This window comes from Streptomyces sp. NPDC001822, from assembly GCF_042892135.1.
Classification (GTDB): Bacteria; Actinomycetota; Actinomycetes; order Streptomycetales; family Streptomycetaceae; genus Streptomyces.
In genome coordinates this window covers 658,672-715,720 of record NZ_JBIATW010000001.1, presented here as the reverse complement: position 1 = coordinate 715,720, position 57,049 = coordinate 658,672, and the positions used below count along the sequence as shown (strand labels likewise).

48 protein-coding genes and 4 pseudogenes (1 of these 52 cut by a window edge) are annotated in these 57,049 nt (G+C 69.8%); 29 read left to right on the top strand and 23 right to left on the bottom strand.

The genetic code is table 11. The features are described from left to right. The first annotated feature begins 195 nt into the window (after positions 1-195). Positions 196-1,230, top strand: coding sequence for a zinc-binding alcohol dehydrogenase family protein (locus ACFYY2_RS03390; RefSeq protein ID WP_388736352.1), 1,035 nt, complete (start codon positions 196-198; stop codon positions 1,228-1,230). A gap of 84 nt (positions 1,231-1,314) precedes the next feature. Here ACFYY2_RS03390 and ACFYY2_RS03385 read toward each other — a convergent pair whose 3' ends face one another. Together ACFYY2_RS03385 and ACFYY2_RS03380 are read right to left on the bottom strand one after the other, a co-directional pair. After that, complete coding sequence (locus ACFYY2_RS03385; protein ID WP_388736349.1) at positions 1,315-2,304, bottom strand: ArsR/SmtB family transcription factor; 990 nt, start codon at positions 2,302-2,304, stop codon at positions 1,315-1,317. Between the two features lie 183 nt (positions 2,305-2,487). After that, on the bottom strand, positions 2,488-3,288 hold the full coding sequence (locus tag ACFYY2_RS03380) for a peptidoglycan DD-metalloendopeptidase family protein (protein ID WP_388736347.1): 801 nt from the start codon (positions 3,286-3,288) through the stop codon (positions 2,488-2,490). A gap of 238 nt (positions 3,289-3,526) precedes the next feature. Between ACFYY2_RS03380 and ACFYY2_RS03375 the strand changes: the two genes are divergently transcribed. Further along, positions 3,527-4,783, top strand: coding sequence for a hypothetical protein (locus ACFYY2_RS03375; RefSeq protein ID WP_388736344.1), 1,257 nt, complete (start codon positions 3,527-3,529; stop codon positions 4,781-4,783). 31 nt (positions 4,784-4,814) lie between these two features. Next, entirely contained in the window at positions 4,815-6,095 is a 1,281-nt protein-coding gene (locus ACFYY2_RS03370; RefSeq protein ID WP_388736341.1) for a hypothetical protein, read from the top strand. Positions 6,096-6,156: 61 nt separating this feature from the next. Here the strand turns inward: ACFYY2_RS03370 and ACFYY2_RS03365 are convergent, their stop codons facing one another. Both ACFYY2_RS03365 and ACFYY2_RS03360 read right to left on the bottom strand, forming a co-directional pair. Further along, complete coding sequence (locus tag ACFYY2_RS03365; RefSeq protein ID WP_388736338.1) at positions 6,157-7,299, bottom strand: FAD-dependent oxidoreductase; 1,143 nt, start codon at positions 7,297-7,299, stop codon at positions 6,157-6,159. Positions 7,300-7,570: 271 nt separating this feature from the next. After that, the gene (locus ACFYY2_RS03360; RefSeq protein ID WP_388736336.1) at positions 7,571-8,263 is read right to left on the bottom strand and encodes a TetR/AcrR family transcriptional regulator; all 693 of its coding nucleotides are present in this window, start codon (positions 8,261-8,263) and stop codon (positions 7,571-7,573) included. 258 nt (positions 8,264-8,521) lie between these two features. Between ACFYY2_RS03360 and ACFYY2_RS03355 the strand changes: the two genes are divergently transcribed. The 5 genes from ACFYY2_RS03355 (at position 8,522) to ACFYY2_RS03335 (ending at position 12,799) form a co-directional block, all read left to right on the top strand. Continuing rightward, positions 8,522-8,800, top strand: coding sequence for a polyprenyl synthetase (locus ACFYY2_RS03355; protein ID WP_388736333.1), 279 nt, complete (start codon positions 8,522-8,524; stop codon positions 8,798-8,800). Further along, positions 8,790-9,845 (top strand): polyprenyl synthetase family protein, encoded by a 1,056-nt coding sequence (locus tag ACFYY2_RS03350; protein WP_388736331.1) that lies wholly within the window; start codon positions 8,790-8,792, stop codon positions 9,843-9,845. Before ACFYY2_RS03355 ends, ACFYY2_RS03350 begins: the two co-directional genes overlap by 11 nt. Before the next feature lie 97 nt (positions 9,846-9,942). Beyond that, on the top strand, positions 9,943-11,112 hold the full coding sequence (locus ACFYY2_RS03345; protein WP_388736329.1) for an oxygenase MpaB family protein: 1,170 nt from the start codon (positions 9,943-9,945) through the stop codon (positions 11,110-11,112). A 123-nt stretch (positions 11,113-11,235) separates the two neighbouring features. After that, the gene (locus ACFYY2_RS03340; protein WP_388736327.1) at positions 11,236-11,823 is read left to right on the top strand and encodes a helix-turn-helix domain-containing protein; all 588 of its coding nucleotides are present in this window, start codon (positions 11,236-11,238) and stop codon (positions 11,821-11,823) included. Positions 11,824-11,923: 100 nt separating this feature from the next. Then, positions 11,924-12,799, top strand: a complete 876-nt coding sequence (locus ACFYY2_RS03335; protein ID WP_388736324.1) for a class I SAM-dependent methyltransferase — start codon at positions 11,924-11,926, stop codon at positions 12,797-12,799. Between the two features lie 57 nt (positions 12,800-12,856). On the opposite strand, the gene ACFYY2_RS03330 is transcribed toward ACFYY2_RS03335, so the two are convergent. The 4 genes from ACFYY2_RS03330 to ACFYY2_RS03315 form a co-directional block, all read right to left on the bottom strand. After that, positions 12,857-13,792, bottom strand: a complete 936-nt coding sequence (locus tag ACFYY2_RS03330; RefSeq protein WP_388736322.1) for an NADP-dependent oxidoreductase — start codon at positions 13,790-13,792, stop codon at positions 12,857-12,859. A gap of 60 nt (positions 13,793-13,852) precedes the next feature. Continuing rightward, a complete protein-coding gene (locus ACFYY2_RS03325) occupies positions 13,853-14,644 on the bottom strand; it encodes an SDR family NAD(P)-dependent oxidoreductase (protein ID WP_388736320.1) in 792 nt (263 codons plus the stop codon). A gap of 256 nt (positions 14,645-14,900) precedes the next feature. After that, a complete protein-coding gene (locus ACFYY2_RS03320; RefSeq protein ID WP_388736317.1) occupies positions 14,901-16,235 on the bottom strand; it encodes a ThuA domain-containing protein in 1,335 nt (444 codons plus the stop codon). Between the two features lie 52 nt (positions 16,236-16,287). After that, positions 16,288-17,679: a ricin-type beta-trefoil lectin domain protein gene (locus ACFYY2_RS03315; RefSeq protein WP_388736315.1), complete on the bottom strand. Its 1,392-nt coding sequence runs from the start codon at positions 17,677-17,679 to the stop codon at positions 16,288-16,290. 332 nt (positions 17,680-18,011) lie between these two features. On the opposite strand from ACFYY2_RS03315, the gene ACFYY2_RS03310 reads away from it, so the two are divergent. The 3 genes from ACFYY2_RS03310 (at position 18,012) to ACFYY2_RS03300 (ending at position 22,156) form a co-directional block, all read left to right on the top strand. Then, positions 18,012-19,688 carry an FAD-dependent oxidoreductase gene (locus ACFYY2_RS03310; protein ID WP_388736312.1) on the top strand — a complete coding sequence of 559 codons (1,677 nt, stop codon included), beginning with the start codon at positions 18,012-18,014 and terminating at the stop codon, positions 19,686-19,688. After that, positions 19,685-21,142 carry an ATP-binding protein gene (locus ACFYY2_RS03305; protein WP_388736309.1) on the top strand — a complete coding sequence of 486 codons (1,458 nt, stop codon included), beginning with the start codon at positions 19,685-19,687 and terminating at the stop codon, positions 21,140-21,142. Before ACFYY2_RS03310 ends, ACFYY2_RS03305 begins: the two co-directional genes overlap by 4 nt. Before the next feature lie 108 nt (positions 21,143-21,250). Then, positions 21,251-22,156 carry an NAD-dependent protein deacetylase gene (locus ACFYY2_RS03300; protein WP_388736306.1) on the top strand — a complete coding sequence of 302 codons (906 nt, stop codon included), beginning with the start codon at positions 21,251-21,253 and terminating at the stop codon, positions 22,154-22,156. Positions 22,157-22,290: 134 nt separating this feature from the next. On the opposite strand, the gene ACFYY2_RS03295 is transcribed toward ACFYY2_RS03300, so the two are convergent. Continuing rightward, complete coding sequence (locus ACFYY2_RS03295; protein ID WP_388736303.1) at positions 22,291-22,857, bottom strand: GNAT family N-acetyltransferase; 567 nt, start codon at positions 22,855-22,857, stop codon at positions 22,291-22,293. Between the two features lie 439 nt (positions 22,858-23,296). Here ACFYY2_RS03295 and ACFYY2_RS03290 point away from each other — a divergent pair, with 439 nt between their 5' ends. From ACFYY2_RS03290 to ACFYY2_RS03270, 5 genes and pseudogenes are all read left to right on the top strand, one after another. Next, complete coding sequence (locus tag ACFYY2_RS03290) at positions 23,297-24,757, top strand: amino acid permease (protein ID WP_388736301.1); 1,461 nt, start codon at positions 23,297-23,299, stop codon at positions 24,755-24,757. Between the two features lie 259 nt (positions 24,758-25,016). Then, entirely contained in the window at positions 25,017-25,139 is a 123-nt protein-coding gene (locus tag ACFYY2_RS03285) for a ribosomal protein bL36 (RefSeq protein WP_388736299.1), read from the top strand. A 175-nt stretch (positions 25,140-25,314) separates the two neighbouring features. Next, the gene (locus ACFYY2_RS03280; protein ID WP_388736296.1) at positions 25,315-26,034 is read left to right on the top strand and encodes a GNAT family N-acetyltransferase; all 720 of its coding nucleotides are present in this window, start codon (positions 25,315-25,317) and stop codon (positions 26,032-26,034) included. A gap of 175 nt (positions 26,035-26,209) precedes the next feature. Continuing rightward, positions 26,210-26,677, top strand: a complete 468-nt coding sequence (locus ACFYY2_RS03275; RefSeq protein WP_388736294.1) for a DUF1348 family protein — start codon at positions 26,210-26,212, stop codon at positions 26,675-26,677. Positions 26,678-26,724: 47 nt separating this feature from the next. Then, a pseudogene (locus ACFYY2_RS03270) lies at positions 26,725-27,034 on the top strand (transposase); the annotation flags it as partial. Here the strand turns inward: ACFYY2_RS03270 and ACFYY2_RS03265 are convergent. Then, positions 26,984-27,382 (bottom strand): hypothetical protein, encoded by a 399-nt coding sequence (locus tag ACFYY2_RS03265; protein WP_388736291.1) that lies wholly within the window; start codon positions 27,380-27,382, stop codon positions 26,984-26,986. The pseudogene ACFYY2_RS03270 and the gene ACFYY2_RS03265 sit on opposite strands and share 51 nt — an antisense overlap. A 370-nt stretch (positions 27,383-27,752) precedes the next feature. Between ACFYY2_RS03265 and ACFYY2_RS03260 the strand changes: the two are divergent. Together ACFYY2_RS03260 and ACFYY2_RS03255 are read left to right on the top strand one after the other, a co-directional pair. Then, positions 27,753-27,893 (top strand): annotated as a pseudogene (locus ACFYY2_RS03260) (transposase); the annotation flags it as partial. Positions 27,894-27,948: 55 nt separating this feature from the next. Continuing rightward, positions 27,949-28,154: pseudogene (locus ACFYY2_RS03255) on the top strand (IS110 family transposase); the annotation flags it as partial. Here the strand turns inward: ACFYY2_RS03255 and ACFYY2_RS03250 are convergent. Next, on the bottom strand, positions 28,151-28,573 hold the full coding sequence (locus ACFYY2_RS03250; protein WP_388736289.1) for a hypothetical protein: 423 nt from the start codon (positions 28,571-28,573) through the stop codon (positions 28,151-28,153). The pseudogene ACFYY2_RS03255 and the gene ACFYY2_RS03250 overlap by 4 nt on opposite strands. 403 nt (positions 28,574-28,976) lie before the next feature. Between ACFYY2_RS03250 and ACFYY2_RS03245 the strand changes: the two genes are divergently transcribed. Continuing rightward, complete coding sequence (locus ACFYY2_RS03245; RefSeq protein ID WP_388736285.1) at positions 28,977-30,326, top strand: epoxide hydrolase family protein; 1,350 nt, start codon at positions 28,977-28,979, stop codon at positions 30,324-30,326. A gap of 89 nt (positions 30,327-30,415) precedes the next feature. On the opposite strand, the gene ACFYY2_RS03240 is transcribed toward ACFYY2_RS03245, so the two are convergent. Further along, positions 30,416-31,402 carry a pyridoxal-phosphate dependent enzyme gene (locus ACFYY2_RS03240; RefSeq protein WP_388736283.1) on the bottom strand — a complete coding sequence of 329 codons (987 nt, stop codon included), beginning with the start codon at positions 31,400-31,402 and terminating at the stop codon, positions 30,416-30,418. 240 nt (positions 31,403-31,642) lie between these two features. Between ACFYY2_RS03240 and ACFYY2_RS03235 the strand changes: the two genes are divergently transcribed. Then, complete coding sequence (locus ACFYY2_RS03235; protein WP_388736280.1) at positions 31,643-32,371, top strand: TetR/AcrR family transcriptional regulator; 729 nt, start codon at positions 31,643-31,645, stop codon at positions 32,369-32,371. A 94-nt stretch (positions 32,372-32,465) separates the two neighbouring features. Here ACFYY2_RS03235 and secY read toward each other — a convergent pair whose 3' ends face one another. Both secY and ACFYY2_RS03225 read right to left on the bottom strand, forming a co-directional pair. Further along, positions 32,466-33,773, bottom strand: a complete 1,308-nt coding sequence (gene secY, locus ACFYY2_RS03230; protein ID WP_388736277.1) for a preprotein translocase subunit SecY — start codon at positions 33,771-33,773, stop codon at positions 32,466-32,468. Between the two features lie 631 nt (positions 33,774-34,404). Then, the gene (locus ACFYY2_RS03225) at positions 34,405-34,800 is read right to left on the bottom strand and encodes a TIGR02611 family protein (RefSeq protein ID WP_388736275.1); all 396 of its coding nucleotides are present in this window, start codon (positions 34,798-34,800) and stop codon (positions 34,405-34,407) included. A gap of 1,559 nt (positions 34,801-36,359) precedes the next feature. Between ACFYY2_RS03225 and ACFYY2_RS03220 the strand changes: the two genes are divergently transcribed. The 3 genes from ACFYY2_RS03220 (at position 36,360) to ACFYY2_RS03210 (ending at position 41,249) form a co-directional block, all read left to right on the top strand. Further along, the gene (locus ACFYY2_RS03220; protein ID WP_388736272.1) at positions 36,360-37,937 is read left to right on the top strand and encodes a class I adenylate-forming enzyme family protein; all 1,578 of its coding nucleotides are present in this window, start codon (positions 36,360-36,362) and stop codon (positions 37,935-37,937) included. Further along, entirely contained in the window at positions 37,921-39,480 is a 1,560-nt protein-coding gene (locus tag ACFYY2_RS03215) for a flavin-containing monooxygenase (protein WP_388736269.1), read from the top strand. The genes ACFYY2_RS03220 and ACFYY2_RS03215 overlap by 17 nt, the downstream gene beginning before the upstream one ends. 443 nt (positions 39,481-39,923) lie before the next feature. Continuing rightward, positions 39,924-41,249 (top strand): hypothetical protein, encoded by a 1,326-nt coding sequence (locus ACFYY2_RS03210; RefSeq protein WP_388736267.1) that lies wholly within the window; start codon positions 39,924-39,926, stop codon positions 41,247-41,249. 189 nt (positions 41,250-41,438) lie between these two features. On the opposite strand, the gene ACFYY2_RS03205 is transcribed toward ACFYY2_RS03210, so the two are convergent. The 3 genes from ACFYY2_RS03205 to ACFYY2_RS03195 all read right to left on the bottom strand — a co-directional run bounded on the left by ACFYY2_RS03205 (position 41,439) and on the right by ACFYY2_RS03195 (position 44,257). Beyond that, positions 41,439-42,254, bottom strand: coding sequence for an alpha/beta fold hydrolase (locus tag ACFYY2_RS03205; protein WP_388736264.1), 816 nt, complete (start codon positions 42,252-42,254; stop codon positions 41,439-41,441). A gap of 59 nt (positions 42,255-42,313) precedes the next feature. Then, positions 42,314-42,682 carry a DoxX family protein gene (locus ACFYY2_RS03200; protein ID WP_388736261.1) on the bottom strand — a complete coding sequence of 123 codons (369 nt, stop codon included), beginning with the start codon at positions 42,680-42,682 and terminating at the stop codon, positions 42,314-42,316. A gap of 180 nt (positions 42,683-42,862) precedes the next feature. Beyond that, positions 42,863-44,257, bottom strand: a complete 1,395-nt coding sequence (locus tag ACFYY2_RS03195; RefSeq protein ID WP_388736260.1) for an FAD-dependent oxidoreductase — start codon at positions 44,255-44,257, stop codon at positions 42,863-42,865. Between the two features lie 564 nt (positions 44,258-44,821). Here ACFYY2_RS03195 and ACFYY2_RS03190 point away from each other — a divergent pair. Both ACFYY2_RS03190 and ACFYY2_RS03185 read left to right on the top strand, forming a co-directional pair. Continuing rightward, positions 44,822-46,183 carry an MFS transporter gene (locus ACFYY2_RS03190; protein ID WP_388736257.1) on the top strand — a complete coding sequence of 454 codons (1,362 nt, stop codon included), beginning with the start codon at positions 44,822-44,824 and terminating at the stop codon, positions 46,181-46,183. Positions 46,184-46,210: 27 nt separating this feature from the next. Then, positions 46,211-46,852, top strand: a complete 642-nt coding sequence (locus ACFYY2_RS03185) for a TetR/AcrR family transcriptional regulator (protein WP_388736255.1) — start codon at positions 46,211-46,213, stop codon at positions 46,850-46,852. A gap of 181 nt (positions 46,853-47,033) precedes the next feature. On the opposite strand, the pseudogene ACFYY2_RS03180 reads toward ACFYY2_RS03185, so the two are convergent. The 4 genes and pseudogenes from ACFYY2_RS03180 to ACFYY2_RS03165 all read right to left on the bottom strand — a co-directional run. Further along, positions 47,034-47,125 (bottom strand): annotated as a pseudogene (locus tag ACFYY2_RS03180) (IS5/IS1182 family transposase); the annotation flags it as partial. 41 nt (positions 47,126-47,166) lie between these two features. Then, positions 47,167-48,606 (bottom strand): NADP-dependent phosphogluconate dehydrogenase, encoded by a 1,440-nt coding sequence (gene gndA / locus ACFYY2_RS03175; protein WP_388736252.1) that lies wholly within the window; start codon positions 48,604-48,606, stop codon positions 47,167-47,169. A 783-nt stretch (positions 48,607-49,389) separates the two neighbouring features. Next, positions 49,390-49,950 (bottom strand): NADPH-dependent FMN reductase, encoded by a 561-nt coding sequence (locus ACFYY2_RS03170; protein ID WP_388736249.1) that lies wholly within the window; start codon positions 49,948-49,950, stop codon positions 49,390-49,392. Between the two features lie 529 nt (positions 49,951-50,479). Beyond that, a complete protein-coding gene (locus ACFYY2_RS03165) occupies positions 50,480-51,046 on the bottom strand; it encodes an ester cyclase (RefSeq protein WP_388736246.1) in 567 nt (188 codons plus the stop codon). A 624-nt stretch (positions 51,047-51,670) separates the two neighbouring features. Between ACFYY2_RS03165 and ACFYY2_RS03160 the strand changes: the two genes are divergently transcribed. Continuing rightward, complete coding sequence (locus ACFYY2_RS03160; RefSeq protein ID WP_388736243.1) at positions 51,671-51,883, top strand: hypothetical protein; 213 nt, start codon at positions 51,671-51,673, stop codon at positions 51,881-51,883. A gap of 209 nt (positions 51,884-52,092) precedes the next feature. Here the strand turns inward: ACFYY2_RS03160 and ACFYY2_RS03155 are convergent, their stop codons facing one another. Then, on the bottom strand, positions 52,093-52,710 hold the full coding sequence (locus ACFYY2_RS03155) for a TetR/AcrR family transcriptional regulator (RefSeq protein ID WP_388736241.1): 618 nt from the start codon (positions 52,708-52,710) through the stop codon (positions 52,093-52,095). 293 nt (positions 52,711-53,003) lie between these two features. On the opposite strand from ACFYY2_RS03155, the gene ACFYY2_RS03150 reads away from it, so the two are divergent. The 3 genes from ACFYY2_RS03150 to ACFYY2_RS03140 all read left to right on the top strand — a co-directional run bounded on the left by ACFYY2_RS03150 (position 53,004) and on the right by ACFYY2_RS03140 (position 56,558). Further along, positions 53,004-53,714, top strand: a complete 711-nt coding sequence (locus ACFYY2_RS03150) for an SDR family NAD(P)-dependent oxidoreductase (RefSeq protein ID WP_388736238.1) — start codon at positions 53,004-53,006, stop codon at positions 53,712-53,714. A 64-nt stretch (positions 53,715-53,778) separates the two neighbouring features. Then, positions 53,779-54,807: a nitronate monooxygenase gene (locus tag ACFYY2_RS03145; protein WP_388736235.1), complete on the top strand. Its 1,029-nt coding sequence runs from the start codon at positions 53,779-53,781 to the stop codon at positions 54,805-54,807. A 290-nt stretch (positions 54,808-55,097) separates the two neighbouring features. Further along, a complete protein-coding gene (locus tag ACFYY2_RS03140) occupies positions 55,098-56,558 on the top strand; it encodes a dihydrolipoyl dehydrogenase family protein (RefSeq protein ID WP_388736232.1) in 1,461 nt (486 codons plus the stop codon). A gap of 166 nt (positions 56,559-56,724) precedes the next feature. Here ACFYY2_RS03140 and ACFYY2_RS03135 read toward each other — a convergent pair whose 3' ends face one another. After that, positions 56,725-57,049 carry the 3' end of a LysR family transcriptional regulator gene (locus ACFYY2_RS03135; RefSeq protein WP_388736229.1) on the bottom strand. It continues 599 nt past the right edge of the window, so 325 of the gene's 924 nt are visible here — the last part of the coding sequence; its start codon lies beyond the right edge, outside the window; it ends in the stop codon at positions 56,725-56,727.

Sequence of the window (57,049 nt, the reverse complement as noted above, 5' to 3'; positions counted from 1 at the left end):
ATCCTTCATACTTCCCATTGGGAAGTATGTGCCCTTGCAGGTTACTGCCCCCTCAGCGATAGCGTGAATCCGTCGATCATCACCGAGGCGGCGATCCCCTGGTCGTGCGTGATCCCACGGCATCGGGACCTCCTCGGACCATCCCGGGGCGGTCCGCCGCAGGACAGCCCGGCCCGCAGAAGGAGCAGAAGAGCAATGAGCGCAGCAGAAGGCACGACGATGCGCGCGGTCGTGTACCGCAAGAGTCTGCCGGTCCAGGACCACGAGAGCCTGCTGGACGCCGAGCTGCCGGTACCCCGTCCCGGCCCGCACGACCTGCTGGTCGAGGTGGCTGCGGTCGCGGTCAACCCGGTGGACTACAAGGTGCGGCAGAACAGCGACCCCGGAGGGGAGGCGAAGGTCCTGGGCTGGGACGCCGCGGGCACCGTGGTGGCGGTGGGCGAGGCGGTGGAGCTCTTCCGGGTCGGCGACGACGTGTTCTACGCGGGGGCGGTCGACCGTCCCGGCTCGAACGCCCAGTATCAGGTGGTCGATGAGCGGATCGTGGGACGCAAGCCCGCCACCCTGTCGTTCACGGAGGCAGCGGCGCTGCCGCTGACCTCACTCACCGCCTGGGAGGGCCTTTTCGAACGCCTGGGCCTGCGCCGGGGAGCCATGGAGCAGCAGGGCGCGCTCCTGGTGACCGCGGCGGCGGGCGGCGTGGGCGCCATGGTCGCGCAGCTGGCGCGGGCCCTCACCAGCCTCACGGTCGTGGGCACCGCTTCACGCCCCGAGAGCGCCGACTTCGCTCGCCGGATGGGCGTGGAGCACGTGGTCGACCACCACCGGCCGCTGCCCGGACAGGTGGCGGAGGTGGCCCCGGGAGGAGTCGACTACGTCTTCAGCACGGCGGGCACCGACCGCAACCTCGCCGCGTACGCCGAGGTGCTGAATCCGCACGGACAGATCGTGGCGATCGACGACTTCGGCCCCGTGGAGATCGGTGCGCTGAAGTCGAAGAGCATCTCCTTCCACTGGGAGCTGATGTTCACCCGCTCGCTGTACCGGACCGCGGACCGGATCACGCAGCACCACATCCTCACGCAGATCGCCCGGCTCGTGGACGCGGGCATCCTCAGGACCACGGCCACGACCGACCTGGGGGCCGTCACCGCCGCCCACCTGCGCGAGGCCCACGGGATTCTCGAATCCGGAAAGGCGATCGGGAAGATCACGCTCACCGGTTTCTGAGCGTGCGGCGCGGGTGAGCGGCTCCGCCACGGGGGACGCGGTGGTGGCGGTCCGTCCGGGGGACGGGCCGCCACCACCGGACGCTCACCGCAGGGACCCCTCCAGGACGGCCCGGCCGAGCCGCGTCCTGTGGTGCAGTACCCGCACGCCCTGGCGTTGAGAGAGCAGCAGCCCCGCCTCGCGGAGCACGGTGGCGTGGCGGCTGGCCGTGGACGGTGCCAGCCGCAGTGCCGCGGCGATGTCCATCGTGGTCATCGGACGGTCCAGCATGCGCAGGAGTTCGGCCCGCGAGGCACCGATCAGCTGCGCCACCGGGGCGTCCCCGCCGTCCCGTCGGCGTTCGAACCAGCCGGGAGCTGGTGAGAGCGGGTGGACGAGGACCGGGGGCAGCTCCTCGTCGACGAGGGCCAGCGGGGCACGTACGCAGAAGAAGGCCGGGACGAGCGTCAACGCCCGTCCGTGGAGCGAAAGTTCACGATTCACCGGGTACGGGGCACAGAGCAGCCGGTCGCTGTAGCGCCATCCGGGCAGTTGGTCGTATCCCGTGAGTAGCCCCTCGGCACCGTGGGCGAGGACCGCCTGGGCCCGCACGGTCCGGTCAGCCGCCGCCTGCGCACCGATCGCGGACAGGTAGGGCTCGACGGCGACCCGGTGGTAGGCGCGCAGGGCCGAGCCGAGGCGCCGCAGTGCTTGGGGACACCCGTCGGCGAGCGGTCGTACGTCGGCGGGGACCGGACCGCCGGTGTGCGCGTGGAGCCGGGTGAGTTCGGCGCGCAGTCTGCGCCGGGGCGTGGACAACAGCCGGTCGAGGCCCGTGTCGAGATCGGTGTCCCCGCGGCCGGGCGTCAGGAAGTCGGGGAAGTACGAGCCGTCCGGGCAGAGGCGTGTCAGCGCGCGGGTCACGGATTCGAGGCCGGCCCGTCGCAGGGCCGCACCCACTTCGCGGCGCCAGGCACCGAACGTGAGGGGCGCCTGCCGGTTCTGGAGGAGGTGGAGACTGAGCGCGGTCTCCCACAGTGGGTCCACGCGGGACGCGACGCGCAGGCCGGCGAGTTCCCGGCTCGTGAATTCCACCCGCAGCACTGCGCACCCCCGGTGGTCGCGGACGCTCACCGGCGTCCGCCCAACCGGCACTCTACGCGCATCACCGAAATGACGCATGCATGCCAGAAATCTGCTGCGGCGCCTCGCGGGTTCGGCCGGAATGCGAGGCGGCCCGGCCGGAAATCCCCCGGCCGGGCCGCGTCCGCCGAAGGGTCAGCAGAGCGGCACACCGGGCAACTGCGCGGCCGGGTGGTCGATGTAGATGTTGCTGATGAAGCCGTTCTGGTCGCGCAGCTTGCTCCACCAGTTGTTGCTGTATCCCTCCGCGTTGACCGTGTCGCCCTGCTTCTGGCACAGGACCCGCACGGCCGTGGGACCGGCGAGGGTGGTGACGACGGGAGCGCTCACCCGGGCGTCGGCGCGGACGTTGACCCCGCTGCCCCAGGTGTTGAACGGGTAGCCGCTGCCACCACAGCCGTTGTCACTGGTCAGGAACGCCTGGTTGTAGCTGCCGGGGTAGGACAGGCCCGCACCGTTGATGACGATGTTCTGGCCCACTCCGTTCAGCAGCTGCTCGTAGTGGATGTGCGCCCCCGAGGAGTTGCCCGTGCTGCCCGTGACACCGATCTGCTGCCCCTGGGCGACGGACGCGCCGCTCGGCACGGAGTACGCGGAGAGGTGGAAGTAGTACGTCGTCCAGCCGCCGCCGTGGTTGATGGCGATGTAGTTTCCGGCCCCACTCGGCTGCGAGTACCGGGTGGCCGTCCCGGCCGCCGAGGCCAGCACCGGGGTGCCGGCCGTGGCGCCGCCGTCGGAGCGCACGAAGTCCAGTGCCCGGCGCACCTCGGCCGAGTGGTGGCTGTACGTCCAGCGCTGGCCGCACGGGAAGGGCGCCTTGAAAACGGGCGCGGCCGTCGCGCCCGACTCCGCGGCCTGGGCAGGGACGGCCGACATTCCGGCCATCGCCAGGAGTGCCGCGGCGAGCAGGGACGGAAGACGTCTGAGGAACCTCACGAATGCTCCTAGGGGGGAAGGGGCCCGGACCGGAGCCGGGCGGAGGCGCGGTGAGACGTCGGGAACGTAACGGTGCCCCGCGCCCCTGACAAGCGCGGGACGGTCTTCTTCGACCAGGAACGAATTGCTTGCGCCGCCGGCCGGGGCGCATCACCGTGGCGGCCACATGCCAGAAGCCACAGCGCCGCCGCCAGGCCGTCGGCCCGGTGCGCCCGTGCCCCTAGGAGCCCCCACTCCCATGCCACCCCCACGCCCGACTCGCCGCCCCCCGCTGTTCGGTGCCCTCCTGACGACCGTCGGCCTGCTGATCGTCGCGTGCACCGGGAACGCGGTGGCCGCGCCCCTCGGCTCCCCTCCCTCCGCCACGGGTGACGCCCGTCCCGTGTCGTACGTGCCCGACCTGCCGCACTCCGGTGCCGGGCCGCACGCGTCCCGTCCGGACAGCCGGACCGCCGTGACCGTCCCGGCGGACGTCACCGCGGGCGTCGCCGTGTTCGACCGGATCACCGGACGGTTCACCGAGTCGCATGATCCGGACCGCGCCTTCCGCTCCGCGTCGGTGGTGAAGCTGCTGCTGGCTCTTGACTACCTGTGGAACCGGGGGCCGGCGTACGACCCTCCGCAGGCGGACCGCGACCGGCTCGCGGCGATGCTGAGCAGCAGCGACGACGCCGCCGCGAGCCACTACTGGTCGACGGGCGGCGGCAGCGCGGTGATCACCCGCATGGTGACCCGGCTGGCGCTCACCGGCACCGCCCCACCGCCGGCGGTCTACCCCGGCTACTGGGGTTACACGGCGACCACCGCCGCGGACACCGTCCGCGTGTACCGCTACCTCCTCGACACCGCGCCGGCTCCCGTACGGGAACTCGTCCTGGGGGCGCTGCACCGGTCCACCCGCTGCGCGGCGGACGGCTTCGACCAGAACTTCGGTCTGCCATCGGCGTTCGAGGCGCCGGGTGCGGTCAAGCAGGGCTGGTCGGGCTTCACTTCGGGCGGCTGCACCCCGGTTCCGGCCCCGGTCGCTGCGGCTGCCCCTGCCCCTGCCTCGGCCCCCGCCGCCGCGCCCTCGCTCGACCTGACGTCCGAGGCGCTGCACACGACAGGGACCGTGGGACCCGACGACCGGACGATCGTCGCCGTCCTCACCCTCCATCCGGACGGCACGCCGTACGGGACCGCGTACAGCAAGGTCACCGCGCTCACCGGCTCCCTGAACGTCCCCGGAGCCGTCCGCCCCTCCGGCACCCGGTTCACCACGTGGGGCAGCGGTGTCCGCGTCCGTTCGGCACCCACCACCGCGTCCGCCGCCCTCACCACGCTGCCCGCCGGAGTGGACGTGCTCGTGAGATGCCAGCAGCAGGGCGGCGTCGTGTCCGTCCCGCCGTACACCAACGACTGGTGGGCCTATCTGCCGCAGTACGGCGGCTGGATCACGAACATCTACGTCGTCTCCCCCGGCGACACACTTCCGGGCGTGGACCGTTGCCCGTAGTCCCCCTTCCCCACCGACCAGGAGATCTTTCGTGCGACGCAACCAGAGATCGAACTCCCGCGCCATATCCGCCCGCAGGGGGCCGGCCGTCGCCGTCTCCGTGCTGGCCGTCGCCGCGCTCACTCTCACCGCCGGCCCCGCTGCCGCCCGCGACGACGCCGCGGGCGACTCCCCGCGCGGAACCGTCAGCTGGCGGGCCGACCTGTCCGCACCCACCGGGGGTGAGAGCAACGTCAGTCGCGCCGGCGGCGCACTGCGCCTTCGCGACGCCGGTCTGCGGCCCGCCTCGTCCCGCTCTCCCCGCGGGCAGGGCACGGCCCTGTCCCCCGTGCGGGATCTCGGACGGGCGGTGAACCTGATCACCCCGGACGTCGACGCAACCGTGTCCACCGGAGCCCAGGTCGCCGTCGACGTACGGGGACAGGACGGGTTGGGCCGGTGGACCGAGTGGCGCGAGGCGCGCGACGGCTCACCGGCCCGGCTGCCGCGGGCGGTCACCCGGGTACAGACGCGAATCACCCTGGTCTCCGCGCCGGACGGCGCCGCACCGGCGGTCCGGGCCCTGGGTCTGACCGGCGAACTCGGTGCTGCGGCCGAGGAAGCCGTGGCCGCGGAGGCCTTCACGACCAGCGTGTACGCGACGCGGGAAGGGCTGGTCGGCGGTACCACGGCCAACGGACACGTGATCGTCGCCAACGACCACTTCGTGGCGCTCCCCTCCCGCCGGGGCCTCTCCCCGAAGGGCAGCGGACAGTACTCGGTCCGCGTCTGCGGTCCCGTGCGCTGCGAGACCGCCCCCGTGTGGGACGTCGGGCCGTGGAACACCCGCGACGACTACTGGAACCCGTCCTCGGTCCGCGAGACGTTCAAGGACCTGCCGCAGGGCCGGCCCGAGGCGCAGGCCGCCTACCAAAGCGGCTACAACGGCGGGCTGGACGGCTCCGGCCGCCGGGTACTCAACCCGGCGGGCATCGACCTCGCGGACGGCACGTTCTACAACGTGGGCCTGAACAACAACGGCTGGGTCACGGTCACCTATCTGTGGACCGGCAGCGGTGCGCCGACCAAGTCCTTCCCGACCTGGGGCACCGACGTCAACATCCGTCAGCAGCCGACGAGTGCGTCGACCCGGGTGGCACAGCTCCCCGGCCCCACGACGGTACGCGTGCAGTGCCAGGTGCACGGCCAGCTCGTCCAGGCCGACGGCCACAGCAACGACGCCTGGTCCTACCTCCCGGACTACGGCGGATACGTCTCCAACATCTTCATCGACGTGGCCGAGGCATGGCTGCCGGGCGTCCCGAACTGCTGACCGGTGGCGGGGCGTTCCGCCCCGTGCCGCGGTAAGAGCTGTGCGGACCCGGCCGGCGGCACTACTCGTCGCCGGGTCCGGCGGTGAAGAACCCGATCATGCGTTCCAGGCCGTGGTCGCCGAACATGGTCTCCAGGCTGGTGGCCGACTCGGTGGCCGAGGCCTCGCTGCGCGGGAAGAGCGCCTTCTCGTAGGACGCCAGCGCGGCTTCGGTGTCGCCGGGACAGGCGGCGATCGCCAGGCCGAGTTCGGCTCCGTCGAACATGGCGAGGTTGGCGCCCTCCCCGGCGAAGGGGGACATGAGGTGAGCGGCGTCGCCGAGCAGTGTCACCCCGGGGACGCGGTCCCAGCGGTGCCCGGTCGGCAGAGCGTGGATACGCCGGGGCATCAGCGCGCCGTCGGCGTCCGCGACCAGAGCGCGCAGGCCGTCGTCCCAGCCCTCGAACTCGGCGAGTACCGACGCCTTGGCGGCGGCGGTGTCGGCGAAGTCGACGCTGTCCAGCCAGTCTTCGTCGACCCGGAGCGCGGTGTAGACGTGCAGGCTTCCGTCGGTCTCGCGGTGTGCCAGGAAGGCGCGCCCGTCGCCCAGGCTGAAGAAGGAGCCGGCACCGATGACCTCGGCGCTGCGCGGGTGGCGCACGTCCGCCTCCAGGAGGTCGGTCTCCACGAAGGAGATGCCGGCGTAGGCGGGTTCGGCGTCCGAGAGGAGCGGCCGGACCTTCGACCATGCGCCGTCTGCACCGATCAGGAGGTCGGTGGTGACGGAGGAGCCGTCGGCGAAGGTCACTTCGTGCCGCGCGCCGCCCAGGGGGCGGGCTCCGGTCACCTTCCGGCCCCATCGGATCATTCCGTCCGGGAGGGAGTCGAGCAGCAGTTCACGCAGGTCCCCCCGGTCCACCTCGGGCCGTCCGCGGCTCTCCTCGCCTCCCTCGTCGATGTGGACGGTGCCGTCCGGGCCGAGGAGGCGCATCGCCTCACCGCCCTGGTGGATGATCGCGCGGAAACCCTCGATGAGTCCGGCGGCGTGCAGTGCCTTCTGGCCGTTCTCCTCGTGGATGTCGAGCATGCCGCCCTGGGTGCGGGCCTTCGCGGAGGCCTCCAGGTCGAACACGGCCGCTTCGATGCCGTGGGCGTACAGGACACGGGCGGCGGTCAGACCGCCCAGGCCCGCGCCGATGATCGCAATGGGGACGTGGGTACTCATCAGGACCTCCTGGTGTCGGCGTCCGCGTGCGGTGGATCGCACCTGGGCGGGCGACGCGGGGCTGCTCTGCGCCCCCGTCGACGCGGACGGCGCCGTCGCTCCATGGCTCCCGCTCGGACTCCTCCACCGTAACGAACATGTTCGTCACGAACAAGTTCGAGGGACACTCGAGGCGGCCCGGCGCTGCGGCGGCAGGTTCGGGGCACGGTCGCGGCACCCCCGCACAGCCCGGCGGCGTCCAGGGCGGGCGGGTTCTGCGGGGGTGGCCGAGTCAGGCGTCGGTGCGGGGCACGGGGGTGCTGGTGATGCCGTTGATCAGCACCTCGAATCCCCACCGCAACCGCTCACCGGCGCCACTGATGAGAGCGGGCATGTGGGCCCGCACGGCAGGGTGAGTGCTCTCGTCCACGGTGCGCAGGGCGCTGGTGAGCGCGTCCCAGTCCTCCTGCGCGGACGGATCACCTCTCCTGGCCGAGTGTTCGGCGGCGGTGGCGGTCGCCGTCTGAAGCAGCTTGTCCACCCCCCACGCGACCTGCTCCACGGCGGCCCCGCTGCGCGAGAGCAGGTCCAGGATGCGGTTGACCAGCCGGAGGTAGTTCTCTCCGCTGGGCCGGGCCACGAGGGCGGAGCGGGCGAGCTGAGGGTGCTGGAACAGCACCATGGTGTAGGACGTCAGCACTGCCACGAGCCGTTCGCGCCAGTCGCCCTCCTCACCCTCGGCAGCCAGGTCGACCTCGCCGAGCAGCGCGTCGAGCACGGCCGCGTGCAACTCGGCGGTGTTGGAGACGTAGACGTAGAGCGAGGCCGGGCCCGTGTCCAGTTCCTGCGCGAGCCGGCGCATGGTGACCTTGTCCAGCCCTTCGGCGCGCATGATCCGTACGGCGGTGTCGACGATTCCCGGCCGGGACAGGGCGGGCTTGGCAGGGCGCTCCCGGCGGGACACCGGCTCTCTTCTCACAGTCACTCCGCGATCGTAACGAACACGTTCGTACCCGGTGGCCGGAACCGTCCCGTCCCGCGCACGGACCGTGGAAGGGGGCCCGGAAACCCCGGGCGGCATGTTTGACCAGCGGGGGACGGCGGCCGACCCGATCCGCACGACCGGGCGAGGTGCTCACTCGATGGTGAGTTCGTCCACGCGCGCGTCCCGCTCGACGTGACCCTGGGAGAGCGGCGCACGACCGGCGCCGCGCGGCTACGGCCCGGTCGTGGGGAGATGGCGATGACACAGGACGCGAGAAGACACCTGGGACCCGACAACCAGGCGGTCCTTCTGATGGCGGGGCTGGCGGATCTGGCGGTGACCACGCTGGGCTCGGCCCTGGGCTCCGTGCGAGGGCTGCTCCGCCGGTCGGACACCTCGGAACTGGCGGCGGACGCCGAGAGGGAACTGCTGTCGCGGGGCCGGCTGATGCTGGAGCGGCACGCCGTCGTGCCGCCGGCACACCTGGAGGTCCTCGCCCGGGAAGCACTGGCTCGGCGGGCTGCCGATGGCGGGTGACCTGTGGGATCCGGCCGCGTTCAAAGCCCGGGTGGACGACGTACTGCAGCGGTTCGTCGCCGAGCAGGCGGACGGGTTCGCCTCGATCGATCCGGCACTGCACCCGGTGGCCGAACAACTGGAGGCGACGGTCGCCCGGGGGAAGCGGCTGCGGGCGGCGTTCTGCTACTGGGGCTGGCGAGCCGTGGGGCAGCCGGACGACGACGCACTGGTGCGGGCCGCGGCCTCGATGGAGCTGGTGCACGCCGCGGCGGTCGTCCACGACGACCTCATCGACGAGAGTCCGTTGCGCCACGGCCGGCCGACCGCGCACATCGCCCTGCGGGGGGCCGTGCGCGGCCGTCGGCGCGCCGCCGCTGCAGCCAGGTCGCTCGCGATGCTGGTGGGAGACCTTCTGATGGAGCTCGCCGGGCAGTTGTTCACGACCAGTGGGCTGCCCGCGGCCTACCTCGGCCGTGCCCGCCCGCTGTGGTCGGCGCTGGCCCGTGACCTGATCGCGGGTGAATGCCTGGAGATCCTGCGGACCGGATCGGATCCGGACACGCGGGGCTCGCTCAAGGTGATCCGCTACAAGACCGCCAAGTACACCGTCGAACAGCCCCTGCTGATCGGCGGCGTCCTGGCCGGAGCCGGTGAGCGGCTGCGCGAGGGCTACTCGGCGTACGGACTTCCCCTGGGCGAGGCGTTCCAGCTGCGGGACGACCTGCTCGGCGTGTTCGGCAGTACCGCGCACACCGGCAAGGCCTGCACCGACGATCTGCGCGGGCGACGGCCGACGGCCCTGCTGGCGGAGACCTGGAGGGCCGCCGGCGAGGACGAGCGCAGGCAGCTCCGCTCACTCCTGGGAAGGCGGGATCTCGACGAGGAGGGCATGCACACCGTGCGTGCGATGATGCGCCGGCTCCAGGCCCCCGACCGTATCGAGGAGATGATCGGCGTGCGGATCGAGGAAGCCCTCGCCGCGCTGCACGCACTCGATGTGCCGCGCCCGGCGGCCACGGCCCTCACCGCCCTGGCGCACTCGGTGACCACCCGCCTGTCCTGACCTCCCCGGGCGGCGCCACCGCACCCCGGAACAGTGCGACCCGACACCGGACCCTCTCGCCCGCCGCGGGCGACACCGTCGTGCAAGGAGCCCGACCATGACATGCACCGAAGAATCCCTGGACTCGCTGCGCCGGGCGGGGGACGAACTCGCCGACGCCACGGTCGCCGCACTCTTCGAGCGGGGGGAGGTCGGGAAGTTCAACACACTCATGCGTTACGTCTCCACCGTGGGCGCCCCCCTGCCGGACGGTCTGCCCGACGTCGCCCGGGAGTACCTCGCGGCCACGAGTGCGCCGCCGGACTGGGTCGACTGGGAGGAGATGGAGAAGGCGCGCCTGTTCTTCATGGACAACAACGTGCACATCTCGACCGCCCTGTCCTTCGCCTCGATGCCGGCCTGCTACGTCGTCCCGCACGTGGCCAGACTGCTGTCGGCCACCCATGGCCTCAAGTACCCCTCCAAGCGGATGGCGGAGACGGGCCAGTTCACCGTGTACCTGATGCAACCGGGCGCCTTCGAGGCGGGCAGCCGGTTCATCCCGGCCGCTCAGAAGGTCCGCCTCCTGCACGCGTCCATCCGGCATCATCTGGAGCGCGAGGGCCGCTGGGACACCCGGTCGCTCGGGACCCCGATCTGCCAGGAGGACATGATCGGCGGGCAGATGTTCTTCAGTCTGCTCGTCCTGGACAGCCTGCACCGCCTGGGCATCCACATGTCCGCGGAGGGTGCCGAGTCGTACTACTACGCCTGGCGCGTGGTCGGCGCGATGCTCGGCGTCGACCAGGACGCCGTGCCCCGGAACACCGTGGAGGCCCGCCGGTTCCTCGACCTGTACATGGTCCGGCACATGGGGCCCTCCGCTGAGGGCGCCCATCTGACGCGCCAGCTCATCGACCTCTACGAGGAGGTCGTGCCGGGCACCTTCTTCGATCCGGTCGTCTCCTCGCTCATCCGCTACCTCGTCGGCGACACCTGCGCCGACTGGCTCGGGGTGCCCAGGACTTCGTGGGACACCGTGGTCAAGGCCGTGCCCCACGTCCTCGGCGTCCTGGAGTCCATCGAGGACAGCTCACCCCTCGGCGCCTGGGCGCTGGACCGCCTCGGCCACCTGACCACGCATCTCGAACTGTCCTCGCTCACACGCGGGCGGGTCATGCACTACGCCATCCCCGAACAGCTCCGCAAGGACTACGACGTCTCGGACGCGGTGCCCAGGAGCAGGCGGTGGAGTCCTCCGGCTCCGACGGTTCCGACGGTCTCCTGACCCCCGCCCGTCCGACGCGAGCCGCCGTGCCCGGTCCGGCGCGGCGGCCGCCGCACCCCGCGGGGGCACTCTCCCGGGCCCCTTTCCCCGAACCTATTGCCATCAAGGCATATCCTGTTGCCCATGACGCATGATGACGGCGAACTGGACAGTCTCGTACGAAAGCGCATCCGGGCGCTGCGCGTGGCACAGGGTCTGTCCCTGGAGGACTTGGCAGGGCGTGCCCACGTCAGTCAGTCCACGCTCTCCCGCATCGAGAACGGGCAGCGTCGTCTCGCGCTCGATCAGTTGGTCACCCTTGCCCGCGCCCTGGACACGTCGCTGGATCAGCTGGTCGAGACGGCCGCGGACGATGTCGTCATCAGTCCGGTGATCGACGGTGCCCACGGACTGATGCGCTGGCCGATGAGAGCGGAGCCGGGTATGAGCGTCGTACGGCAGCGGATGACCGAGCCACCCCCCGACAACCCGTCCCGCATGCGTGCGCACCCGGGCCACGAATGGCTCGTGGTCCTCTCCGGCACAGCGATCCTCATGCTGGGCCATCGCCGTGTGCGGGTCGAGACGAATCAGGCCGCGGAGTTCCCCACCATGCTCCCCCACGCCATCGGCGCGGAAGGCGGCCCCTGCGAGATTCTGGGGATCTTCGACCGTGACGCCCGCCGGGGCCACCAGCGCGACGGGCGCCGCGAGGTATCGGACCGGGAGTGAGTACGCTCCCCGTTGCGCGCCCGGCATGACCGGAGGCCATCTTCTTGCGCGTACGGGAAGCGAACCGGCTTCAGACGCATGGCCCCGTTAGCGTGGGAACATGACTCACGCACACCTTCAGGCTTCCCCTCACACAGCGCAGCACGACTCTCGGCACGGCGCCGGCGCCGACAGCCAGATCGAGATCCTCGACCTCGACGCGGAGGTGCTGGCCGAGCACATCTCCGCGATCACCGCCTGGCTCCCTGTCGAGGGGGCGCCGCGCGAAGTCGTGGATCTGGGCTGCGGGACGGGAACCGGCACCTTCGCCCTTCTGGAGCGCTTTCCCGAGGCCCACGTCACCGCCGTCGACTCGTCGGCCGAGCATCTGCGGCGCCTGCGGGACAAGGCGTGTGACGCGGGCGTGCAGGACCGTGTGCGCGTCGTCCAGGCCGATCTCGACGCAGCCGACTGGCCCGACCTCGGCACTCCGGACCTCGTATGGGCCTCGGCGTCCATGCACCACATGTCCGAACCGGACCGCACGCTGCGCTCGGTCCACGGCCTTCTCGCACCCGGCGGCCTGTTCGCCGTCGTCGAACTGGCCGGCTTCCCCCGTTTCCTGCCGGAGAGCGCCCCGGAGGAACGGCCCGGCCTGGAAGCCCGCTGCCACGCCGCGAGCGAGCGCCACCACGCCGAACACGTGTCGCACCGCGGAGCCGACTGGGGTCCCCTGCTCACCGCCGCCGGTTTCGCCATCGAGGGCGAACGCACCGTCACCGTCGACATCGAGGCTTCCGGGGACGCGGCCGTCGGCCGCTACGCGCTCGGCACTTTCCAGCGTCTGCGCCTCAGCGCCGTGGACGCGCTCTCCTCGGAAGACCTCGCCGCACTCGACCGGCTTCTCGACGTGGACGGTCCTCACAGCATCCTGCGGCGCGGCGACCTCTCGGTCCGCACGGAGCGCAGTGTCTGGGCCGCGCGACGCGGGAAGTGACCTCGGCCGGGACGGGCACGGCACGCGCCGTCCCGGCCTCGGCCCGGGCGAAGGCCCCTAGGGCCCGTTCTCACCACGGGCGACGCGGATGATCGTCTTCCCGTGAGCACGCCGCGCGCCCGGGGCGAAAACCCCGGGTGCCTCGGCCAGCGGGCACACCGTGCCCACCTCCGGCGTGAGGCGCCCGTCCCTCAGCCGCGCGACGAGGCCGGCGAGCGTGGCGCGGTCGGGTTCGACGACGAAGAACACCGCTCGCCCGTCCCGGGGCCGGACGTTCACGGGGTGAGCGATGGTGACCAGGGTGCCGCCTTCCCGTACGAGGGCGGCCGAGCGGTCGAGGATCTCTCCTCCGATCACGTCCAGGACCACATCGACGTCGCCGGCCTTCTCCAGCGCCTCCGTCTCCAGGTCCACGAAGACGTCGACCCCGATGGCCGCGGCCCGCTCGCGATCCGCGGACCGGCCGGTCCCGATGACCCGCGCTCCGGCCTCACGGGCGAGCTGTACGGCGAGGGATCCGACCCCACCGGCCGACCCGTGGATCAGGACCGTCCGGCCCGCGGAGAGGTGACCGTGGTCGAACAGCCCCTGCCAGGCGGTCAGTCCGGAGATGGGAAGGGCCGCAGCCGTCGTGTGGTCGACGTCGGCCGGCAGTGGGGCCAGATTGCGGGCCTCCACGGCGGCGTACTCGGCGAGGGATCCGTCCCGCGCCCAGTCCGCCATTCCGAACACGCGCTGACCGACGCTCAGGCCGGTGGTGCCGTAGCCCAGTTCCACGACGACACCGGACAGTTCGTGCCCCGGCACACTGGGTGTGCGGTCACGGCCCGACCGGTCCGTCCAGGTGGCCGGCCACGCAAGCTCTCCCGGGGTGAATCCGGCCGCGTGCACACGCACGATCACGTCGTTCTCCGCGGCATGCGGATAGGCGATCTCCGTCAGCGTCATTCCCGCCGTCCCGGCTTCGCGGTCCCTCACAGTGATGGCCTGCATGCCGTGTCCTTCATGGGGGTGTGGTGGCAGACGAACGGCCCCGGGGTGACGGCCAGGGGCTCACAGCGTCGGCACGTATCCGCCGTCGATGATGAAATCACTGCCCATGATGTTGCGAGCCCGGTCCCCGGCGAGGTAGACGACCAGGTCGGCCACCTCCGAAGGCCGGGAGAACCGTCCCGAGGCCGTGGACGAGGCCGCCTGCGCCTTCACGTCGTCCGCCGGCACTCCGGCCGCCTGGGAGACCGTGGCGGCCACTCCCCCGTCGCCCGTCCAGAGCTCGGTCTCGACCGGGCCGGGACTGACGCTGTTCACCCGGACCCCGCGGCCGCCGAACTCCTTCGACAACGCCTTCGACAGACTGGCCACGGCGGACTTGGACGCGCTGTAGTCCACGACCACGGACTCGGGCAGGCGGGCGTTGACCGAGGCGATGTTGATGATCGCGCCGCCTCCCGCGTCGAGCATGCCCGGAAGGACCGCGCGGGTGACGGACACGGCGGTCATCAGGTTGAGCTCGATGGTCTGCCGCCACTGGGCGTCGGTGACACTGAGGAATCCGTCCGGGCGCGCGGGGGCCGACCCCACGTTGTTGACCAGTACGTCGACGTGCCGGCCGTCGGCCGCGGCGACGGCCTGCTGTGCTCCGTCGGGTGCGGTCAGGTCCACCTGTACCCAGGTCACGGCGCCGCGGTCGACCAGGGCCCGCAGCTCGGGGGTGGCCGTCCGGGCCACGGCCAGGACATGGGCGCCGGCCTCTGCCAGCGCCGTGGTGACCGCGAGGCCGATCCCTTTACTGGCCCCGGTGACAAGCGCGTATCGGCCGTCGAGTTCTGGCTGCTGGTCGTTCATCCCTGCTCCAGACGGAAGAGGAGACGACAGGCGCCGGGCCGGCGCCTGGGGCCCCGGACGGGGGTCCGCTGTCCTGATCCCATTCTGCGGCGGGACCGCCTCGGGCGCGCTGTGACCGGCTCGTCCCGTCCGCCGGCACGCGAAGGGGTGCGGCGGGACGCCTCAGGGACACCCCTCCCGCACCGACGGCCGGGTACGCACCGGTGGTGTCCGGTGCGCACCCGGCCGTCCGGCCGGTCTCAGTGCCGCGAACGGCTCACGGCTTGGCTGCCAGAGCGAAGCTCTGTGCCGTGGAGCCGTCGCAGGGGCGCTGGGTCAGTTGCACCGAGTCGGTCGCCGCCGTGGAGGCCGTGAGGCACTGGCCGCTGTGCCTGGCCGAGAAGTGGTAGCCGCCCGAGGACTCCCGGACCGGCTGCCATTGCTGGTTGAGGCCGCCGGAGTACGACCACAGCTGCAGGGGCGCGCCCTGTGCGGTGGACCGGTCGGTGACGTCCACGGCCTGTTGCGGGTTGCCCCGCGCCGCGATGCGCACGTACCCGCCGTCGGTGGCCCTGAACTGGAACTGCTGGGCGACGGTGCCGTTGCACGCGTACTGCTGGACGGCCGTCCCGTTGGCCGTGCTCGCGGCCCTCGCATCGGCGCACTTGCCGTTGCCGCGGTTCTCCATCGCGTACCAGGTGGTCTCCGGGATGCCCTCGACGGGCGGCTCGGTGGTCCCGGCGCCCGCGAGCCACTTGAGCCCGTCCAGCAGGAACCGGTTCTGGGTGGCGCTGGCGAACGTGGACGACGTCGGGGTGTTCGTGTCGTAGTTCATGGCGTTGTGGCCGAAGTTGGCGTAGAGCATCTTGTACTGGCGGTTGGTCCAGAGGATGGGGTAGTAGCCGCTGTACCAGATCTCACCGGCGTTCGTCCCGAGGGGGAAGCTGCTGGGGTCGACCGAGGCGAGGATGTCGATGTCGGGGTTGTTGCGGAGGTCGTTGGACCAGCTGTACCACTCACTGACCGATGAGGTGAAGGTCTGCGGCAGGGCTGCCGTCGACGGGTGGGCCCGGTCCTCGACCCGCAGTACGGCGGTGGTCGGCCCCCAGGTGTTGGACTTGAAGTTGCCGCTGCCGAGGAACTGGTTGTAGTACCAGGGCCAGCTCTGGGCCTCGGTCGTGAAGGCCGACACGTGGAAGCCCAGCCAGCCGCCGCCGGCACGCATGTACCGTTCGAAACCCGAACGCTGCGCGGCGCTCTGCGGGCCGTCGTCGAGGAACATGACCACGTCGTAGGCGTCCACACCTCCGTTGGCGAGCAGGTTCCAGTCGGTGCTCGCGGTGTAGGTGAAGCCGTTCGAGGCGCCGGCCTGCGGGAACCAGGTGTTGGCCTCCTTGGCGAAGCTGATGTGGGCCTGGTCGTAGGTGCCGCTGTAGAGCCCCAGCACCTTGAACGGGGCTGCGGCGGCCTGGCGTTCGGCCGGACCGGCGGCGGACGGGGTGGCTGTGGACGGGGTGGCCGTCAGGGAGAGCAGTGCGGCCAGCAGGGTCAGAGCGGTCAGCAGCGGTCGCAGTAAGCGGTGTGGGGAGCGGCGCTCCGTCGTCGTGGTCACGAGGTCTCCTGCACGTCTGGTTTCGGGAGGGAGCGGGGATGCGGCGCGGGGGTCAGCCGCGGTACTGCGCCAGGACCCGGGTGAAGTCCCAGGGCTGCTGGCTCACCTCCGAGCAGGTGTCCGCCCCTCCACCGGTGCAGGGCCGGTCGCGGTTGACGGACCAGAACGTCAGTCGTGCGAGATGGTGCTGCTGCGCGTAGGCGAGGATGGTGCGGAAGTCGGCGACGGTGATGGTCTCGCCGACGTCGGTGACGCCGTTCATCGACGAGATGCCGGTGTGCCGGTAGGCCTGGTCGTCGCTGTATCCGTACGCGTTCTTCACCGCGGTCTTGAGGCCCTCGGCGGCGCGGGTGGTGAGGGTGCCCATGTTCTGGCCGTTGCCGCCGAAGTTGAACGGCATGATGGTCCAGCTGTCCACGGTGAGGCCGGCGGCGGCCGCCCGGTTGATAAGACTGGTGTCGGGCCCGTTCTGGCCGGTGCCGAAGGTGACGTATGTCTTGATGCCGGGGTTGTTGGCCTTGACCGTCTTGAGGGCGTCCACGGTGCGCTGCTGGACCGTGGGGCTGTCGTAGGCCGCGGCCTCGATGTCGATGTCGATGGCCTTGAGACCGTAGGCGTTGATGACCTTCTGGTAGGCCGCGGCCAGTTCACCGGCGCTGGAGCAGGAACTCTCCAGTTTGTTGCCGCTCCAGCCGCCGAAGGACGGGATGACGTCGCCGCCGTTGCCGCGCACGGTGTTCACGGTCTGCTGGTCGACGCCGCCGGTCAGCGGGCGGCTGCCGTCCCACTGCGGGTTGCAGTAGCCGTTGCTGAGGACGAAGGCGAGTGTGTACCACTTGACGCCGGTCGCGTTGGTGACCGTGGTCGGGCTCGGCGGGTTCCCCCACCCGTTGTACAGGTAGGGGGCGACGGCCATCGGCGCGTCGCCGTCGGGGGTCTCACCGCCGCCGGACGTGTTCCACTTCTGGTTGGCGGCGCCGGTACAGCTCCAGATCTGGAGCCGGGTGCCGTTCACCGAGGAACTGCCCGTGACGTCGACGCACTTGTTCGACTGCGGGTTGACGATGGTCCCCGCAGCGGTGACCGTCCACTTCTGGTTCGCTCCGCCCGTGCAGTCCCACAACTGGAGAGCGGCCCCGTTCGTGGTGGATCTGTCGACGATGTCCAGGCACTTTCCCAGCGCGCCGACACTGCCGTCCGAGCCGACCGTCCATTGCTGGGCACCGGTCGAGTTGCAGTCGTACAGCTGAACGGCCGCGCCGTTGGCGCTGCTTGCGCCGGCGACGTCCATGCATTTTCCGCCCAGGCCGGTGATCTGCCCGGCAGCCGCCGAAGCGGGGGTCACCGCGAGCGCACCCGCGGCCGTGGTGAGGACTCCGACGGTGAGGACGGTGCGCAGCAGTCGGGACCGCCGGATGCGATCGAGGTGGGGGGTTGTGGCCATAGGTGTCACGGCCTTTCGTACTCGGCGGGTCTGGGTGGGGGTGCGCCGTGCGTCGGCCCACACACATCCGCATTCATGTCCATGAACACGGGTCGCATGCATGAGGGGGGCTTTGGTCGGTGAACTTAAAGGTCTGAACCAGTGCCCGTCAAGATGTCGGGACGCATGAGAAGCCGCCCGCACACGGCGGGGCTCCCGCCGGGGCGATCGGGCCGGCTCGGGGGGCCTCCGCCGACTGAGCGCCTCGCCACGATCGCCCATACGATGGGCGGAGGCCGTAGCGGTAGCGGGGCCGCCCTGCCGTGGTTCCGGCCTCCCGACGTAGGGGACGTATGGCAGAGGCCGCAGACAGGAAGCGGACCGTCATCGTGACCGTGGATGACGATCCCGGGGTTTCCCGCGCCGTCGCACGTGACCTCAGACGCCGCTACGGCGCCACCTACCGCGTGGTCCGCGCGGAGTCGGGCGACTCGGCGCTCCAGGCACTGCGGGAGCTGAAACTGCGCGGCGATCTGGTCGCGGTCATCCTGGCCGACTACCGGATGCCGCAGATGAACGGCATCGAGTTCCTCGAACAGGCCCTGGACGTCTACCCCGAGGCCCGCCGGGTCCTGCTGACCGCATACGCGGACACCGGTGCGGCGATCGACGCGATCAACGTCGTCGACCTCGATCACTATCTGCTCAAGCCGTGGGACCCGCCGGAGGAGAAGCTCTACCCGGTCCTGGACGACCTGCTCCAGGCGTGGCGGGCCGGCCACCACCGGGCCCACCCGAGCACCAAGGTCGTCGGACACCGCTGGTCGGCGCGTTCCTCGGAGACCCGGGAGTTCCTGGCGCGCAATCAGGTGCCGTACCGCTGGTATTCCTCCGACGAGCCGGAGGGGCAGCGGCTGCTCTCCGCCGCCGGACAGGACGGGCTCCGGCTGCCCGTGGTGATCACCCCGGACGGTACGCCGCTGGTCGAGCCCGAGGCCGCCGAGCTCGCCGTCCACGTGGGGCTGGCGACCACGCCGACGGCGGACTTCTACGACCTGGTGGTGGTCGGCGGTGGTCCGGCCGGGCTGGGAGCGGCCGTGTACGGCGCCTCGGAAGGGCTGCGGACGGTGCTGGTGGAGCGGTCGGCGACCGGCGGGCAGGCGGGCCAGAGCTCCCGGATCGAGAACTACCTCGGCTTTCCGGACGGCGTCTCGGGCGGGCAGCTCACGGAGCGGGCCATGCGGCAGGCGGGGAGGTTCGGCGCCGAGGTCCTCACGACGCGGGAGGTGACCGGCCTGGAGGCCCACGGGTCGGCGCGGATCGTGCGCTTCTCGGACGGCTCGGAGATCGCCGCGCACAGCGTGATTCTGGCCACCGGCGTGTCCTACCGCCAGCTCCCCTCAGGGGGCGCGGACGAGCTGACGGGACGTGGGGTGTTCTACGGCTCGGCGCTGACGGAAGCGGCCTCCTGTCAGGGCCACGACGTGTACATCGTCGGAGGTGCCAACTCGGCGGGGCAGGCGGCCATGTATCTCTCGCGGACCGCCAAGTCGGTGACCCTGCTGGTGCGCGGGGAGTCGATCGCCGCGTCGATGTCGTACTACCTGATCCAACAGGTCGAGGAGACGCCCAACATCCGGGTGCGCTGCGGAACCGTCGTGGACACCGCACACGGTGACGGCCACCTGGAACATCTGACCCTGCGTGAGGTCGAGAGCGGTGAGACGGAACTCGTCGACGCGCAATGGCTGTTCGTCTTCATCGGTGCCGCCCCACTGACGGACTGGCTGGACGGCACGGTGCTCCGCGACAGAAGGGGGTTCATCCTGGCCGGGCCCGACATGACGCCCGACGGGCGGCCGCCGGCCGAATGGGATCTGGAGCGGCCGCCGTACCACCTGGAGACCAGCGTTCCCGGAGTGTTCGTGGCGGGCGACGCCCGCGCCGAGTCCGCGAAGCGCGTCGCGTCCGCCGTCGGAGAGGGGGCCATGGCCGTGATGCTCGTACACCGCTACCTGGAGCAGTCATGAGTGGTACGCCGCTGACCTGCAATCCCGACGAGATCGCGAAGCTGTTCCTCTTCGAGAAACTCCGCCCCGACCAGGTGGGACGCCTGTGCGCCGAGGGCGGCGTGGAGCTGTTCCAGCCCGGCCCCGTCTACGCCGAGGGAGAAGCCGCCACCTGCTTCTACGTCATGCTCGACGGCACGGTCGTGCTCTCCCGCAGGGTCGGCGGGGACGACGTCGAGGTCACTCGCACCTCACAGCCGGGTGTCTACGCCGGAGCCATGCAGGCGTACGTCGGCGATCGCGTTCCGCAGATCTACAACAACTCCATGCGGGTCACCGAGCCGTCGCGCTTCTTCGTCCTGCCCTCGGAGACCTTCGCGAACGTCATGCGCGAGTGGTTCCCGATGGCCGTACACCTGCTGGAAGGGCTCTTCTTCGGCTCCAAGAGCACACAGCGGGCCATCGGACAGCGGGAACGGCTGCTGGCGCTCGGCTCGTTGTCCGCGGGACTCACGCACGAGCTCAACAACCCGGCGGCCGCCGCCGTCCGTGCGACCTCGGCGCTGCGGGAGCGAGTGGCGAAAATGCGCCGCAAGCTCGGGGTCATCGCCGAGGGCTCGTTCTCACCCGACACCCTCGCCGGTCTGATCGACATCCAGGAACGCACAGCCGAGCGGATCGCCAAAGCACCCTCGCTGAGCGCGATGGAGGCAGCCGACCGCGAAGACACCCTGGCGGACTGGCTCGACGAGCACGGCATCGAGCAGAGCTGGCAGATCGCACCGACCTTCGTGCAGGCGGGCCTGGACACCGAATGGCTGGATCAGATCGCGCTCACCGTGGACGAGGACATCCTCCCGGGGGCTGTCGGATGGCTCAACTACACCGTCGAGACAGAGCTGTTGATGAACGAGATCGCGGACTCCACAGCTCGCGTCTCCCACCTCGTCGACGCGGCCAAGCAGTACGCCCAGCTCGACCGGGCGCCCTACCGCACCGTCGACGTCCACGAACTCCTCGACAGCACACTGGTGATGCTCTCGGCGAAGATCGGCTCGCACATCTCGGTCGTCAAGGACTACGACCGTACGGTGCCCGACATTCCGGCCTATCCGGCGGAGCTCAACCAGGTGTGGACCAATCTGATCGACAACGCGGTCGCCGCCATGCACGACGCGGACGGGCCGGGGACGCTGACCGTCCGGACCGCACTCCAGCACGACCGGCTGCTGGTGGAGTTCCGCGACACGGGAACCGGTATCCCGGAGGAGATCCGCGGACGCGTCTTCGATCCCTTCTTCACCACCAAGCCGGTGGGCGAGGGCACAGGGCTCGGCCTCGACATCTCCTGGCGGATCGTGGTGGACAAACACCACGGCGCACTCCAGGTGGAGTCCGAGCCGGGCGACACGCGTTTCCAGGTGCTGCTGCCGCTCACAGCGGAGGACACCGAGGCGGACGAAGAAGTGCCCTGACCCACACGCACCCCGCGTCCGGCGCCAGCACTCGGGGGAGGCGGGTGGGCGGAGACCGAGGGCAGGCACGCCTGCGGCGACGGAGGCCCGTTCCGTACCCTGGAGGACATGCGCATGCGCCCCACCCTGAGCTGGACCCCCACGGAAACCCTGTCGCCGGGCACCACCGACCTGCGTCCGGTCGAGGAATCGCTGCGCGCCGGCGGTGTCCTGATCCTCAGCGGAGCCGGGATCTCCACCGAGTCGGGCATCCCCGACTACCGGGGCGAGGGCGGAAGCCTGAGCCGGCACACCCCGATGACGTACCAGGACTTCACCGCCGGTGCTCAGGCCCGGCGCCGTTACTGGGCTCGGAGCCATCTCGGCTGGCGCACGTTCGGCAGCGCCCGCCCCAACGCGGGTCACCGGGCCGTCGCCGCGTTCGAGCAGCGGGGTCTGCTCTCCGGTGTGATCACCCAGAACGTCGACGGTCTGCACCAGGCAGGCGGCGCCGAGTCGGTCGTGGAACTCCACGGAAGCCTTGATCGCGTCGTGTGCCTCTCCTGCGGCGACCTCAGCCCCCGCCGTGAACTCGCGCGGCGGCTGGAGGAGGCCAACGCGGGCTTCGCACCGGTGGCCGCGGGGATCAACCCCGACGGCGACGCCGACCTGACCGACGAACAGGTCGGCGACTTCCACGTGGTGCCGTGCACGGTCTGCGGCGGGGTCCTCAAGCCGGACGTGGTGTTCTTCGGCGAGGCTGTGCCCCCGCAGCGGGTCGAGCACTGCCGCGAACTGGTCCGCGCGGCATCCTCGCTCCTGGTCCTGGGGTCCTCGCTCACGGTGATGTCAGGGCTCCGCTTCGTCCGCCAGGCGGCCGAGGACGGAAAACCGGTGCTGATCATCAACCGCGACCCGACCCGGGGCGACCGGCACGCCCTCACCCGCGTCGCACTCTCGCTGGGACCGGCGCTGGCCGCCGTGGCCGACCGGCTGGGCATTCCCGCCGCCCAGGGGACAGCCGAGTCCGCCTGACACGCGGCGGCTCCGGGACAGGACGGTGGGGGCGGCTCAGCCGCGGCCCCGGTGGCGGGGCGGTTACCGCCGGGATCGCGTAGCACCGTGGAAACAGGGGCGACCGGCCGGGTCACCCGGAGCGGTGACGACGGTCAGCGCACCGAGGGGCGCCGGCACCTGGCCCAGTGCTCGGCCGCGGTCATCCCGAGCAGCACGACGTCGTGGTACTCACCCGCGAAGTACTCGTGCTGCCTGAGCCGCCCTTCCTCGACGAAGTCCAGCCCTCGATAGAGGGCGAGCGACGCCTCGTTGAAGGCGTACACCTCCACTTCACACTTGTTGTGGCGCTGCTCCGCGAACATGTAGGTGAGGACCAGCTCGGTGGCCTCCCTCGCGTAGCCCTTCCTGCGGTGGTCGCGGGCGATCTCGATGCCCGTCCTGAACCGTCCCGCACGGCTGTCGGTCTCCCCGACCGTCACGGCGCCCGCGAAGGCCCGGTCCCCCAGCGTCTCGACGACGAGACAGTACGATCCGGCGTGCGGCGTCCGCCCCGCGCGCTCGGCGGTCCAGGACCGGAAGCTCTCCTCGGAGCGGGGAGGCGTGATCATGTCCGCGTTCCGCACGTCGACGGCGTCCCGGGCCAGGTCCCGGAAGCCTCGCCAGTCGTCGGGCTCCACGCCCCGCAGACGAATCCGCTCGCCTGCCCATATCTCGTTCACGCCGTCTACCTCTTCGCTCGATCGCGGGCGCCGCGGGCGCCGCACATCGGCCCCGCTCGGCGGGAGCGGACGCGCGGGCGCGGACCCCGTGAGCGGCACGCGGAGTGGGACAGCGACCCTCCGGGTCGTGCCGACGGACAGGATGCCGTCCCTCGTGTCCGACGGCAACACGATTGAACGCAGCCGTCGCACCGAGAATCCGCAGGGTGCCACAGGACCACGCCCGGGGAGCCCGAGGGGCGCCCGGCGTCCCACTCCCCCTTCACATTCCCTACTGCTCCGGAAGCTCTGAAACACCTCGGATTCGTTTTCGTCCGGCAGGGCACACTGCCAGAATCACAGGGTTCCTGATCATGCGCCTTCGAGCCATCGCCGGACGCCTCCCCACGGGGCCCGGCCGGGACCGACCATCTTCCCCTCACAAAGGCGACCCCCCTCCATGAGTGACGGCAGCATCTCAGCAGCCGATCAGCGCGCCGCCGACGCACCGGCGCAGCGTTCCCCCCACGTGGACGCCGGCGACGCCGGATACAGCAAGGACCTCAAGTCCCGCCACATCAACATGATCGCCATCGGTGGCGCGATCGGCACCGGGCTCTTCCTGGGCGCGGGCGGCCGCCTCGCCGACGCGGGCCCTTCACTCGCCATCGCCTACGCCGTGTGCGGCGTCTTCGCGTTCTTCGTCGTACGCGCCCTGGGCGAGCTCATCCTCTACCGGCCGTCGTCCGGAGCCTTCGTCTCCTACGCCCGTGAGTTCATGGGCGAGAAGGGCGCGTTCGCGGCCGGGTGGCTGTACTTCCTCAACTGGTCGACCACCGCGATCGCGGACATCACCGCGGCCGCGACCTACGCCCACTTCTGGGGCGTCTTCAGCGACGTCCCCCAGTGGATCCTGGCGTTGACCGCCCTCGCAGTGGTCCTCACGGCGAACCTCATCTCGGTCAAGTACTTCGGCGAGATGGAGTTCTGGTTCGCGATCGTCAAGGTCGCGGCCCTGGTCGCCTTCATGCTGATCGGCATCTTCCTCGTCGTCACCCAGCACCCGGTGGACGGCCACACGCCCGGCCTGTCGACCGTGTCGGACAGCGGCGTCTTCCCCGTCGGCACACTCCCCATGCTCCTCGTGATCCAGGGCGTCGTCTTCGCCTACGCCTCCGTGGAGCTGTGCGGCGTCGCCGCCGGCGAGACCGAGAACCCCGAGAAGATCATGCCGGGTGCGATCAACTCCATCATGTGGCGGGTCGGACTGTTCTACGTCGGCTCGGTGGTGCTCCTCGCGCTGCTGCTGCCGTACACCGCCTATTCCGCGGACCAGAGCCCGTTCGTCACGGTCATGGACAAGCTCGGCGTACCGGGCGCCGCCGGCGTGATGAACCTCGTCGTCCTGACCGCCGCGCTGTCCAGCCTGAACTCCGGCCTCTACTCGACCGGCCGCATCCTGCGCTCCATGGCCCTGTCGGGATCGGCACCGCGTTTCACCGGTCTGATGAACAGGGGGCAGGTGCCGTACGGGGGCATTCTGCTGACGGCGGGCTTCGGCGTCCTGGGCGTCGGGCTGAACTACGTGGTGCCGGGCCAGGCGTTCGAGATCGTGCTGAATCTCGCATCGGTCGGCATCCTCGGGACCTGGGGCATGATCATGCTCTGCTCTCTGGTGTTCTGGCACCGCTCGCAGGACGGCCGGGTCACGAGGCCCGCCTACCGCCTGCCCTGGGCGCCCTACACCCAGATCGTCACGCTCCTCTTCCTCGCCGGGGTGGCGTTCCTGATGTGGTGGGGCGGCGGGGTGGGCCGGACGACCGTCATGTTCCTGCCTCTCATCGCGGCGGCGCTCGTCGGCGGATGGTTCCTGGTCCGCAGGCGGGTGCACGAGATGACGCAGGCGCGGCAGGACGCCTGACGCGTTCCCCGGGGGGGGCGGCAAGGGCCCTGACACCGATCGGAGCGGCGGCGCCTGCCCTCGCGCGGGCGTCCGCCGCTCCGGTCGTCAGCCGGTGCGTCACGGCACCCGTACGATCCGCCGGCGTATACCGCCTCTCCGTCTCCTCCGGCCGGCTGTTCGCCGCGACCCGGGAATGTTCCGGCCGGTCAGCCCGTTGGACAGGTCGACATTGTCATGGACCTCTCACCCATGGTGTCGGTCCGGGAAGGAGACGGCGATGAAGGTGCGTAAATCCCTGCGCTCACTGAAGTCACAGCCCGGAGCACAGGTGGTACGCCGCCGCGGCGTGACCTTCGTCCTCAACAAGAGGACACCCCGGTACAAGGCGCGCCAAGGCTGAGGCAGGCGTGAAGGCCCCGCCCTGGCGGGGTCTCTCGCTTTCACCCTCACCCTGAACCTCACCGTCACCGAGCGCAGCCGGACGACGGCGGTCGGGCGGGGTCGGGCCGGGGTGGCGATTCCCACGGATCGGTACGGTCGTACCGTTGCGGGGCCACGTCACGTACGGAGAGACCATGCCTGAGCACCTGAACGAATTCGGTCAGCCCATCGGTGAGCCCATGCCCGGTTGGACACCCCGTCCGCTGCCCCCGGGCGGCAGGCTGTCCGGGCGCTACTGCCGACTGGAGGCGCTGGATCCCGCCCGGCACGCCCAGGACGTGTTCGCCGCACTGTGCTCGGCGCAGGACGACCGCGACTGGACGTACATGGCGGTCGGCCCCTTCCCCTCGGCGGCGGAGTTCGAAGCCTGGGTGCGCGAAGCCGCGTCCGGGACGGACCCCCGGCACTACGCCGTCATCGACCGGCGGTCCGGCCGCGCCGTGGGAACTCTCTCGCTGATGCGGCAGGACCCCGCGAACGGGGTCATCGAGGTGGGCAACGTGATGTTCTCGCCGCTGCTGAAGCGCACCACGGTCGCCACGGAGGCCCAGTTCCTCCTCATGGCCCACGCCTTCGACGATCTCGGCTACCGGCGCTACGAGTGGAAGTGCGACAGTCGCAACGCTCCCTCGCGCAGAGCCGCGGAGCGCCTCGGATTCGGCTACGAGGGCACCTTCCGTCAGGCGGTCGTGTACAAGGGGCGCAGCCGCGACACGGCATGGTTCTCGATCATCAGCAGCGAATGGCCCGCGCTCAGGCAGGCATTCGACTCATGGCTCGAACCCGCCAACTTCGACGACGCCGGCCGCCAGCGCCGGTCCCTGGCCGACGTGCGCGCGGGGATCGCGGCCTGACGTCGGCCAAGGGCTCGGCGCCGTGGCTTGCACGGCGTCGCCGCCGGGGCGGGGTTCGACGTCTGGCGACTCCGCGGGCGCCGCTCTACCGTTCAACCGTGAGCACGGACGCCCGTCAGTGACGGCGGGCCCGTCCGGACCCGCAGCGAGAGCCGTCCGCACCCGAGGAGCAGCAGTGACCGAACCCCCTCCCCTCCCTCCCTTCACGCGGGAGTCCGCGACGAAGAAGGTCCGCCTGGCCGAGGACGGCTGGAACAGCAGGGATCCCCACAAGGTGTCCAAGGTGTACTCCGAGGACTCGCGCTGGCGGAATCGGGACGAGTGGATCACCGGGCGTGCGGAGATCGTCGGGTTCCTGACCCGAAAGTGGTCCAGGGAGCTGGACTATCGGTTGATCAAGGAACTCTGGGCCTTCGACGGCAACCGGATCGCGGTGCGGTTCGCGTACGAATGCCACGACGCCGAAGGGAACTGGTGGCGCTCCTTCGGCAACGAGAACTGGGAGTTCGATGAAGCCGGGCTGATGACCGTGCGGCACGCATGCATCAACGACGTCCCGATCCCGGAGGCGGAGCGCGCCTTTCGCTGGCCGCTCGGACGCCGGCCCGACGATCACCCGGGCTTGAGCGACTTCGGCTTCTGAGAGCCGTCCGAAGCGGGGCGGCAAGGCATCCGGTGAGTTGAGTTCGGACCCGCAACTCGGGCTCATCGGTCCGCGGCAAACAGCCCTCCCGGAGAGGAAACAAGCAGCTCAAACGGGCCTTCTTCCTCTCCGCGTTCGCCGCCCTGTCCGACCCGGCATCGCGGGCCTACTACGACAAGAAGATCAGCCAGGGCACACCACACCCAGGCCCTGCTCTGCCTCGCCCGACGCAGGGCCGACGTCCTCTTCACGAGGCTCCCCGACGGAACCTTCTACCAACCACAGCCAGCCACTGCTATCAGTCGTTCATCGAGTCGGCATGCCGCCATGAGGACTGTTCACGACCATGGCCAGTGACCCAGCGACAAGGTAGTAGTGATCCGGGAAGTACTCGATGTGCTGGTGCCCGCCGTCGTCCATCTCCGCAATCGACTGAACTTCGTCAGCGAGAGCCGTCAAGCCCCGCCGGTCACCCTCGATGAGTAGAGCGCCGCGCTCCGAATCAACTCGGATACGGACACCCGGGCCGCTGGCGCTCACCACCTCGACGGAAGCCAGTTCAGTGCCCCCGAAGCTCGGCTCAGCCGAGGTGGTGGTTTCCGTGCCGCCCTTCCCCGCGGCGAGGGCGAGGGCCAGGACGACGAGTTCCGCCGCACCGCCCGAGACGTCCACCCCATCCTCATCGGGAAAGAACAGAACCCTCATCCGCACAACCCCTTCGGTTCCACAACGCCGACTCAACGATCAAGGCCGTTGCCCCTGGTCAATCAGGCTTTCCCCAGCTCAAGAGCAGCCGTCACGGACGTTACCCACCGCTTGACGAAACCCAAAGACCCCCCGTTACCTATTTCGTTGCTCCGCAACGGGGCCTCCGACCTTCGGGTCCGGTATGACTTCACCCTCTTGTTGTTCATGATCCGGGGGGTGGTGTCACCGGGTCCGGAGGCATCGACGGACCGCTGATGAGGGGCTTGAGCACCGGCTTCACCCGGGCCGGAAGAGCTCTCCGTAACGTGGATGTGGCAGCTCGGTGCCGAGGCAAGGCCGGACGAAAGCGTGATGGAGGGGCCTGCACGTGATCGACACTGGAAACATCGACGTCTTCCTCGGCCTGGACATCGGCAAGGGCGAACACCACGCCACCGCCGTCACCCCGGCTGGAAGGAAGGCGTTCGACAAACGCCTGCCCAACACCGAGCCCAGGCTCCGCGAACCGTTCGCCAAGCTGAAGGCCAAGCACGGAACGGTGCTTGTCGTGGTCGATCAGCACGAAACGGGCCTTCTTCCTCTCCGCGTTCGCCGCCCTGTCCGACCCGGCATCGCGGGCCTACAACGACAAGAAGATCAGCCAGGGCAAACACCACACCCAGGCCCTGCTCTGCCTCGCACGGCGACGAGCAGACGTCCTCTTCGCGATGCTCCGGACGGAACCTTCCACGAACCGCAGCCTGTTCGGACGACCGCTCCGCAGACCTAGACCATGGTCAGGAGGTGATCCGTGGGGCTGTAGTCGATCTTCCAGTCGGCATAGACCCCCATGGCGCCGTCCTTCTGGCACCGCAGGCCAACGGTCACCCAGCGGACCGACCCGTCGCCGGCGAGCGAGAACGCGACCGCAGTCTCGAACTCCTCGCTTCCGCACGGGCATCCGGCCTCGCCAGGATCCGCGTGCTCCCAGAACTCCTCGCTATCCGCGATGAACGCGTGGCCGCCGCAACCAGTGCATACCCGTTCGACTCCGCCATCGGCATCGTCAACGAGCACGAAGAACACGCGCCCGCCGCACCCGCCGCAGACCGAAGGAACAATCTTCACCGGACGGCCGTCGTCAGCGTTCCGGAGAAACACCGCGAGGTCCGCAGAGACACCCTCGCCAACCTGATCATCAGCATGCACAGGCACATCGTTCCAGACGCCCGGACCGGCACCCATCCACCTTGACCAAAGAGATAGGGGCACCCCCGACCGGCGGACCACATGGCGAACATACTTGCTTCGTCAAGCATGCATCTGATTGACTTTCCGTCAGACAGGTCGACACATCGGCCGGTTCGGGGTGGGCCCCAATGACCCACTCGCAACCACTTCCACCAGTCACCTACTTGACCGGTGACGAATTCATCGCCATGATCGTCACCATGCGAACAGGTGACGCCCGCGAGGTTTCCGCGCGGCCACCCGCAGCGGCGGGTGAGGGAGGGAGAGACACGGGCGATCGCTCAGGTCCGCGCCCCCATTCCCCCCACGCCGCGCCCCGTCCGACACGAGCCATGCTCGCGGTCGAGAAATGGAGTTCACGATGAGTACCGCCGAAAACACCGGTCAGCAGCACGCCACCGGCCGTCGCAGGTTCCTCGGCCTGGCCGCAGGCGCCGTCGCCGCCACCCAGCTCGGCATGCCCGGCCAGGCTCAGGCGGCAGAGGCTGTCGCGGCATCGCCCGGAACCAGCGCGTTCGACCCGGCGAAGCCGATCGCCGGGGTACGGCCCTTCCGCATCAAGATCCCGCAGCGGGACGTCAACGAGCTCCGCCGCCGTGTGAAGGCGACGCGCTGGCCCGACCAGGAGACGGTCGGCGACAGGTCCCAGGGTGCGCAGTTGGCGAAACTCCGGCCGCTCGTCGAGTACTGGGGAACCGGATACAACTGGCGCAACGTCGAGACGAAGCTCAACTCGCTGCCGCAGTACATCACCGAACTCGACGGCCTGGACATCCAGTTCGCCCACATCCGTTCGCCGCACGCGGACGCGATGCCACTGCTGATGACCCACGGCTGGCCGGGTTCGATCATCGAGCTGCTCAAGGTCATCGGGCCTCTCACCAACCCGACCGCCCACGGCGGCCGCGCCGAGGACGCGTTCCACCTCGTCCTCCCGACGCTGCCCGGATACGGCTTCTCGGGCAAGCCGACCGCGGCGGGCTGGAACCCTGCCAGGGTCGCCAAGGCCTTCCACGCGCTCATGCGTCGTCTGGGCTACCGGCAGTACGTCTCCCAGGGCGGTGACTGGGGCGCCATCATCTCGGAACTGCTGGCGACGCAGCGTCCGGACGGACTCCTCGGCATCCACATCAACATGCCCGGCACCGTACCGCCGGACGTGCTGCGTCACCTGCGCAACTCCGACCCGGCCCCCGCAGGCCTGTCCTCCCGCGAGAAGGCGGCGTACGACCGGCTGCTGCACTTCTACCGGGACGGCTTCGGCTATGCGGCCATGATGAACCAGAGCCCTCAGACGATCGGTTACGCACTGGCCGACTCACCGGTGGCGATGGCCGCGTACTACTACGACAAGTTCGCCGAGTGGACCGATTCCGACGGAAGTCCGGAGAAGGTGCTCACCTACGACGAGATGCTCGATGCCATCTCTCTCTACTGGTTCACCCGGACCGGGACCTCCTCCTCCCGGCTGTACTGGGAGGGCGCCCAGGCCGGGGGCGGTCCCTTCGACGCGTTCGACATCCCGTCCCTCCCCGTCGCCGTCACCGTGTTCCCGGGTGAGATCTACCGCGCGCCCCGGAGCTGGGGTGAGCGCGCGTTCGGCAACCTCGTCCACTGGAACGAGGTCGACAAGGGCGGCCACTTCGCGGCCTGGGAGCAGCCGCAGTTGCTGTCCCAGGAGATCCGCCAGGCCTTCAGGTCCCTGCGCTGACCGATGTCCGTCCGGGGCGGTCCGTGTGACGCCCCGGACGACGGGACCGGCGGAACGTCAGGTCTCCCCGGGCGTCGCTCCGCCGCCTTCTACGCCGACGGTGTCAGCGCGGCTTCCAGCGTGGCGATCGTCACCGGGTGGCCGAAGAGACCGGCCATCCCGCCCGAGTGCAGGAAGACCGTGCGCTGTCCCGGCACGACGACGCCTTCCTCGACGGCCGCGAAGAGGCCGGCCATCGCCCGCCCGGTGTAGACCGGATCCAGCACGATGCCCTCGGTGCGGGCCGTCAGGGTGAGGGCGGCACGGGCTGCTCGCGTCAGCGAGCCGTACCCCTCGCCCACCTGATCGAGACGAATCCGCAGGGACGCGGCCGGGCAGTCCCGTCCCAGGAGGCCGGTCGCCAGTTCGGCGACCGTGCCGGCCGGGTCCGCGACGGCGCCGCAGTGGACTCCCATCACACGCGTCTCCCCGAGCGCGGCGACGAGGCCGGCCATGGTGCCGCCGGACCCGGCGGCCACGACGACGGTCGACACGTCCGGTGCCTGCACGAGGAGTTCGCGTCCGCACTCCTCGTATCCGCGCGCACCGGACACACTTGATCCGCCGAACGGGATCAGGGCGGGCACGGCGCCCCGCAGACGCAACTCCGCGGCCACGTCCTCTGCCGCGGTGGACAGTTCACGGTCGCCGACGTCCCCGGCCCATACGACGGTGGCGCCGAAGAGGCCGTCGAGCGCCAGGTTGCCGGACGACGAGGACCCTGGTGTTCCCGCGAGCACGAGCACCACATCCAGTCCCAGCCGTGCTCCGGCGGCAGCGGTGAGGCGTGCGTGGTTGCTCTGCGGCGCACCGGTGGTGACCAGGACCGTCGCGCCTGCGGCACGTGCCTCGCCGCAGGTCCACTCGAGCTTTCGGACCTTGTTCCCGCCGCCACCGAGGCCTGTGAGGTCGTCCCGCTTGATCCAGAGGTCGTCGGCCCCCAGGCCGAGGGCGCGGCCCAGTCGCGGCATGGGTTCCAGGGGGGTCGGCCAGGTCCCGAGGAGGACCCGCTCGGCGGGGTGGCTTTCGGAGGTCATCGCGGCCCTTCCTTCCAACGCTTCTGCGGACGGCACCGGATCATCCTGCCAGCCGCGGACCGGGTGATGATCGTCGGGCATGACCTCGCGGTCGGACGCGGAGCTCGCGGGCGGTCGCGGAGCACGTACCCGGCGCCCGTACGGTGACAGGTTCCCGGCTCGGGCCTGACAGCTCGTCCCGCGGACCGTGGGGACGCATTGAGTGAACGCCCGTTCACTCAATGCTGTTACCATTGACACATGGTGACAGCCGCAGGACAGCAGTCGCGCGAGGGGGTGCGGGACCGGGTCATTCGAGCGGCCGCGGCCCTCCTCTCGAGAGAGGGCCCGGAAGCTGTCTCCACCCGGGCCGTCGCCGCCGCTGCCGGAATCCAACCGCCGACGATCTTCCGGTTGTTCGGCGACAAGGACGGCCTGATGGAAGCGGTGGCTGCCTTCGGCCTGGGCAAGTACCTCCCCGCCAAGAAGCTGCTCGAGGCCACGGATGATCCACTCGCCGACCTCACCCGGGCATGGGATCTGCACGTCGAGTTCGGCCTCTGTCAACCGGTCTTCTACGCCCTGGCCTTCGGCCAGTCACGGCCCGGGCACGTGACCGCCGCCGGCCGCGAGGCGGTTGCGGGCCTCCAGCAGATCATGCAGCGCGCGGCGGACGCCGGCCTCATCCGCATGAGCGTGGAACGCGCCACCGCGCTGATGCATGCCAACGGCACGGGCGTCGTCTTCATGATGCTCGGAACGCCACCGGAGGAGCGGGACCCCGGGCTCTCCGCAGCCGCCCGCGACAACGTCCTGGCCGCCGTCACAGGCGGTGTCCGCCACGCGGAACGACCCGCCGGCGGCGTCGGCCATCGCGCGACGGCCCTGCGGGAGGCCCTGCGGGACTCCGGTGCATCGGCACTCAGCGACGGTGAGCGGATCCTGCTGACCGAGTGGCTCAACCGCCTGGCGGACGCGGACACGGACTGATCGTCCGCAGGCCCGCCCCCTCCCCCGGCCGACCGGCCTCAGGTCAGCCCTTCTCCGGCGGGACGAACCCTGCGGCGGGCACCACGGGGCCCCTTCAGCGGAGGAAGCCCTCGTAGCTCTGCTGCTCGATCTGGCTGTTGATCTGCTTCACCGTCTCCAGGCCCACGCTCACGATGATCAGGATGCTCGTGCCCGTGAGCTGGTTGGCGCTGCCGTAACTCGCGAACACCACGGTCGGCACGAGTGCGATCAGGCCCAGGTAGAGGGAGCCGGGCCACGTCAGGCGGTTGAGCACATAGCGCAGGTAGTCGGCGGTGGGCCGGCCGGCACGGATGCCGGGGATGAAACCGCCGGCCTGCTTGATGTTGTCCGCGACCTCGTCCGGGTTGAAGGTGATCGCCACGTAGAAGAACGCGAAGAACACGGTCAGCAGGAAGTACGCCGCCACGTAGTACGGATGGTCGCCCTTGACCAGGTTCTGCGTGATCCACACCGCCCACGGAGCGGTCGGGTCGGCGAACTGGGCGATCAGCGCCGGTACGTAGAGGATGGACGAGGCGAAGATGACCGGCACCACACCCGCCTGGTTGATCTTGAGCGGAATGTAGGTCGCCGTCCCCCCGTACGACTTGCGCCCGATCACGCGCTTCGCGTACTGGACAGGGACCCGTCGCTGCGCCTGTTCGACGAAGACGACCAGCGCCACCATCACGAACCCCACGAGGATCACGCTGAAGAAGCTGAGCCACCCGTCGGCGATCTTGCCCTCCTGCTTCACCGCCCACAGAGCGCCCGGGAGCGTGGACGCGATGGAGATGAAGATGAGCATCGACATGCCGTTGCCGATTCCGCGGTCGGTGATCAGCTCACCCATCCACATCACGCACGCCGTACCCGCGGTGACCGTCAGGACCATCACGGCGGTGGTCAGGACCGAGTCGTTGGGGACGATGTCCGAGGCGACGGAACAGTTGGGGAAGAGGGAGCCACTGCGCGCCGTCGCGACCAGGCCCGTCCCCTGCAGTACGGCCAGCGCGACGGTCAGGTACCGCGTGTACTGAGTGATCTTCGCCTGCCCCGACGCGCCCTCCTTCTTCAGCGCGTCGAGCCTCGGGATCACCACGGTCAGCAGCTGAAGGATGATGCTCGCCGTGATGTAGGGCAGGATGCCGAGCGCGAACACGGTGATCTGGAGCAGGGCACCGCCGCTGAACAGATTCACCAGGCCCAGCAGGCCTCCGCTGTCCGAGGCGGAGTCAACGCACGTCTGGACGTTCTTGTAGCTCACACCGGGGATCGGAACGTGCGATCCCAACCGGTAGATGATGATCAGGCCGAGCGTGAACAGCAGTTTCTTTCGCAGATCAGGGCTCTTGAACACCCGAGCGAACGCGCTTAGCAAGGTTCCTCCTTCGCCCCCGCGCCGGCGCGTCAGAGGTCACTTCTCACATGAGGGCAGTGGCACCGGACCCGCGTACGGCGTCCGGTGTCCACTTCCCTCCCGGTGCTCACGACCAGCGCGCGGGTTGAGAGCCGCGTGCGTGCCGTGGAGGACCGTCGTTCTGTTCTTGTATGCGCGACGCGGAGCGCCGCGAGCATGGAAGGGCATCTGCCGTGAATCGGGTGGGACCTCGCGCAGGTCTTTCGCAGCCGGCCGCCCGCAGGGTCACGGGCTTCCCGTTTCAGCAGGGCCGAGGTTCAGCCTCGGGCGCCTATCAGCCCACCCGCCGCCGCCACGGACGGCAGCGGCCTGGGGCTGTCGGCTCCGACGGCAACCCGGCCCGCGTCGCGCACCAGCAAGGTATCGAGCACCGTGTGTACCCACCTTCCCGGCACTTGCAGGACAGCTGCGACAGACAGGCACCATATTCGAGTGACCGGCCACGATGAGCAACCCGACAAGCCGCAAGGCACCCCCACCGGCCGTAAGCGGACGTTCTCCGTGTCCGCGCGGGGCAGCCGATCGAAGGCCGGACGAACCCGCCTGTCGGCGCGGCAGCCCTCGGCCCGGTTCGCGGTCGTCGGGACAACCCTCAGAGCATGAAGACACCGAACCTCCAGACATAGGCGCCCACCGCTCCGGCCGCAAGTACGAGACCGATCGCCGCGAGGACCGTGTTGCGGCGGCGCACCCTGGGGTCGAGTGCCCGGCGAGTCACCTCGGCGACCTTCCGCCTGGTCCAGCGCAGCACGAACTGCGCCCAGGTGAACTCGGTCGCCCAGACAGCCATGCCGGCGAAGATCACCAGCCAGCCGGGCCCGGGCAACGGCAGCAGGACGATGCCGGTCCCGACGACCGCCGCACCGACGACGAAGACGCCGGCCTTCCACAGGAGGAGGAGAAGCGGGGTACGCCTGACCACGCCCGGTGCCCGGGAGCCGGGATGAAGATCCCGTCTCCTCGGAGCCGCCGCGGAGGTCCGACTCATGGCACCCTCACCTCAGCTCCCGAACCCCCCTGAGGGGGCCGCCTCGCCCATCTGGGCCATGCGCTGTCCAGCGCGGCGTCGGATCGAACCGGACGACCTTCTCCGGCCGCCCACAAGTCACCCTACTGTTGACGCGAACCCGTGAAAACAATAATGAGATATCGGCGTTATGACGCTGCTCACTCCACGCCTTTCGATCAACACGCCCACTCGGTGCGTGTGACACCCGCCACATATGCTTCCGATGGTGAACCATCAGCACGTACCCGGTCGCAATCACTGGTAAGTGCTGTCGATTTCCAGCACCACGGGATCCTGTTACAGTGCACTTAATCAGACGTCGGCCCAACCGTCGGCAACTGACGAGTACGCGCAATCGTCCGCCTCAAAGGGCTGCCGATTCCATGACTCACACAGGCCTCCCTCGTCGCGAGGCCCGCTTTGCCGCGCCGCCCCACCCATGGCGGCGACGGCCAAAAGCGCCGGAGGACTTCTCGCTCCGCGCAGGATCATGCGCGAGTGAGGCACGAAAGCGGCCATCCTCATGCCGTCGGCCGACACGGATCGCTCGGCCCGCAGTCGATGCACCGGGGCACAACCACAGAGACTCCCCTGATGAAGTCATGGCATCAGGGGACTGGGCGGGAGTTCGTGGGGACGGAACCCGCCCACGCCAGGCGCCCGGGGCCACCAAAAACTGGCCCCGGGCGCCCCTTGCGTGATCGCCCCGGCGTATCGGCCGATCACCCCGCCGCACGGGTGTCACCGGTGGCGCAGCGTGTTCGCCTTGCCGCGAGAGCAGTGGGCGACTCAGCCGGTTTCTGAGGATGCCGATTCACTACGAGCATTTCACTGCGGGCATTCCGCTCGTTCGCGCCCATCCTCAGGGACAGCTCGCAAATAATCCAAGGTGAAATCCGGCTGAGCAGCCATCGCGCCGCAACGCGACATCGTCGCAGCGGAAATCCAACTCCAGGGATATCCCATTCACCGATACGTCCGAATGGGGCCGCAGGCCGGACGAGCGCCGCTTCCTCTTTTTTCACCGTGATGCATGAACGGGCCGACAAGGTGTTCACCGCGTCGGCCCCCGGCACCGAAACCACACCTGCGGGCACACCCTGCCGGAATTGCCTTCACGCGTCTCCCGACCCGTGGACAGCGCAGACTCCGCTACGGCGCGGTCACGCGGCGCCCTCGCCCGACGTCACCGACAGGCGCGGTGGGAGCCGGCACCTGATGCGCGACGAATGGGTCCGGATGTCACCAATCGCTCGTACTCACCCTAACGCATCCAATTGCCCAGTCAAGCACATTGCCCCGTCAACCGCTGCCCCTGCCTGAGGTGCCGGGGGTGCCCGGCGGCCCACACACCTTCTCGACCGGCTGTCTGACGGTGCGTTGTACGATCTTCAAAGACACATGTGCCGCCTCCGGTCGTCGCTGCCCGATGTGCGCAGACACGTGTGGGCGGTTTCCCGGCACGCACGAGGCCGACGTGTCCGAACACGGCAACGGCCCCGCCCCTTCCTCCTTCCGACGCACGCCAAGGAGCTGTGATGCGCGCGAAAACACTTGCTCGCAGATTCATCGAGATCGGTGCCGAGCACGGCGGGCGAGAGGCAGTGGTGGACGGGCCCGTCCGTCTGCACCACGGCGAGGTGCTGCGACGGGCCACCGCCGTCGCGGTCCGGTTGAGGCACCTGGGGGTCGGGCCCGGCGATCGGGTTGCGATTCTCCTGCCGAACTGCTGGGAGTACGCCGTCACTTACATCGCGGTGCAGCTGACCGGCGCGATCGCCGTCCTGGTGAACACCCGGCTCGCCGGCCCCGAGCTCACCCATGTCTTCACTGACAGCGGCGCCACGGTGATCGTCACGGACGCCGCGGAAGGAGGGCTGGGCGCGCGCGTCCCGGGGGAATTCGCCGAGCAAGTCGTCCCGGTGGAGCGGCTGCTGGCCGCACCCGACGCGGAAGCTCCGGACGTGGACCCGCGCACACTGCCCGGCTGCGAGCGGGCCGCTTGCGACGTGGCACACCTGCTTTACACCTCGGGCACCACGGGCCGGTCGAAGGGTGCGATGCACACGCACGCGAACCTGCTGTTCAACGCGCGCACCGTGCGCGAGCGCCTCGGGGCGGGGCCGGACGAACGGACGCTCATCGCGGCCCCGATGTTCCACGCGACCGGCGTGGTGTCGCAGTTCATCGGCTTCCTCACGGCAGGCGGCTGCTGTGTGTTCACCCCGGAGTTCAGGGCGGAGACCGTGGTGGAGCTGATGGTGCGTGAGCGCATCACCTTCTTCGCCGGCGTCGCGGCGATGCTGCGTCTGATTCTGCTCAGGACCGAGGGGCTGTCCCCCGATCTGTCCAGCCTGCGCCTCTTCGTCATGGGCGGCTCCCCCGTCCCCGAGGACTTCCCCGGCCGGGTCGCGAAGCGTCTGCCCGCTCTGACCCTCGGCAACGTCTGGGGGCTGACGGAGGGCACCTCGATCGTCACCTACACGGAGGGCGACGAGTACTCCGCCCACTCCGGCACGGTCGGCCGCCCGGTGGCGGGACTCGAGGTCGCGATCGCGACCGGCGGCGAGCCGCCGCGCGACCTGCGCGACACCGTGGGCGAGTTGTGTGTGCGCGGGCCGGTGGTGAGTGCGGGCTACTGGAACAACGCCGATGCCACAGCGACGACGTTCGTGGACGGCTGGCTGCACACGGGGGATGTCGGCAGCGTCGACGGCGACGGGTTCGTGCACGTGCTCGACCGTCTCAAGGACATGATCATCAGGGGCGGGGAGAACGTCTACAGTCTCGAGGTCGAGAACGCACTGAGCACTCATCCCGACGTCGCGGACGTCGCTGTCGTGGGTGTCGGTGACCCGGTCCTCGACGAGCGGGTGTGCGCGGTCGTCGTGCCCCGCGCCGATCGCTCCCCCGGTCCGGATTCGCTGCGTGCGCATGCCGCCGCCTTCCTGGCCGACTTCAAGGTCCCGACCGATTTCGTCTTCGTGACGGAGCTGCCGCGCAACGCGTCCGGCAAGGTGCTCAAACGCACGCTGGGGGAGCTCGCCGCCACCGCCACCGGTGCCGCGGCTCCGACGCGCGCCGCTGCCGAGGTGACAGATGCCCTCGCACGCTGACCCGCGTCCGGCCGAGTCGGCGTCGTCCGCAGTCGCAGTCGCAGTCGTGGACGTGGACGTGGACGTCGTGATCGTGGGTGCCGGATTCAGCGGGCTCGGGATCGCCGCCATGCTCGACAGGGCCGGCTTCAGGTCGTTCGTGATTCTCGAGGCAGCCGACGACCTCGGAGGAGCGTGGCGCGACAACACCTATCCCGGGTGCGGTTGCGACATCCCGTCCCCCCTGTACTCGTACTCGTTCGACCAGAAGTCCGACTGGAGCAGACTCTTCGCCGGACAGCCGGAGATCCTGGGCTATCTGCACGACGTCGCACACCGCCGGCGGCTCGTCCGCCGAGCGCGCTTCGGCCGGCGGGTCGACAGCGCCCGGTGGATCGAGGCGGATGCCCGGTGGGAGGTGGTGACGTCCAACGGCGAGACCTACCGGGCGAAATTCCTCGTGTCGGCGGTCGGACCACTGCATCACCCCGTCCACCCGGAGCTGGCCGGCATCGAGACCTTCGACGGGGTCGCCTTCCACTCCGCGGCATGGCGACACGATGTGGATCTGAACGGCAAGCGGGTCGTGGTCATCGGCTCCGGCGCCAGTGCCATCCAGTTCGTCCCCGCGATCGTCGACCGGGTCGCCGCGCTCACCGTCTATCAGCGCACACCGCCCTGGATCGTGCCCAAGGCGGACCGTCCGTTCGACGCGCGCCACCGGGTGTTCGCCCGATGGTTCCCGCCCTACCGCTGGTGGGTGCGCGAGCGCCTGTTCCGGGTCCATGAGGAGCGTGCCGCCGGATTCGTCAGTGACCCTCAAGGCATGGCGAAGACGGAGGCACTGGCCCGCAGGCTGATCGAGAAGCAGGTTCCGGACCCCGGCCTGCGCAGCGCCGTCACCCCGGACTACGCGGTCGGCTGCAAGCGTCTCCTCGTCTCCAGCGACTGGTACCCCGCGCTCGCCAGGCCCCACGTCCAGGTGCGGCGCGGCGGGGTCAGCGAAGTGCGGCCAGGTGTCGTGGTCGGTGACGACGGGGTCCAGGTCCCGGCCGACGTCCTTGTCTACGGAACCGGATTCGACTCCCAGAACACGGTCCGGATCGACATCACGGGCCGGAACGGCGTGACGCTCGCCGAAGCGTGGGAGGAGGGTAATCAGGCCTACCTCGGGACCACCGTCGCCGGATTCCCCAACATGTTCCTGATGGTCGGGCCGAACACCGGACTCGGGCACAACTCGCAGATCTTCATGATCGAGGCACAGGCCCGTCACGTCGTCGCCCTCCTGCGGCGGATGCGCCGCCGCCGCAAGGACTCGCTCGAGGTGCGTCCGGAGGTCCAGAAGGCCTTCAACGACTGGATGGGCGAGCGCATGGCCCGCACCGTCTGGCAGTCCGGGGGGTGCCGCAGTTGGTACCAGGACCCGCGATCGGGCCGTAACACCGTCCTGTGGCCGGGCACCGCGCTGGCCTTCCGACGCCGCACCCGGCGCATCAGGATGACGGACTATCAGGTGGATCGGGTGGGGCGCGGTGATGCACGGGGCGGCGGGCGTTCGTGACACCCACGCCGGTGCAGCCGGAACGTACAGCCCGCGGACGTCACCGATGACCGCGGGTCGGCCACGAGGGAATGAGTGACGCCTGTGCCGTTCGGTGGCCGAAAGGACCCACCCCCGACGCCGGGCCCCGCATGTGCTGGGGTCCGGCGTCGGCACAGGGTTTCAGGGGGCGATGATGTGTGCGGGAGCAGCGCCTGAGGCGGACGCAGCGTAATGGCCTGACAACCCGGCGAAGTCGGCCGGGGGTGGCGGCGCTCCCCCGCCCGGGGCTCACCAGAAGGCCACCGCCGGCTCCTTTCGGACCCGGGGCAGGGATGGCGCACCGTGATTTTAGTAACGCCGGATACCTACATATGCGGATTTCGTCGCACCTTGATACGTCAAGCAAGGTATACATGCATGAGGAAGGTATACGTGCAGGAGAACTGACGAATGGGGCGTTCATGCGCACTTTCACCCGCAGGGGAATCCTCGGCCTGAGCGCGGGTGCGGCGGCCGCCGTGGGACTCGCGGCGTGCCACTCCCTCGCGTCGCCGAAAAGTGCGCACGCCGTCGACGGCCCGAGCGGCACCCCCGCGGCTCCCCCCACAACCGCCCCCACCGAGCCCCCCGTCCGGCTCATAGGCGACGGTTCGACGTCATTCACCGGCAAGCAGCCGCATCAGCCGGCCGCACCCGTGCCGCTGGAGCCCGGACAGACCCCTCCCCAGTTCGTCATCTTCTCCTGGGACGGTGCGGGCGAGGTCGGCAACGGCCTCTTCCCCCGCTTCCTCGACCTGGCGCAGCAGCACGGGGCGTACATGACCTTCTTCCTCTCGGGCCTGTATCTGCTCCCCGAGTCCAAGAAGCGGCTGTACGACCCCCCGAACAACCCGCTCGGCGCCTCGGACATCGGCTATCTCACCGACGAGCACGTCCGGGCCACGCTCACGAACGTGCGCCGGGCCTGGCTGGAGGGCCATGAGATCGGTACGCACTTCAACGGCCATTTCTGCGGCGGTCGTGGCAGCGTGGGGAACTGGACGTCCCAGCAGTGGCGGGCGGAGATAGACCAGGCCAAGTCGTTCGTGAAGGAGTGGCGGACCAACACCGGCTGGACCGACGAGCCGCCCCTGCCCTTCGACTACGACAAGGAACTGGTGGGCGGCCGGACCCCGTGTCTGCTCGGTCAGGACAGCCTGCTTCCCACGGCACGACAGCTCGGCTGGCGTTACGACGCCTCCTCACCCGGTGGCCGTCAGGTCTGGCCCGTGAAGAAGGAGGGGGTCTGGGACCTGCCGTTGCAGCAGATACCCTTCCCCGGCCACTCCTTCGAGGTCCTGTCGATGGACTACAACATGCTCGCCAATCAGTCGGTCAACTCGACACAGGCTCCGGCATACAACTATCCCGGCTGGCGGGATCAGGCCACCCAGGCCTATATATCGGGCTTCCAGCGGGCGTACGAGTCGAATCGGGCGCCGTTCTTCATCGGCAACCACTTCGAGCAGTGGAACGGCGGCATCTACATGGACGCCGTCGAGAAGGCGCTCGAGCACATCGCGCAGGAAAGGGACAAGGGCGGCGATGTGCGCCTCGTCTCCTTCCGCCAGTTCACCGACTGGCTCGATGTGCAGCGGCCCGAGGTGCTGGCCGCGCTGCGCGGGCTGGATGTCGGTCAGCAGCCGGTTGACGGGTGGGCGGGCTTCCTCGGGAGTCGGCCCGACACCGCCGGGACGCCGGGGGCCTCGGAGACTCCTGGCTTGGGTGACTCCGGAGCCGCCGCCTGAACCGGCCACGCCCGTAGAAGCACCGAAGCCGACGAGCGGATGCTCGTCGGCTTCGGTGCTTGATCCCGTACGTGACAGACCGCTGGCGGGATGCGCCGGCACGGGGGCCGGGCTCGCAGCGCTCCGCGCCACGGCTGAGTGGTGATCGGCAGTCGGGCACCGACGCTCTGCCGTCCTGCGCGCCAGGGGTCAGTCCAGGTCGCTGATGAACCGGGTGAGGATGTCCGCGAAGTCCTCCGGCGCCTCAAGATGAGGGGCGTGTCCGACGCCGGGCAGGATCTGCACGGCCCCGCGCCAGAGCGCCGGCATCCGAATGTCCTTCAGGTACTCCGCGCTGATCAGCTGTTCGCCCTCGCCGTGCAGTACCGCCAGGGGCTGCGTCAGGTGCTCCACGACAGCCCTCTCATCGGCGAACGCCCCGGCCTGGAGGCTCGCCAGAAGACCGGCGCGAGCCGCCCCGTCGGTGGCGAGCACGTCCGCGACGAGCTCGTCGGTCGGCAGCGTCGATCCGGGGGCCAGGAAGCTCCTGGCGTAGGACTGAGCCGCTTCGGCGTCCACTTCCGGGGTGAACCCCACGTTCATGGCGGGGTTCGGCAGGAAGGCCCGGCCGACGTCGGCCGGGCTGCCGATCGGCGGGGTGCCGAAGAGGACGAACCCTGCGGCCGCGGGCAGCACGGAGGCTGCTTCGAGGGCGATGTGTCCGCCCAGGCTCCAGCCGACCACCACCGCGTCCTCGGCCTGCAGTTCCCCGACGAAGCCGGCGAGAACGGAGGCGTAGGACCGCAGTGAGTAGTCGTCGGCCCGCCCGGTGCGTGCCGAGCCGCCGTGGCCGGGCAGATCCGGTGCGAGGCAGCGGAACCGCTCACCGAAGGGGCCGTCGAGAAGATGTCGCCAGACACGGCTGGAGGAGGAGTTCCCGTGCACCAGGACGACCGTCCGCCCCGTGCCCTCCGAGGCTCTGTAGGTGACGTGCTGCCCGGCGATGCCGATCCGTTGTTCCTTCACAGGGCTTTCCTCTTCCTGGACGACACGCCGCTCCTCCCCCATGTTCAACGGCCGTCCCGTCACTGAGAAGCGGCCAGGGTGATGGCAGCGGCCACGGAGAGGATGAGGAACATGATCGGGGCCATGGCCGCGTTGCGGGCGGCGCTGTCCCGGTAGTCGCCCCACTTCGCGTGGAAGCTGATCGCCCCGAGGAACACGATCGCCAGGCCGGCCGCAGCCGCGATGCCAAGCGGCTGCCACCAGATGCCCACGACGAGGCCGACGCCCGCGGCCACCTCGGCCAGACCGATCAGTCGGACCATGGTGGCGCTGAGGCCCTTCTGGACCAGTCCGTCCGGCACGTCGCCCTTGAGCTGCGCCTTGGGCGCGCCGGCGGCGAGAGACAGGAGGGCCAGCAGAGCACTGAGAATTACGGCAGCGATGTACATGATTGATTCCTTCTCGAAATGTCGAAAGACAGATGGGTGATGTGCTGATGGGGTGGTGCGTGAGCCCATCGGGCCTTTCCTGAGTGAGGATTCGGCCCGTATGGGTTCTGTCGTACCGACGCGTCGGCTTATGCCGGCCGCGACGGCCGAAACGTCATGGCGGACTGTCCGCTTCACCCTTCACGAAGGCGAACCCGCACCCTGGTTCACCGCCGCGGCCCGCTCCAGCAGCGCCGGATCGGCCAGGGTGTCGGGGTGGGCGAACATGAACCGGACGGCCCGGTGCGCCTCGGCGACCGTCGCATCGGTGAGCGCGGCCCGCATGAGCTGCTCCGTCGCGGCCCGTTGGCGCTGGAGCTCGTCGCTCACCTCGATCGCCTGGAGTATGTCCGCCCGCACGGCGTCGGCGTCTGCGGAGGGCACCCACACCGCGTCCGTCGCGACCTTCTGCGAGGCGAAGAAGCGATCGGCGGGAAGGGCGGGATCGGGGGCGTCGGCGAGATAGTCGGACAGACAGGCCGCATGCAGGGCGGCCGAGGACACGCCCTGGGCGTACTTCGCGTTGAGGGACACCGCCGCGTCCCCGACACTGACCAGGCGGGCCGGGAAGCGCCTGAGCCCCACGAAGTCGCGCCGCCTGCTGGTGGCCTGACGGTATCTCAGTACGTCGCGGACCACGACACCGCCGGCAGCCCTGCCGAAGGGCGCCGGAAGCTTGTCACAGAGCGCACGGAATTCCTCGACCGACCCCGGAGGCTTGTTGCCTCCGTAGACGAGCAGGGAAATCATCCACTGGTCGTTCTCGATCGGAACGACCAGGCCCGCGGCCAGTCCACCGGGACCGGCGAACCGCGGGTACTGGAGAGCCGTGAAGCGCCGGTCCCTGTCCGTGCCGTCCCCGCCGAACACGACGGTCGCGTAGTGGATGCCGGTCTGCAGGCGCTGCTGGTGAGGCCGGCTGTAGCCCGCCTCGTCCAGCCAGTCCGAAAGGCTGCTGGAGCGGCCCATCGCGTCCACGACGAAGTCGACGGGCAGAATGTCCTCGGCGTCGCCCTCCTCCATGTACCGGACGGAGCTCACCGCGTCGTCCCGGTACACGAGGCCCGTCACCTCGGCCGTGATGGCCGAGACGTTGGGCAGCGCGAGTACCCGGCGGCGCAGCGCTGATTCGAGGAAGGGACGACTGCAGAGAAGCGTGTGCGCGTCGCCGGTGCGCAGCTGCTCCACGCCGTCGACGATCAGGTCCATCGCGTCCGCCGTGACGAGGACTCCACCGTCGTCACGCATCTCGCCCGTGATGCCGGGCAGCCAGCGTTCCATCAGTGCGAGCCCGCCCGGCAGCAGGGCGTGGGCCTGCCGATCGTGCGGTACACCGGGCCGTGGCCTCCCGGTCACGTTCGTCTCGTCCCGCTCGATGACCAGCACCTCACGGGCGTAGTCGGCGAGCACCCGGGCGGCCAGGAGACCGGCGACGCTGCCGCCGAGCACACAGGCCGTGTCGAACAGGACCGGTGTGGACTCCGGCGCGTCCTGCCGGACAAGCCTGTCGAACACGGCGACGGGCGATTCAGCCACCTTCACTCCTACGCCTGGTGGTGGCCGTGCGGCCGCCGGGTTGGCCGCTGCGGGCCAATCACTGATCGTGACCGCGCCCCGTCGGCAGTGCTTGTCTAGGAAAGTAAATCTCCATGTAGTTGCGTTGTCAAACACATGGTCGGTCCACCGAGCTGTCGACAGCCTCGGCCCGGCAGCGGTGATACGAGCGCCTCACCGCCGTCGGCGGGAGCGCGAAACGCGCGCGCACCCGCACGACACCCCGGGGGAAGGCAGACTCCGGGTCCCCGCAAACAGAAGTACAGAAATCCCGCACCTCTGCGCGTCCTTGGTCTGCGAACTACGCGCACCTATGGCCGAAGCCGGCGTTTCCACAGACCGAAAGCGTGTTGAACGGTGGGGTCCGTCACCGTCAGCCTGAGCACCTCCCGCCCGGCGACGACACGTACGGAATCGGATGCGGGGAGCGACGGAAGCGCGTGCGCCACTCGCCGTGCGACGCGACTCACAGCGCGAGGAGACCCATCACTAGACAGACCTGTCTACTATGGAGCCATCCATTCCGTCCAGCACCGAGGGTGATCCATGAGATTCGCGTCCGTCGCTCCTCAGGCGGCCCCTTCCACCAGCCCGGCCAAGCGCGCTCCGGCGCATGCCGCGCCGGGCCGCCGGGCCATGGGACCGGCCGCATCCCTGGCCCTGCTCGCCTCGATCCTCGTGTCACTGCTGGCCGCGTCGAGCGCACCCACTCCGCTCTACGCGATCTACCAGGCTCACTGGGGTTTCTCGCCGATCACCATCACCGTCGTGTTCGGTGTGTACGCGGTGGCCGTGCTGGCGTCGCTCCTCGTCTTCGGGAAGTTCTCCGACCACGTGGGCAGACGCCCCGTTCTGCTGGTCAGCCTCATCGGGCAGGCCCTCGCGATGATCGTGTTCGCCACCGCGGACGGAGTCGGCTCGCTCCTCGTCGCCCGCGTCATCCAGGGCATCAGTACGGGCGCCGCGGTCGGGGCCCTCGGTGCCGGAATGCTCGACATCAACCCCCGCAAGGGGGGTTTCCTGAACTCGCTGGCGCCCACACTGGGCACGGCCAGCGGCGCACTGGTGTCCGGGCTGATCGTGCAGTACCTGCCGGGGCCGACCCGCCTCGTGTACTTCATCCTGCTCGGCGTGTTCGTGCTCCAGGCGCTCGCCGTACTCGGCCTGCGCGAGACCGCGAGCCGCAAGCCGGGCGCACTCGCCAGCCTGGTCCCCGAGATCAAGATGCCCAAGTCCGCCCGGGCCTCCGTGGTGATCGCGGCACCCGTCCTGTTCGCGGTGTGGGCGCTGACCGGTCTCTACGGAGCGCTGGGACCGGCCATCACCCGCACACTGGTGCACTCCAGCTCCGTGGTGTGGGGCGGGCTGCCGCTGTTCGTCCTCGCCGGATCCGCCGGACTGTCCGTGCTGGTACTGCGGACCAGGGCGACACGACAGGTCATGCTGATCGGAGTGAGCACCCTCGTCGTCGGCGTGGTGATCACTCTGGTCTCGATAGCCGCCGGGAACGGCGGCACGGTCTCCGTGATCGGCTTCTTCGTCGGCGCCGCGGTCTCGGGGTTCGGCTTCGGCGGCGGGTTCCAGGGCGGCATCCGACTCGTGATGCCGCAGGTCGAGCTGCACGAGCGCGCCGGGGTGCTGTCCCTCCTCTACGTGGTGTGCTACCTGGGTCTGGGCGTGCCGGCCGTGATCGGCGGCGTCCTCGTGGTGCACGGCGGACTGGTGCAGACCGCCAGGGAGTACGGTGCAGCAGTCATCGTGCTGGCTCTCGTGGCGCTCCCCGGACTGCTGCGAAGCGGCCGTCGGGCGGAAGCGACGGCAGGAACGGCGGTACCGGCCGACGCTCCCGCCGAGCCTGTGTCCGGGGTCGAGGACCATCGACTCGCAGTCGCCGCAGAGGTAGAGTAGACAGAACTGTCTGAGGGAGTGATGGTCATGGCGCCCAGAACTGGGACCAGGCTGCCGGCGCGCGAGCGTCTGCTCGAAGCCGCCGACGAGCTTTTCTACCGCGAGGGCGTTCAGACCGTCGGCATCGACCGGGTGATCGAGCAGGCAGGCGTGGCCAAGGCATCCCTCTACAACACCTTCGGCAACAAGGAAGGTCTTGTCTGCGCCTATCTGGATCATCGGAGCGTCCGCCTCCGGGACCGGATCACCCGCACGCTGACCCGCTTCCGGACTCCGCGCGAGCAGTTGCTCGGAGTCTTCGACGCCCAAGGCGAGGCGTTCACCGAAGCGGGGTACAACGGCTGCGCGTTCGCCCGGGCCACGGCCGAAGCGCCGGAGAACAGCTCGATCAGACGCGCCGCCGAGGGCAACAGGACGTGGCTGCGCGGACTGCTGACGGCACTCGCCACGGAATCCGGATATGCGGCGCCCGAGGAACTGGCCCGCCAGTTGCACCTCCTGTACGACGGAGCGGCGCAGTCCGCGCGGATGGACCGCGACCCCGCCGCGGCCACTACGGCGCGCGCTGCCGCGAGCGTCCTGCTGGCTGCGGCGCCGCTCGCCTCGGAAGCGGCGATTCCCTCCACCGAGGAGCGGGGCCACCAGGAGACCGAGATCGCGACGTCCTGATTCCGTCGCTCCACCCCGCGAGTCGCGTCCGACAGTGGACGGACTCGGCCGAAGGCCCACCCGGCCGCACCTATGGGCGCGGCCGGGTGGGCCTTCGGCTACGGGCGTGCCGTCTTGTTAACCGTCTGCCCCGCGGAGGCGTGGAGGGCCGAGGGCCGTGCGGAGCCGTCGCTGACGCGACGGACCACCGCCGACCACGGACCGGATCGGCCGTCATCAACGGCTCGATCCGGTCCCACCCCTCTTATCAGTGATCACCAACCGGACGGACAGACACATCCGATCAGCCGGCGAGCAGATCGAGGGGACACACTTCAGGCCGACACCTCGGACCGGTCCCCGCCCCACAACGTGTGGAACGAACCGTCGCGGTCCGTACGCCGGTAGGTGTGCGCACCGAAGAAGTCCCGCTGCGCCTGCGTGAGTGCGGCCGGCAACCGCTCCGCGCGGAGGGCGTCGTAGTAGGCGAGGGCTGCCGCGAAGCCGGGTGCGGGGACACCCTGGCGGGTCGCCGCGACGAGCACCTCGCGCCAGTCGTCCTGGGCCTCGGCGATCTCCTGGCCGAACGTGGCGTCGGAGAGCAGGCTCGGCAGGTCGGGCCGGCTGTCGTAGGCGGCACGGATACGGTCGAGGAAGGCCGCGCGGATGATGCAGCCGCCGCGCCAGATGGACGCGACGGCGCCGAGGTCGACGTTCCAGTCGTACTCGTCGCTGCCTGCGGCGATCTCGTGAAACCCCTGGGTGTACGAGACGATCTTCGAGGCGTACAGCGCCTGCTCGACGCGGTCGGCGAAGGCCGCGGCCTCCGACTCGCCGAGCTTCTGGGCCTTCGGTCCGGCGAGCCCCCGTGACGCCTCGCGCAGGTCGGCGTGCCCGGACAGCGAGCGCGCGAAGACTGCCTCCGCGATGCCCGAGACCGGGACGCCCAGGTCGAGCGCGATCTGTACGGTCCAGCGGCCGGTGCCCTTCTGCTCGGCACGGTCCTGCACCACGTCCACGAACGGCTTGCCCGTCGCCTCGTCCACGTGGGACAGGACTTCGGCGGTGATCTCGATCAGATACGAGTCGAGACGCCCGGTGTTCCAGGTGCGGAAGATGTCCGCGATCTGCGAGGGCGAATACCCTGCGACATCGCGCAGCAGCTCGTACGCCTCACCGATCAGCTGCATGTCCGCGTACTCGATGCCGTTGTGCACCATCTTCACGAAGTGCCCGGCGCCGTCCGGCCCCACGTGCGTCACGCACGGCGAGCCGTCCTCGGCCTTCGCGGAGATCTTCTCCAGCATGGGGCCCAGGGACTCGTAGGACTCCTTCGAACCACCCGGCATGATGCTCGGTCCGTTGAGGGCGCCCTCCTCGCCACCCGAGACGCCCGTGCCGACGAAATGGATGCCCTGTTCGCGCAGTGCGTGCTCACGTCGGCGGGTGTCCGCGAAGTGCGCGTTACCGCCGTCGATGATCATGTCGCCGGGTTCGAGGAGCGGGGCGAACTCCTGGATCACCGCATCGGTCGGATCCCCCGCCTTGACCATGATCACCAGGCGGCGCGGCCGCTCCAGCGCCGCGACGAACTCCTCCGCGGACGTGGCCACGATGAAGTCGCCCTCATGGCCGAACTCCTCGGCGAGGGCTTTCGTCCGGGCGACGGTCCGGTTGTGCAGCGCCACCGTGTAGCCGTTGCGGGCGAAGTTCCGGGCGAGGTTGCGCCCCATGACCGCGAGGCCGGTCACACCGATCTGAGCTGAAGTACTCATGCGATTGGCTCCTAGTGTCCTGCTGTCCGTGGTGCTGATGGGTTCCCGCCGAAAAGGGCCACCCGACCATCCTGACGTGCTGAAACCCCGGACGCATGTCCTGGTCCGGCTGGAGTCGGTACGCGTGGCGTGGCGCGGTGGTTCAGCGAGCGGACGTCGGATCCGGGCCGAGGCCGGCGGATCGAGCGGTTTCGCGCGGATCGAACGGTTCACGACGACCGCCGACGGTCCGGAGCCTTCGGGCCCCATCAGCCTCGTGTACCCCGCCCCTGGCGACCTGTTCCTGAGGAACCGGGCGTTCCGCGGGCCACCCCCCGTGCGGACGTGGAGGGTGGACGTCGAGGTTGGAGGTCCTGCAGGTCATTCCCCGTGAACACAGGGGGTTTCGCAGGTCTTGGGCCGAGCGGACGCAAGGGAGCCGGATGGCTCGACCAAGTCCGCCGACCCGCTGGGCCGGGGCTCTTGTCGATGACGCGGCCGGCCGCGTCGTACCGCTGTGCGGCGTGGCGACGGAAACGGTCCGGACCGCATGTCCAGGGTGCGCGCAGTCTCGCGCAAGGCGGGCGCGCGGCCCGTGAGACGTACGGGAACCGCCGGGACCGGCGGTTCCCGTACGCAAGGTCACTGCATACCCGGGCGAACCGATGGGCTCTTCGGCGGCGCCATTGACGCCGAAGGGCCGCTCGGCTGCCCCGGGGGTCGCCCGCTATGGGGCTGTTTCACCTGTGGGGCGGCCTGCGAAGGCGGCCCCACAGGCCTGTGGAACGAGGTGCCGACGTGAGGTCAGGCAGCGCGGAGCGGGGCGAGCGCCGCGCTCCATGCCTGGACCTGGTCCAGCGTGGCGTTCAGCGCGTCGACCTGGTGCTCGCCGGGCTTGAAGGTGCTGAAGTTCTCGAAGTCGGTGAACAGCGACAGGGCGACCTGCGCACGCACGTCCGCCATCTGCAGCTCGGCCGAGATCAGACGCAGGTGCTCCACCGCGCGCGAGCCGCCCAGCGAGCCGTAACCCACGAAGCCGACGGCCTTGTTGTTCCACTCCGCGTACAGGAAGTCGATCGCGTTCTTCAGCGCGCCCGACGTCGAGTGGTTGTACTCCGGCGTCACCATGACGAAACCGTCGAAGGACGCGATCTTGTGGGCCCACTCCTGCGTGTGCGCCTGCGCGTACTGCCCCATCGACGGCGGCATCATCTCGTCGAGGTGCGGCAGCTTGTAGTCCAGCAGATCAACCAGCTCGAACTCGGCGTCCGTGCGCTGCGAAGCGACGTCGTGCACCCAACGCGCCACCGCCTCGCCATTGCGGCCCGGGCGGGTGCTACCAAGGATGATACCGATCTTGACCATGTGAAAACCCTTCGTGGAGTCACTCTCGAAGCAAGCAGAAACCTTGCCTCGACAAGCAACATAACACGGACAGTTGCTTCGTCAAGTATCTGGATCGTGACTGGTCCATCACGCCGGGGCGAGCCCCCGTGCCGGGCTCGCGCGGCAAGCCCGCCGCATGAAGACGCCCACCATCGGCTGACCGACGACGTCGGAAGCAGCAGGGTGGGCGTGACCGCCAGTGGAATGCGACGAGGCACACGGCGGGTACTACGGGAGGAGCGGGTTCCACACGGCAGACACAGCGGCGCGGAACAGGTAGTCGCGGGGCGGGGCAGGTACTGCGCGGCAGGGGCGCACCAGGCTCTCGAAGACTGGGAAACTCGCACTGCACGGCCCTGATCGCGGCAGCCTTCCTTCGCGCGGCACACACTCCCCGCCCCGAGCGCGTGGAGGTACCGGACTCCGGACGCATCGCCGGAATGCGGGCGCGGGTGCGCCCGAGGATGGCCGACCGCGCCGTCCGCTTCGGCGCCCGCCCGCGTCGGGTTCAGCCGGCGCGCTTCACCTGGGCAGCCGCTTCGGCCGCCTGGGCCGTGACCTGAGCCGCCGCCCGGGACGCGCGCCCGCTCACCTTCCAGCCGACCATGCGCATCGCCGTCGCCGGGGCAGGGGGGAAGACACCGAGCTGTCCCAGCATCGTGATGTCGTCGCGCACGGCCTCGTGCCGGACCACCTTGCCGTCACGCAGATCCAGCACGTGGATCTGCTCGAAGTCGATCTCGTGCCCGGTCGGCGGAATGGCCTGGTCCAGAGAACCCTCGTCGAACCGCACGAAGGCCCCGGTGTGGCGGCCCTGCATACGCAGCCGGACCCAGACCTGTCCGTCGCCCTCCACCGCCTCCAGGATGGGGAAGCGCAGGTCACTGAAGGCCGAGCGCATCCACGCACCCGAGGCCAGCACACCGGCGGGCCCGGGGATCGAGCAGGCCGCGGGAGCGACCGCCGCTTCGCGGTTGTGGAAGTCGTCGGCCACCACCTGTGCGGCGAGAGCCGCGTCACCGGTTTCGAGGATGCGGAACAGCCCTCGGGCCAGTTCGACGGCGTCGGTTCCCATGAGTCTTGCCTCTCGTCGCTGGCATCCACATCGCGCAGGTGCCGAGTAATTAAGGTTACAGGGTACCTAATCAATATGGCCTAAACCCTCGACGAGCCCGCAGGCGGCCCGAGTCCGGCCGGCCCCTGCGACATACAGACGCCCGGACACGCGTGCCCGAGGATGCGCCGACACCCCCGCCACTACCGACGCGACCGCCAGCCAGCTCGCGAGGCGGGCACTCAGGGCGCGCAGACCGCAACCACGCCATCGACGGCGGCCCATGAACCGGCCGGCAGCGGGTGGGGCCACCTACGGTCGCGGCTTGCCCGCACCGGGAAACACCCCCTATAGTTGCTGCGCGTAGCAACTAGTGATCCCGGGGGCACACGCCGAAGTCCAAGCGATGGGTGACCTTCGGCAGGCGGTGAAGTCGATCATGCCTGTCGAAACGCGTCCTCACCAGCGCCCCGCCCTCGGCGAACGGATCACCGAACCCGCACGGTCAGCAGCGTACGGGGCGCCCGGCCGTCTGCCGCACGCGCCCACGCGGCAGCCGCCGGGCCACGCGGGCGGCTCCCACCTTCATCCGGTCCCGCCCCCGCAAGCAGACGAGCACCGACACACATCCGGAGGGGAAATCCCATGCCTCACTCGACCATCGACACCGTGGACGTCCAGACCGAGCAGGCCTGGCCCGGAACGACCTTCACCATCTACGGAACCGGGCGGCACCGCGGCCGGCGGGCCGACGACGACCAGCGTCGCACGGACAACGAGACGCTCGCGGGCCACGGACGGCACCGCAGGATCTCTCGCACCGGGTCGCTCGTCGGCACCGACACCACGTGGGCCTGAAGCTCTGCACGAGACCGAGGCAGACCCCCAGCGGGGTCCACGGCCGTCGAAATCGCCCGGCAGGACGCCCCCGGGCCGAGTACCGGTCGTACGTGGAGGCAGCCGACTCCGCTGATCTCCGGCTCGCGCCCGCACCGGCCCCAGGCCGCAAGGTCACGACGGGGCCGGAGCCGCGTCCATCCGGAATATCGAGTCGCGGCGGGTTACGGTCAGACCGCCGCAACGCCCTGCTCGGGACGCGCCCCCAGCAGCGCCAGGCAGTTCAGCCAGAGCGCGTCGAGCTGGGAGGTGTTGTTGTACAGCTTCGCGAGGAGCACCTGCCCCTCCAACTGCGCGACGACGGACCGGGCGGCCTCGCGCGCGTCCCCGACCACCACGTCCTCGCGCCCCAGCGCTTCCAGGATCGTGGCTTCCACCATGTCGACCTGGGCCTCGAAGATCTGCTGCAGCCGCAGGCGAATCGCTTCGGTCTGGGTGCTCATCTCCAGGGTGAGATTGCCGAACATGCACCCCGACACCGATCCGCACGTGGCCTGACCGGCGTGCTGGGCGGCCTTGGTCTCCTCGAACAGCAGCTGAAGCTTCTGCAGGGGCTCCTGGTCGCTGAGCAGAATCCGGTCCCAGTCCCGCTGCTGTGCGGCCCAGTGCTCGTCGATCACGGCGAGCGCCAGGACTTCCTTGGACTCGAAGAAGTAGTAGAAACTACCCTTGGGCACGCCGGCGGTCTTACAGATCTCCGCCACGCCCAGCGCCGAGTATCCGCGCAGTTCGATGAGAGACTGCGCAGCGGTGAGGATCTTGCTTCTGGCATCGCTCGTACGGCCCATGCAATCAGTATACGACCATTCGACTAGTAAGCTCCGTTCGTTCATCCATCCGTTATGCGGTGACTCGCCCATGACATCGCTCCCGGTCCGCAGCTCGCACGCCCACAGAGGGAAAGTGAGGGGGCACGGACTCCACCCACCGCGACACCCCACCACCGCTCGCGTGCGACACACGCCCCTTCGCTCGCCCTGCGACACGCCTCGGGGGGTGATTGACCTTAGACGACCGATCGTCTACGTTTAGAAGACCGGTCGGCTAGCGATCGGTTCCATCACAGTCGCGGGAGGCCGTTATGAGCAAGGACCAGAAGGTCGTCGTCGTCACCGGTGCGTCGCAGGGCATTGGCGCGGGCATCGTCAGCGCATACCGGAAGCTCGGCTACGCCGTCGTAGCCACCTCGCGCAACATCGCCGAGTCGCAGGACCCGGACATCCTGACGATCCAGGGCGACATCTCCGACCGCGCCACCGCCGAGCGTGTGATCGCGGCGGGCGTGGAGCGGTTCGGTCGCATCGACTCCCTGGTCAACAACGCGGGCATCTTCATCTCCAAGCCGTTCACCGAGTACACCGAAGAGGACTACGAGGCCGTGCTCGCGGTCAACGTCGCCGGCTTCTTCCGTGTGAGCCAGCTCGCGATCGCGGAGATGCTCAAGCAGGGCGGCGGTCACGTCGTGCAGATCACCACCAGCCTCGTCGATCACCCCAACTCCAACGTGCCGGCCGTTCTCGCCTCCCTGTCCAAGGGCGGACTGCAGGCCGTCACCAAGGCACTGGCGATCGAATACGCGTCCCAGGGCATCCGCTCGAACGCGATCGCCGCGGGTACGATCAAGACCCCGATGCACGCCGAGGAGACCCACGACGCGCTGGGTGAGCTGCACCCGGTAGGCCGCATCGGTGAGATCAGTGACATCAGCGAAGCGGCGATCTACCTGGAGACCGCCCCGTTCGTCACCGGCGTCATCCTGCCCGTCGACGGTGGCCAGACCGCCGGGCACTGACCACGAGGAGCGTGGCCGCTCCGAGGAGCGGCCTCCGCTGCCACCGCCAGGAAAGTAGACAGACATGAATGCACCACTGGCCGATCTCGGAGTGCGTACCCCGGTCCTGGCCGCACCTATGGCCGGTGGCGCCGGCACACCCGCGATGGTCGTCGCCGCGGCACGTGCGGGCAGTCTGGGTTTCCTCGCGGCCGGCTACAAGGACGTCGCCGCGCTGAGCGACCAGATCACCGAAGTGCGCGCCAACGACGTCCCCTTCGCCGTCAACGTCTTCGCTCCCGGCCCTCATCCGGTCGATCCGACGGAATTCCAGGACTACATCCGGGCGATCACACCCGAGGCCCAGGCACACGGCCTCGATCTCGGCAGCCTCGGGATCGTCGAGGACGACGACCACTGGCACGACAAGATCGAGTTGCTGCTGTCGCAGCCCGTCCCGGCGGTCAGCTTCACCTTCGCCCTCCCCGACGCGGCGGTCATCAGGTCGCTCCGCGCGGCGGGAACGCTCGTCATCCAGACGGTCACCTCGGCCACGGAGGCGAAGGCAGCCGCTGAGGCCGGTGCCGACATGCTGATCGTCCAGGCCTCGGCCGCCGGAGGACACTCCGGCACCTTCACCCCGAGGGACATGCCTGCCGCCGTCCCCCTGCCCCAGCTCCTGGCCGAGGTACGGCAGAGCGTGGGCCTCCCTCTCATCGGCGCGGGAGGCCTGGCGACACCGGACCAGGTCGCCGAGGCACTTCGGGCCGGAGCCGGCGCGGCGATGGTCGGGACCGCACTCCTGCGTGCGGACGAGGCCGGCACCTCGCTCCCCCACCGCACCGCGCTCACCGACCCGGACAGGGGTACCACCGTCACCCGGGCCTTCACGGGCAGGCCGGCGCGGGCGCTGCGCAACCGCTTCACCGACACCTACAGCGACCTCGCGCCGCACGGCTACCCCGCCGTACACCACCTGACCAGCCCGATGCGCAAAGCGGCGACCGCCGCGCAGGATCCGGACCGTATCCACCTGTGGGCCGGTACCGGCTACCGTCACACGCGGGCCGAGTCCACGGCCCGCATCCTGCAGGGACTGGCTTCCACGCTCTGACGGGCAGCAGGACGCTCCGAGCCGCCACCGGCCTTCCGGTGGCGGCTCGCCATCATGTTCGGGCCCTTCGTGGTCCTCGGTCACGTGTGTGCGCGCACGTGGGCCCACCGGAACCCGGCGGTCCTTGCCGTGCTCCGTACTCGTTCTTCCCGGCACCCACCAGGCGATGTCCCCGTCACTGGAGCAAGATGGAGTAGCGCTGCGTCACCTGCTGCCGACGGCTCACGCAGAGCCCGCGTTCCGGGCCGCGGCGCAGCGGCCACAACTCGAACGAAGGACGGAGCTGGGGAATGAACAGCACTTCTCGCGTCTACGATGTGGTGGTCCTCGGGGCCGGACCCGCCGGTGAGAACCTGGCGGACCGCACCCGTGCCGCCGGGCTCACATCGGTGATCGTCGAGAACGAGTTGCTCGGCGGAGAGTGCTCGTTCTGGGCCTGCGAACCCAGCAAGGCACTGCTCCGGCCGGTCGTCGCGCGTGCCGACGCCCGTCGGGTACCCGGAATCAGGGCCGCGGTCCAGGGTCCCCTGGACGTCGACGCGGTGTTCGCCCATCGCGACAAGATGTCCGCCTACTGGCAGGACGAGGACCAGGTCGAGTGGCTGAACTCCGTGTCCGTGGACCTGGTACGCGGCCACGGCAGGCTGGAAGGCCCGCGTCAGGTGGTGGTCACGACCGCCGAGGGTGAGACGGTGCGCCTGACGGCGCGGCACGTTGTCGCCGTGGCCACCGGGACGGTCACCGCCTTCCCCGATCTCCCCGGCCTGGCGGAGGCCCGTCCCTGGACCAACCGTGACGCCACCGCGGCCCGGCACGTGCCTGGTCGGCTCGCCGTGGTGGGGGGCGGCGTCGTGGCCGTGGAGATGGCCACGGCGTTCCAGGCACTCGGTTCCCAGGTGACCATGCTCGTACGGGGCGACAAGGGGCTCCTGCACCGGATGGAGCCGTTCGCGGGTGAGATGGTGGCGGAGTCGCTTCGTGCCGCCGGAGTGGATGTGCGTTTCGGCACGTCCGTCAGCGGCGTCGTCCGGGAGGACGGGCCGTCAAGTCCCGTGCGTGTCACCCTGGCTGACGGGACGTCCCTGACGGCTGACGAGATCCTGTTCGCGACGGGCCGCTCGCCGCACACCGCGGACATCGGTCTGGAGACCGTCGGTCTGACCCCCGGCGACTGGCTGAACGTGGACGATTCCTACCGGGTGACGGATGTGGCCGAGGGCTGGCTCTACGCGGTGGGAGACGTCAACCACCGGGCGCTGATGACACACCAGGGGAAGTACCAGGCGCGGATCGCGGGTGGCATCATCGGAGCGCGCGCCAAGGACCAGAAGCTGGACGACGGCAGGTGGGGGGCGCACGCCTCGACAGCCGACGCCCTCGCCGTGCCGCAGGTGGTCTTCTCCGAACCGGAGGTGACCAGCGTGGGCCTGACGGCGAAGGAAGCGGAGCGCGCCGGGCGCCGGGTGGACGTCGTGGACTACGACATGGGACGCATCGCCGGCGCGGTGCAGTACGCCGACGGCTATCGCGGTACGGCCCGCGTGCTGATCGACGCCGAGCGCGGAAACGTCGTCGGTGCGACGTTCGTCGGCCCGGGGACCCAGGAGCTCCTGTACTCGGCGACCGTCGCGATCACCAGTGAGGTGAACATCGATCGGTTGTGGCACGCCGTACCCGCCTTCCCGACGATCAGCGAGGTCTGGCTGCGCATCCTGGAGACCTACCGCGACAGCGGCGCGAAGAGCGGCTGACCCGGCGCGGCGGCCCGGCCGTCCGACGCCGCCGGCCCGTGCCCTCGTCTCCGGTCACGCCGGAAGGCCAGGGCACGGGCCGGGTGCCCACGGCGGATGCTGAACGGTTCCCGTCCCTTGCGGCGGTCCCGTAGGGCGCTCGGCTTCCCGGACGGTCAGCGCATCGCTATCGCTTGTACGGGTCACCGTCGGGAAGCCAGGCCTCGGCCTCCCCGAGACCAAGGCCTCCCACGTCATGGCACAGCGCGTCGACCACGGCGAGGACCTCGGGGCGGGTGTCGCTCCGGCGCCACACCAGCGACCATGTCCAGTAGACCTCCGGCGCCATGACGGGCCGTGGGGTGAGGCCGGGCGGCATGGCGCCGTTCTGGCCCTTCGGGTTGTTGATGACCGGCCGGCTGCTGCGGCGGACGTGGTCGAAGAACGCCGAACCGCTGGTCCCCCCGTGCGCCACCTGCACCAACCGGGCCCCGGTGTCACGCGCGAGCAGT

Coding starts and splice junctions, on each gene's coding strand:
- ACFYY2_RS03160 (WP_388736243.1), top strand. CDS start 51,671: ATGCCTCACTCGACCATCGACACCGTGGACGTCCAGACCGAGCAGGCC.
- ACFYY2_RS03315 (WP_388736315.1), bottom strand. CDS start 17,679: ATGGCCACAACCCCCCACCTCGATCGCATCCGGCGGTCCCGACTGCTG.
- ACFYY2_RS03140 (WP_388736232.1), top strand. CDS start 55,098: ATGAACAGCACTTCTCGCGTCTACGATGTGGTGGTCCTCGGGGCCGGA.
- ACFYY2_RS03340 (WP_388736327.1), top strand. CDS start 11,236: ATGACGCATGATGACGGCGAACTGGACAGTCTCGTACGAAAGCGCATC.
- ACFYY2_RS03145 (WP_388736235.1), top strand. CDS start 53,779: ATGAATGCACCACTGGCCGATCTCGGAGTGCGTACCCCGGTCCTGGCC.
- ACFYY2_RS03355 (WP_388736333.1), top strand. CDS start 8,522: ATGACACAGGACGCGAGAAGACACCTGGGACCCGACAACCAGGCGGTC.
- ACFYY2_RS03290 (WP_388736301.1), top strand. CDS start 23,297: ATGAGTGACGGCAGCATCTCAGCAGCCGATCAGCGCGCCGCCGACGCA.
- ACFYY2_RS03210 (WP_388736267.1), top strand. CDS start 39,924: ATGCGCACTTTCACCCGCAGGGGAATCCTCGGCCTGAGCGCGGGTGCG.
- ACFYY2_RS03245 (WP_388736285.1), top strand. CDS start 28,977: ATGAGTACCGCCGAAAACACCGGTCAGCAGCACGCCACCGGCCGTCGC.
- gndA (WP_388736252.1), bottom strand. CDS start 48,606: ATGAGTACTTCAGCTCAGATCGGTGTGACCGGCCTCGCGGTCATGGGG.
- ACFYY2_RS03335 (WP_388736324.1), top strand. CDS start 11,924: ATGACTCACGCACACCTTCAGGCTTCCCCTCACACAGCGCAGCACGAC.
- ACFYY2_RS03240 (WP_388736283.1), bottom strand. CDS start 31,402: ATGACCTCCGAAAGCCACCCCGCCGAGCGGGTCCTCCTCGGGACCTGG.
- ACFYY2_RS03235 (WP_388736280.1), top strand. CDS start 31,643: ATGGTGACAGCCGCAGGACAGCAGTCGCGCGAGGGGGTGCGGGACCGG.
- ACFYY2_RS03365 (WP_388736338.1), bottom strand. CDS start 7,299: ATGAGTACCCACGTCCCCATTGCGATCATCGGCGCGGGCCTGGGCGGT.
- ACFYY2_RS03170 (WP_388736249.1), bottom strand. CDS start 49,950: ATGGTCAAGATCGGTATCATCCTTGGTAGCACCCGCCCGGGCCGCAAT.
- ACFYY2_RS03300 (WP_388736306.1), top strand. CDS start 21,251: ATGCGCATGCGCCCCACCCTGAGCTGGACCCCCACGGAAACCCTGTCG.
- ACFYY2_RS03325 (WP_388736320.1), bottom strand. CDS start 14,644: ATGAACGACCAGCAGCCAGAACTCGACGGCCGATACGCGCTTGTCACC.
- ACFYY2_RS03390 (WP_388736352.1), top strand. CDS start 196: ATGAGCGCAGCAGAAGGCACGACGATGCGCGCGGTCGTGTACCGCAAG.
- ACFYY2_RS03155 (WP_388736241.1), bottom strand. CDS start 52,710: ATGGGCCGTACGAGCGATGCCAGAAGCAAGATCCTCACCGCTGCGCAG.
- ACFYY2_RS03330 (WP_388736322.1), bottom strand. CDS start 13,792: ATGCAGGCCATCACTGTGAGGGACCGCGAAGCCGGGACGGCGGGAATG.
- ACFYY2_RS03310 (WP_388736312.1), top strand. CDS start 18,012: ATGGCAGAGGCCGCAGACAGGAAGCGGACCGTCATCGTGACCGTGGAT.
- ACFYY2_RS03375 (WP_388736344.1), top strand. CDS start 3,527: ATGCCACCCCCACGCCCGACTCGCCGCCCCCCGCTGTTCGGTGCCCTC.
- ACFYY2_RS03185 (WP_388736255.1), top strand. CDS start 46,211: ATGGCGCCCAGAACTGGGACCAGGCTGCCGGCGCGCGAGCGTCTGCTC.
- ACFYY2_RS03265 (WP_388736291.1), bottom strand. CDS start 27,382: ATGAGGGTTCTGTTCTTTCCCGATGAGGATGGGGTGGACGTCTCGGGC.
- ACFYY2_RS03350 (WP_388736331.1), top strand. CDS start 8,790: ATGGCGGGTGACCTGTGGGATCCGGCCGCGTTCAAAGCCCGGGTGGAC.
- ACFYY2_RS03305 (WP_388736309.1), top strand. CDS start 19,685: ATGAGTGGTACGCCGCTGACCTGCAATCCCGACGAGATCGCGAAGCTG.
- ACFYY2_RS03220 (WP_388736272.1), top strand. CDS start 36,360: ATGCGCGCGAAAACACTTGCTCGCAGATTCATCGAGATCGGTGCCGAG.
- ACFYY2_RS03225 (WP_388736275.1), bottom strand. CDS start 34,800: ATGAGTCGGACCTCCGCGGCGGCTCCGAGGAGACGGGATCTTCATCCC.
- ACFYY2_RS03345 (WP_388736329.1), top strand. CDS start 9,943: ATGACATGCACCGAAGAATCCCTGGACTCGCTGCGCCGGGCGGGGGAC.
- ACFYY2_RS03150 (WP_388736238.1), top strand. CDS start 53,004: ATGAGCAAGGACCAGAAGGTCGTCGTCGTCACCGGTGCGTCGCAGGGC.
- ACFYY2_RS03280 (WP_388736296.1), top strand. CDS start 25,315: ATGCCTGAGCACCTGAACGAATTCGGTCAGCCCATCGGTGAGCCCATG.
- ACFYY2_RS03285 (WP_388736299.1), top strand. CDS start 25,017: ATGAAGGTGCGTAAATCCCTGCGCTCACTGAAGTCACAGCCCGGAGCA.
- ACFYY2_RS03215 (WP_388736269.1), top strand. CDS start 37,921: ATGCCCTCGCACGCTGACCCGCGTCCGGCCGAGTCGGCGTCGTCCGCA.
- ACFYY2_RS03190 (WP_388736257.1), top strand. CDS start 44,822: ATGAGATTCGCGTCCGTCGCTCCTCAGGCGGCCCCTTCCACCAGCCCG.
- ACFYY2_RS03200 (WP_388736261.1), bottom strand. CDS start 42,682: ATGTACATCGCTGCCGTAATTCTCAGTGCTCTGCTGGCCCTCCTGTCT.
- ACFYY2_RS03165 (WP_388736246.1), bottom strand. CDS start 51,046: ATGGGAACCGACGCCGTCGAACTGGCCCGAGGGCTGTTCCGCATCCTC.